Source organism: Saprospiraceae bacterium, assembly GCA_016713025.1.
In the GTDB taxonomy this organism is placed as follows: Bacteria; Bacteroidota; Bacteroidia; order Chitinophagales; family Saprospiraceae; genus OLB9.
In genome coordinates, this window is record JADJPZ010000004.1 from 288,358 (window position 1) to 346,028 (window position 57,671).

Here is a 57,671-nt window from a genome sequence, read left to right on the forward strand (position 1 = left end):
TCATGTAAAATTCCACATAGCCGGGCGCAACACACCTGACACCCTGCAAGCCATAAATCTCTCAAATGTAGTGGTGCATGGTGAGGTTTCCAATGCGATTTCTTTTATGGATGATTATCACATGATGGTAGTTCCTTTGTTTTCAGGCAGTGGTATGAGAGTTAAAATACTGGAAGGTATGGCATTAGGCAAAACAATCATCACTACCGGTATGGGCAAGGAAGGCATCCATGCAGAAGATGGTATTCATTTATTTGAAGCAATGGATGAAAAGGACTTTATTCAGAAAATTTCTGACATACTCGATGGCAAAATAGATACTAATAAAATAAGTCAGGCAGCACGCCAGTTTGTTGTAGATCATTATGATCACGGTGTGAATGCTTCAAAACTGCTCGAAAAATATAACAATCTCTTATCCAATCCTTATTATCAAAAAGAATCAACTAATCCAATACATTGATTTTTAATACTATTTTTGAAAATATGAAGAGAGTTTTAGTGGTTTCGTCTTTGGGATGTCTGTTCTTTTTGATATCATGTAAAAACGAAATCGGCAGATTGCCTTCCAAAGACAATATCACCTTTATTCCCGAAACCGAATCATTCAGATCAGGTAAAGATTGTGATTTACAGGATTCACTGATGAATGAGTGTGCGATCCTTAATGTAAAACGACTTCTACCCAAAAACATCAATAATGACTTGGGAAAGGCGGTAACAGATACCATAGAAAGCTATATTAAAGGCATGATAGGAGATTGTATTTTTCCCGAAAATACATCTGTTATTGATAGAGACATATCCGTGGACTCATTGTCAAAGTTATATTTTCTGCAGCATAGGGATTTTGTAAAGGAATTTCCTGAAGCAGGAGGTAAGGTTTGGAATATAGATATCAGTGTGGATTCTGTATTTCAAAATCCTAAAGTATTATGTCTCTCTGTTAATGGTTTTACGTTTTTGGGAGGTGCACATCCCAATACATTTATCACTTATCACAATTTTGATAAAGCTACCGGTAAAACATTGGCGTTGGAAAGTATCATTACTGACCTCGAAGCCTTCAGGAAAATTGCCGAATCAGAATTTCGTAAGAATCAGGAACTCACAGAAAATCAGGATCTTGAAGAAGCGGGTTACTTTTTTGACAATGGTGTGTATAGCCTTCCTTCTCAGTATGCGGTGACAGATGAGGGCCTTATGATGTTTTACAATGCCTATGAAGCAGCAGCGTATGTAGTCGGTCAAATCACCTTCACCATACCTTATGCATCATTGGAAGGAATAGTCATGATGGAAAAGCTGAAGTAAGAAGAACTGCCAATATTTATTATTGCAAAGATGAATGGCATTTTAAAAAGAATGGCTTGGCTACCTACTTAACAAAGCTATATTCCTTCAGATAATCCGCAAATAATCTTATTTTATTTTGATCTACAGGCTTAAATAGAAATGGAGCTACATCTTTTGCCATTTCATCCATATTTAAAGTTTGAAATTTGTCCAGCAATCTTGCTTTTAGTTCATCCGGCGTGTTAATTCCATATTTTTGATTTAGATATTCCATGTTTGGATATATACCTCTACCCATAAGAAAAATAAGGTCGAAAAAATCCCGGCCTTTATTGCGGCTTCTGTTCAATATAGCAAAACATTTTTGGGACATCAATAAATCCGGAGGTGTCGCAAATATTCTTGTAAACACATCAAATTTATTCAATATCGGTTGGTCGGGTTTAAAATTAAAATGCTGAGGTTCTGTGTCAAGTTGAATTAATATTTTTTCTTCAGTATATCCGGACAACCCTTGTTCAAAAAGTAGCATTGGAAATCGGATGTAGCAATGATATGCTCCTTTTGCTACTTGATTTGTTTCTATTTTATACCCGGCAAACTCCAGTTCGGTCCTGATATTCTTTGATATTTCATCAAATTCATTAAAATGTAAATCGAAATTGTCAAAGTCTAAATCTTCCGAAAACCGTTGGTTTTGGTGTATTAATCGGAGGCAGGTACCACATAAAAAAACTAATTTTTCGGCATATGGCCCATTGAAAATTATTTCCAGAATTTTGTATTGCAAATACTCCCTTAAAATAAATCTCTTGAATACCCTGAGGTGTTCAGGATAATATTGTGATATTTCATTGACACTAAGCATCGAGATATTTTTTAAGTAAGTTTATTCTATGATTCAAGACGGGAGAGCAAAATAGATTCAGATATTCTTGTAATAATATTTTGTCCATTCCTTTTAGCACATCTTTGTTCCAACGCAGGGCTTTGATACTATAGTAATCACGAATATCGGTGCGTAAATATAAAAAATCTAAGACAGCTTTTTCAATAGATGCTATCTTGAATGTGGTGGTTTCATGATCTACCAGGCAGTATCCGAAAAATAGTTCCTTTTTTATCGTTTGATAATTAAATATTCCCACTTTTGTATCAAATAGATTTGTTTTACGCGTTGACACAGACTGTATCCGGTATACTCCTTCAGGTATAATACCGTGATAATTTAGAGCTGACTCCATAGAAACATAAGACGGCGAGTACATCTTATTAGCAATGAAATATAATTTATACTCATCAATCATTGTTTCGGACAAAAGATAATAATTATTTCTGAGCTTTATCAGGTATCCTTTTTTTTGCCAGTTGACCAAATTTTTAGCATTAAAAAACGGATAGACTTTGCTTATTTCTTGTGGGGTAATCACAACAAATTGCTTGAAATTATTTCTAAAATTTTCATACATTCATTTCCAATTATGGACAAAAATAGTAATTTATGGAAATATAATCAACAAATACTGAAAAATGTGTGTATAACATATTGCACTTCTTTTAGGGTAAGAATGAAAACGAGCAAACGGCACTTTTGAGAATGTGTCTATAAGGAATATTTCATCAATTTACCCCCGACCCCTGAAGGCCCCTGAAGGGGAGAGCAGATGTCTGAAGAGTGGTAAAGGGTGGGGCGTCTCAAGCATAGCTTGACAGGCTCTTTAGGGAATGAGGGTAGCGGGGAGGAAAATATGAATTTGTGCAATTCCATCTAACTCACCATAACACCTTGATTATCAATTATGGAAAACCCCGCTATTGGGGTGTATCCCAAAATTGCACTATATTATATAATTTTTAAGTTTCTAATTTAGTGTATTATCTTAGTAGTTAAGAGTTAAAGGGTGGGTCGTCTCAAGCATAGCTTGACAGGCTCTTTAGGGAATGGGGGTAGCGGGCAGTATAAACAATTTTAGTGCAAAAATGGGGAACACCAGCTATTGTAATATATTTTTGATATATAGGCTTCTTTCTTACGAAGGACAAGTTAGCAAGGAATTTCTTTATTAGAGAAAATAACTTCTATTTTGTTATACACACCTGTAAAAAAGGTAATTTGAACTGATTTAATTGGCTTTATTCTTGTTAAAATATGAATATTGAATATTGAATAAAACTTTGCTATCTTGTTCAAATAAAGAAAGTCAGGACTTGAATTTGAATACTAATTTTACCCCAAGCATATATTTACTGACATTCTACTTATCATGTATAGACTTTAGCAAAGCCTAAATAATCAATAAATAAATAATTTTATCTGATTGAATTTAGAAAACTCTAATCAATATATATTGAATTGGAATGAATGGTGATGCTTGAAATATGGTAAGAGGCTGTGAATAACGGGTGTATTTCATTTTTTCGCTTCACATTAAAAATCACCATTTTATTATTTCGCGATTCAGGCAAGATGCCTGTCTATATTGCATCGTAGCCGGAAGCTACGACGAACAAACGAAACTCGATAAGAAATCGAGCAAAGGGCGAAAAAATGAAATGCACCCTGAATAACTTTTAGAAAATTTTGATATATTAATATAGCTTCGACTTCACTAAGCCAATTTTGCTGAGTAAATGTACAACTGAAACCCTCAGTACACCCAAACCATATTTACTGCTTCTGGTGAAATTGATAGATGATGCCTCTTCGAAATATTTAGTGGGGCAAGTCACTTCTGCGATTTCGTAGCCTTTGTATATGATCTGTGATAACATCTCATTGTCATAGATGAAGTCATCTGAATTGACGTTGTATTTGATGTTTTGAAGTACATCGCGGCTGAATGCCCTGTAACCGGTATGATACTCGGACAATTTATATCCGACGAGAAAGTTTTGTGTAAGGGTAAGAAATCTGTTAGCAATATATTTATACAATGGCATGCCACCTTTGAGTGCACCCTTGCCCAGAATTCTTGAGCCGAGGACTACAGGATAAAGGTCTTCACCTATTATATTGACCATAGATGGAATCAGCAGTGGAGTGTACTGGTAATCAGGATGAAGCATGATGACTATATCCCCACCGAGTTCGAGTGCTTTATTGTAAAGGGATTTTTGATTGCCGCCATAACCTTTGTTTTTTTCATGCACTATGACATGTTGTATCCCGATATGGTGAGCGAGTTCTGCGGTATTGTCTTTCGATGCATCATCACATAGTATGACTTCATCTACCAGATCAAAAGGTATCTCATCATATGTTTTTTTGAGTGTTTTGGCAGCATTGTAAGCAGGTAGTACCACCACCACTTTTTTGTTTTTGTACATGCTGAAAGATGACCTTTAGGTGAAGAATCTTAAATAACGATTTTTTCGCAGACTAAATGAAGTATCAAGAGAGAGTGGACTTTTTTTCAAAACTCAATAATTCAATCCTGAAACCTTTAACCTGAATTATTGTACAGGTACGAAATGACCGTTTTTATTATATATCCATATCAACATAATGATGAATAATATAATGGTTAAAACTATTTTGCCAAAGATGGCCCCTTTTCTTCCGTAATCGCTATTTGTTGACATGTATATTGGGTTATTTATATGTTTGCTGATGCAAAGGTAATAACAAAATGAAAATATTTCACAATAAAAAAAAATATTGATTCTTTTTGTAAACTTCAATCCAGTTTTACATCATTTTATAACTTCTGTAAAGGATGAAAAGATTTTCTTTTTCTGAGTGCAGTAAGACCCAAATTAGAGTATGTTTAAATTTAATTTAGTTGCAAATCAATAGATTATGATTCTGGTGATTAAATAATCAACGCATTTAGCTTGTCTAACAACTATGTTAATAGCCGGGCAGGTGAACTAAATAGGGCGATTATTTTGGAGTCAGGTTCATAATATATTGATTTTAAAGCAATAAAAAATTATACATCTTTGAGTATGTTTAAACTTTTATCATTTGGCTCCAAGTGGCAAATTATATTATGTCCAGCGTTATATTTTTCGCCGTACCGTTTCAAGCTATGCTTGAGCTTTCGGGACGCTTCTGTCCCGATCAAGACATTTTTCTAAAAATCGTCTTGACCGGCTACGACTGTAAAATATACCTTGTCCATAATTAAATTTTCTCACTTTCGCTCAAACATAAAAATTTAAACTCTTACTTATATTATTGTGGACAAAAAATATTCCGAAAAAAATTTAGATTATAATGTACTGTAAATTAAATAATTATGATTATTAATTTTGCATTCAATTTTCTGTTTGATACAAAGTCTTTTTAAGGCAATTGATCAAAGTCAAGCAAAATGGTTAATGCTAATTCGTGATTTTTTGGGTGAGATATATTCAAATTCTTATTACCTTAGAACAATTTTAAGATAATACCTTATTTTTCTTCTTGAGTTTACACACTATTTTTTACACTCTCTCGGTTTAAGAGGTATGTTTAAACTTTTATCATACGGCTCCATGCGGCAAATTTAATTATAGCTGGCGTTATATTTTTCGCCATAACTTCCGGCTATATTCACTTACGCTCAAACATAAAAATTTAAACATACTCTATGTAAAATTGTAAGTTCTATTTGTTTTTATATTCCTCGACTCTAATTATTTATGCGAATATTTGCCTTAATCCTGGTTTTTGTCTTAAACACCATTCCTTCTTTCACCCAATATCAGCTGGGAATGAGGCTTGAAAAAAATGCCGGAATGTATGGAGTTACTATTAATCCAAGTCAAAACATCTTTAATTCTAATAAATGGGATATCCATCTTGGTAGTGCTGGTTTGTTTGTACAAAATAACTATCTGTATTTTAAAGAAACACATCTGTGGAAGTTATTCAGGAATCGCAGAAATTTAATTGTTGTAGATGATAAGGTATCTGTGAAAGACAATGTAGTTGAGGTTGGTTATGTGGATAATGAGGCTTCGCGTTTTTTACAGGCCAGAGCCTTTGTGACCGGACCTGCAATAGGATTTCAATTTAAAAAAAATCAGACCATTGGATGTTTTGTTCAGCTTAGGTCAGGACTATCTGCCACTAAAATCCCGAATGAATTTACTTATAATAAAATTACAAAAAGAAAACATTTCGACCCGTTCAGAGCTTCGGAATTCGGAGGTGCAGTCATGAACTGGCTCGAATTAGGTGCTAATTATGCCTACTTAAAGATGGATAATAATAAAAACGCAATTGGTATCGGGGCAAACATAAAATATATCATCGGTTATGATATGGCTTATGGTAATAGTCGCAGAAGTTATCAGCATGTTGTGACAGGAGAAAATGACTTTCAAATGGAAAGGCCACACATCGCTTTCGGATTTTCAAGCATGAATGACATAGGCACAAGTGTTCACGGTAAAGGTGCAGGTATTGATTTTGGGGTTTCATACACAAAAAATATGAAAAATGACGATTTTGATTATAAAGCAGGTGTCTCACTTATTGATTTGGGATTTGTGCGATTCTCCCGTGATATCAGGACGTATGATTTTATCAGTGATTCTACTATTAGTATCTTAGGAAGAGATTATCAAAATCTATCATTTGAAGATGGTTTGCAAGGCCTGTCAGATGTTTTTATTCAAAATTCAATTGGCCAGAAACAAGTATTGACCACAGGTGATAAAAAGACTATTTTATTGCCATTTTCCATAAGTGCACAATTTGACTATAAACTAAAAAAATCAGTTTATATTCATGCTTTAATGATTCAGCCGGTATCTTTGTCTGACTTCAGGATTCGCGGAGTCCATCTGATATCTTTGACTCCCAGATACGAAACCAAATGGTATTCTGTTTCTCTTCCTGTCTCATTGATAGAAAAAAGAATATTCAATATAGGTCTGGCTGCTCGACTTGGCATTTTGACCTTAGGAAGCGATAATATCGTGAGTATCCTCAGAAAGAGTAATTTTTATGGATCTGATATTTTTGCAGGAATAAAATTTGGTTTAGGCAATAAAGCTGCAAAGAAAACCTTTAAGTCTAACATTGACGATTGTTTTCGATTTTAGTAAATCTATTAAATCTATCTATTTTTAGGTAGGATGCTAAGGAGACATAATAGTTTATCAATCATATCATGTGAAAGCTAATCGAAATTTAGGCATAATTTTTGACATTAGATATAAATACAATGTATAAAATATTGATTTGTATATGATAACGAATAAAATATCGCTCTTTTTTGTTGTGGGAATTTGCATTGCCTTAATGATGGCTTCTTGTTCAACTTCAAACACATATAGATCAGGAAAGTACTCATCTGCAGGAAAAAGGGAAAAATCCGACAGTAAAAAATCTTCAGAAAAAGCATATACTTACGAGAAGAAACCTGGTGAAAACAAAAAGGAAGATAAAAGCCAGGATGTGTCCGGAATCCGGTTAGACATCATCAACACGGCCTTGTCATATATTGGGACTACATACAGGTCAGGGGGCAAATCACCTGAGTCGGGATTTGATTGCAGTGGATTTACAGGATATGTATTTTCTCAGAATGGCATTCCATTAGCAGGTTCATCAGACAACCTCGCTAGATTAGGAAAGGAAAAAAACAGAGATGATCTGGCACCCGGAGATCTGGTTTTTTTTGGTAATGAACAAAGGATTTCACATGTTGCAATAGTTTCTGAAAATCTGGATAAAAAATTGAAGGTGGTACATGCTACGACTTCAGCGGGTGTCAAAACGGATGTCATTACAGATTATGCTTATTGGGAGTCACGGTTTTTATTTGGTAAAGACATTCTGTCAAAGTAAAACTTATCACTCTTCATGATGTCTCCTGATAAGCTTGGGACCATACCACAACCAAAAACCGGAAACTGTAAAAACGATCAATCCTATACCACAAAGCGAGGTATAAATGAGCTTAAAGACGCCTGAACTAAGTCCAAAAGTTTTGTCAAACCAGGAACCGTCATGGATATGCTCTATAAAATCTGAATTTCTACTTTCTACTTGCAATAGTTTCCCGTTAGTAGCATCGATCTGCAAACCCTTGTAGTTTTTTTTGAAATTTACTTTTACTATTCCTTTATCTGGTCTGACTTCTATTCTGTCAATTTCGTGTTCATCATTGTGAAAATGAAGCCTTGCGTAATTTTCTGAAATAGTTAAAAGGGTATCAAAAGGCAAAAATCCCTGAACATCTCTACTCACTCCTGATGATGTTTCTGCCAGAATCAGCCCAAAGCTATTTTTTTTCCAACCAAGGAGCAACCCTGTCACTCCTGTAATAAACAAAAATAAAAATAACCAGATTCCAAATATCCTATGAATCCTTCTGACAATACGAAGGATTCTCGCTTGCTTTTGTCTAAATTTATTCAATATCTTCTCATTTCAATAAAAGTGTAAATATATCGACAATTCAATCAGAAATAAATGAAAATAAAAGAATCTTAAAGCGAAATGTGTTTATCACTGAATAAATCTCGCAATACTATTTCTTTTATTAAAATTTCATCTCCCCGTTTCAATTTCAACTTGATCTTACGACCATTACGGGATGAAAACACTCCATTGATTTGGCGTAAACTATACCACTTGTATGAAAATAATCCAATCTTCAGAATGATATCTCCAGGTCTTATATCAGCATCTGATGCCGGCGAGTTTTCAATGACATACCTTATATAATACTTGTTGAGCGTATTTCCATAAGAAAATACTGTCATCCCGCTTTTATCATATTCAAAATCCTTGTTATAACCTTTTTTAGCTTTCATATAGAGTTTTGATGCAGAAAAATCCAAAAACACATCAAATCTTTCCAACAGCAAATTGCCCAATATTCCGTTTCTTACTACTTTTTGCGGCCCTAACATAGAAGAATCTATTTCCTGAAAACTACTTAGTAAATTATTAAAACTAAAGTCACCTATTTGTAATTTATGAATTCTTCCTGAAAATCCCTCTATATCACCGCCCAACCCTTTGCCCAAGCTGCCTTTTAAAATCAATCCTGATGTACTTAGCAGAGAATCCGTATTGTGATGAAATAAAGCCGTCAATGCCGCTCCTGAGTCGATCAGCAGTCTTGTCTTAACTTTTAAACCAGGTTTTACCTCAGTAATACACTGGAGATAAGGCTTGCTGCTAATGATTTCTATATCAAATACCTGATGATTTTTAACCCTGCTTTTATTAAACTTTGAGGGATCTATCAATACCAATTCCAATTTTTTATAGTCAATTTTCATTATTAAACCTTTGAAAAACTCAGCACCAAGGATTCCATCAACCCTCGAACCAATATATTCGTCCAAGTGCACAAAATCAGTTTCAAGTACCAGAATATTATGCCTGACACTTCTTGTATTTAAGAACTGTAAATAAATTCCATTACAAACATAGGCAGTAACCTCATCACTCAGGTCCGATCCATATAACTTAATTTTTTTATGATATGGAGTACGCAGTAATTCCGTATATTCTTTTTTTAGTAGTATGGAGTTTTCAGCGCCTGTATCTATAATAAACTTCATCGGCAATATCCTTTGAAAAATGACATCCACCAATATGAAACCATTGACATAAGTAAATGGAACTATAATTTCTTCATACTCACCTAAAAGTTGTGACCTGTTAAATTGTCCGTGGACAAAAACTGATAAGCATAAAAATAACATGACTAAAACTCTTCTCAAAACGTGTATTTTGTCAGATTTTCAACAAATTATAAATCCCATCTCAAACTTTAAAACAAAAATACTTGTTTGCCAATAACGGACTGTCTCTCAAAAATGGACTCTATATAGCTAATGGAAAAAAATAAAATCCATAAGAATTCAAACCATCGCAATAATAATAAGATAAAATTACAACTATAATTTGGATTTTCTATAACAACATGTATTTTTAACACTTGGTGTATGTATTCACTTTCATATTTGCTGCTGAATTAGCGTTGTGAAAGGAGATATTTTGCCAAATAAACATAAATTAAAATCCATGGAATGCTCAGCTTGACAACAGTATAAGTTGTATTAAGATAAATTAGTATTTTTCTCCAACCAATTTACATTAAGTAAATAGATACAGATGAAAAAATAAGAATTCAACCACACAAAACATAAATTTTTAAAAAACTAAACCATAATGCATGACTGAATTAAAGAAGACAATCAATGTAAGAGGTCTGACAATGATAGCCATAGGCGCATGTATAGGGTCAGGAATTTTTGTCACTCCAGCCAATACAATAGATCTGCTCCCTCATCATGGTTATGTTTTACTGACATGGGCCATTGGTGGGTTCATAGCGTTGTTAGGTGCACTTACTTTTTCAGAATTAGGGGCAAGATATCCTTACAATGGTGGAGTATATGTTTACTTAAAAAATGCTTTTGGTCCATTGTACGGATTCCTTTATGGATGGATCACACTTTTTATAGTCAATACAGGAGCCCTGGCAGCCCTTGGTATGGCCCTGGCAGAATATCTTACATATTTCATACAACTTTCAGATAGTTGGAAATCAATTCTTGCCATCATGGTGATATGGGGACTTACCATTTTGAATATTTTTGGGGTGAATATTTCTCAGGCATTTGCTTCGTTGTTTACGGGACTAAAGTTATTTGCTATGTTTTTGATTATCCTGGTGGGTATGTATTTTCTACCATCATCTTATGATAACCTCACATTGGATATAACTACAGGTGTACCAGAAAATCTGATTCAACATATTTTGCTCGCTTTCGTTGGAGTTTTTTGGTCCATTGGCGGATGGCACCATGCTACTTTTGTATCAGGCGAAACAATTGACCTCAAAAAACCGTTCCCAAGGCTATGCTTTACGGAACTGTGATCGTTACTGTTTTCTATTTGTTGATTATTAGTGCTTACATGGTGCTTTTGCCCATAGATGTAATGAGCACAAGTAATAAAGTTGCAGGAGATGCTATCTCTACCGTATTGAACCATGGCGGAAAAATGGTTTCAATAGCCATTGCTATTTCCATATTTGGAACAATAGGGATTTATACCATGAGTGCTCCCAGAATTTATTTTGCAATGGCAAAAGATGGCATATTTTTTAAGTCTCTCGCTGAAGTATCTGAAAAATACAAAACACCTTATAATGCTATGATTTTTCAGGCTGCATGGGCTACATTATTGATTTTTTTATGGGGTTCATTCATGAAAATCATCACATTTGTGACATTTATGGATGTCACATTTATGGCATTGGCTTCGGCTACTATCTTTGTTTTCAGGCATAAAAATCAACCAAATCATGGATTTAAGCTAAGATTATACCCATGGATTCCTTTATTATACTTTATTGTAATCCTTGCATTTGTTTTCAATACTTTGAGTGGAATGAATGCAGAATCCTGGCTGGGTTTATTGATTTTAATCCTGGGCGTTCCTGCATATTACTACTTCAGAAAACAGAGTGTTATACCAAATTGAGCATCATAGCTGAACCAGGAAACTTTTGCCGCCTGATAGTCAAACGTAAAAATATAACCAATCTATCGATACCTAAAACTCATTAATGATTACAGAACTTATTTTAGATATTTAGGTACTAGTTAAACAGGTTCCGCCATAAGTACTTCTTTATTGAACATGGCAGTATAATATTCGGCTGCCATGCGATCTGAATCAAACTCAGGACTTACATCCTGCATGCCATTCATCATGATTTGAGCCCACTTCTTAGGTTTGTCATAATAGGTAGGTAGGATGATGTTTTCCAGAATATTTAATAATGATTGACACTCTATCTCATCTTGTTCCTGTACCCTGAGTGATCTGTCTGCGGGTGGTATGATAAAACTGTTTTCTCCATCTTTTGCAAACTCCGGAATCCACCCATCCGGAATTGAAAAATTTATTGAACCATTCATGGCAGCAGTCATACCACTTGTCCCGGATGCTTCGCGATACAATCTTGGGTTATTGAGCCAAACATCTGAACCTTTTTTTAATGTGGCAGACAGTCCCAATTCATATCCAGTCAGTATTGCACAGTTGGCCAATGGCAGAGTCTTCCAATATAAGTTATTGAATGTATCAATAGCACTGTAATCTTCAGGGTATGGTTTACCTGCCCAGATGATCTGGATGGGATAATTTGTGTCTTTTACTATTTTTAAAAACCTTTCAGCGTCTGCAGCAATCAAATCCGCTCTTTTGTATCCGGCATATCTCCGTGCCCAAACTAATGTAAGTACGTTTTCGTCAAATATTTTTCCAGCCTGGTCTGCGACAACTTTGAAAAGTTGTCTCTTCAGTTCCTTTTTACGCGCTATCAGACCTTGGATGTCATTATTTTCAAAAGCGGACTCAAGAATTTCGTCCTTCCAGTACTTTTTGTTTTGTGAGTTCGTGATGGACCTGATTTCACAGATTTCATCATATCCAGACCACATTTCATTGGAAACTTCACCATGCATTTTAGATACTCCATTAGCTATTTTGGCAAATCTGAGTGCAGATAATGTGTAATTCAGGGTATTGTTTTCGATATTCAAAATATCCCTGACTTCATTATCATCAAGACCGTTAAAAAATGACATTCTACTCAGAAGGTTAAAGTCTCTTTGTTCATTGCCTGCTTCTTCGGGTGTATGGGTAGTAAACACCACTCTTTTTTTAACTTCTTGCAAATCTCTGTATTTAGAATACAAATAAAAACAAAGGGGCAATGCATGACCTTCATTCATATGGTAGATTTCTGTTTCGAGATGCAGTATATCAAGCAGTTTTGCACCGCCTATACCTAATACGATAGATTGTGCCACCCTTGTAGCTTCATTGGCATCATACAGTCTGTTGGTGATTGTCCTGGACACAGCATCATTTTGCTCTATATCAGTGGTAAGCAAAAACATAGGAGCTGTTCCAAATACTTCAGGCTTAAGGAGATATGCTTTTACATATACTATAGCACTATGAACTTCTACAGGAAAAATAATCCCGGTATCTGTAAGAAATGAATAAAACTTTTGAACATAGTCTGGCTTCATAGTACCATTGATAGTACGTACCTGATCATAATACCCATATTTCCAAAGCATCCCTATGCCGACCAGATTTTGTTTTAGATCAAAGGCACTTCTCATGTGAGAACCAGCCAGAAAGCCCAATCCTCCGCTATATATTTTCAGCGCCTGATCGACAGCAAACTCCATAGAAAAGTAGGCTACTGGTTTTGAATATTCTTTTTTTGGTTTGTATCCAAAGATTTCAGATCTTGATAACATGTTTGATATTTTGTAATAATAGTTATAATAAATGAGTTTTCAAAAAATTTTAAAACCGCAAATGTAACACAATATTGTTAATATGACACTAATATTTTGGCATTGAAAATTGATGATTTCTGGCAACTATTGATGTATATGCTTTCAAATCAGAAAAATCAGTTAATTTTTCGTCAGATGAAATTACTTTTTGAGTATAAATCCTAAGTTTTCAGCTGGTCTAGCACTAGTGTTATGTTAAGGTTAAACTGACTGTTGACTTATTGTATCTTTTCAATTTGCTCTTCGTTGAATAATCCCTTACTTAGCTACGGCTAAGGTCGGGAACCATCGCCTCGATCAAAAGAAAAATCTACTTATAATTAATCCGTCATTCAACACTTACCATACCACTAGTGCTACAGGAATGAAGTAAGTACATAATAAAACGAAGTAGATTATTTTCAAGATCAAGGCGAAAAACACAGACATAGCAATAGCTATGGCGAGGCTTTTCAACGCTGATATTGGGAATAAGATCAAGTTTTATAGGTATTTATTTTGTTCCTGTAGCACTAGTTGGTTTAGAAATATTTAAAATCCATTTTGAATTCATTCATTCACATTTGTTCCATTCCTTAATCCACCATCTCGATATCCCATGAAATTATGTAACTTACGTCACCCAACATTTAGTTTAACTACCATACTTTTGTGCCATAAAACATTTATTTCTCAAACAGATAAACTCATAAAATATGAAAGTAGAACAAATTTATACTGGATGCCTTGCTCAGGGAGCATATTATATCGAAAGTAATGGAGAAGCAGTAGTGATCGATCCACTTAGAGAAGTCCAGCCGTACATAGAAAAGGCTGAAAACAACGGTGCAAAGATCAAATATGTATTTGAAACCCACTTTCATGCTGATTTTGTTTCGGGTCATATTGATCTGGCAAAAAAAACCGGTGCTAAAATTGTCTATGGTCCAACTACAGCCAAAACCGGATTTGAAATTTATGTGGCTCAGGATGGAGAAATATTTAGCATAGGGGATATCAAACTAAAGGTAATTCATACTCCGGGTCATACCATGGAGAGCAGTTGTTTCTTACTGATAGATAAAAATGGTAAAGAAACCGCATTATTTACTGGAGACACATTATTTATAGGAGATGTAGGTCGTCCTGATTTAGCACAACATGTGATTTCTGAATTGACAGAAGAAAAACTTGCCGGTCATCTTTTTGATTCCCTCAGGTACAAAATCATGCCATTGGCTGATGATATCATCGTGTATCCTGCTCATGGTGCCGGAAGTGCCTGCGGTAAAAACATGTCAAAGGAAACATCAGATACACTTGGCAACCAGAAAAAGACCAACTATGCATTGAGACCGGAACTGACCAAAGAAAAATTTATTGGTGAAGTACTACATGGATTGATGCCTCCTCCGGGATACTTCCCTAAAAATGTGTTGATGAATATACAAGGATACGACAGTATTGATGCCGTGCTTGAAAGAGGTCAGAAAGCACTCAGTCCCAAAGAATTTGAATTGGTAGCCAATGAAACTCATGCCTTGATTCTGGATACCAGGAGTTCAAAGGATTTTGCTAAAGCATTCATTCCCAATGCTATCAATATAGGTATAGACGGTAGTTTTGCAGTTTGGGTGGGCACACTTATACCGGATATTAAACAAGAAATCCTGGTAGTGGCCGAAAAAGGCAGAGAAGAAGAAATCATCACAAGACTTGCTAGGGTCGGATATGACTTTACCATAGGATATCTTGATGGCGGTATAGATGCATGGATTGACGCGGGGAAAGAAGTGGACACCGTCATCAATATATCAGCGCTGGAATTTGCAGATGCAGAGGCTAAAGACCCAAATATAGCGATACTTGACGTCAGAAAAAAGAGCGAATATGATTCAGAGCATATCATTAATGCGGAAAATGCACCACTCGATTATGTCAATGACTCTATGAAAATGGTGAATCCTGAGAAAACTTATTATGTACACTGTGCCGGAGGTTACAGATCTATGAGTTTTATATCAATACTAAAATCCCGTGGTTACGAAAACTTTATCAATGTAGATGGTGGGTTCAAAGATATCAAAGAGAGCGGTAAGTTTAAACTTACCGACTATGTATGCCCAAGTACTATGTTATAACCAAAATTTAAATCCTACCATATGGAAACAATATATGATAATCAGATAGTTGCTATGCCTCGTATAGGTGACAAGGCACCCGAATTCAAAGCGGTAACAACACAAGGAAATATCGATTTTCCTAAAGACTATAACGGAAAATGGATCATCTTATTCAGCCATCCCGCAGATTTTACACCAGTGTGTACAACGGAATTTATGACTTTTGCAAAAATGGAACATGAATTTGCCGATCTCAACTGCGCACTTGTCGGATTGTCGGTAGATGGGTTGTATAGTCATATAGCCTGGCTCAGAACCATCAAAGAGAAAATTGAATTTCGTGATATGAAAAACATAGAAGTGAAGTTTCCTCTTATAGAAGACATTACTATGGAAGTAGCCAGAAAATATGGTATGATTCAACCTGGAGAAAGTAGCACCAAAGCAGTAAGAGCAGTATTTTTCATTGATCCCAAAGGTGTCATAAGAGCCATCATTTATTACCCCCTTTCACTTGGCAGAAATTTTGACGAACTCAAGCGCGCCCTTATAGCTATGCAAACAGCAGATAAATATGCCATCGCAACACCTGCAGACTGGAGACCTGGCGAAGATGTAATTGTTCCACCAGCAGGATCCTGTGGGGTAGCCAAAGAAAGAATGGAAGCTGACGATGTTAAGTGCAAAGATTGGTTCTTCTGTACCAAGTCTCTTCCGCTCAATTAGATTTTTAGGTTAAAGGTTAAGAATTGTTGTTTTGATTTTACCCGAAGTTATTTTGACTTCGGGTTTTTTAATGATTACAGATCTTAAATGTTTGACTAAAAATGACGGAAAAGTAAAATAATTTATCAAATTAAAGTTAAATTTTTCTTATTTGGAATGTAATTTGAAATTATCATTATATCTTTGTTGTTTAAATATTAAAATTTTATTGCATGAGTATTAAATTGTCTTCAAAAGTATTAGCATCAGTTCTGATTTCAGGATTTTTAATGATGAGCTTAAATATGTCTGCACAAACTACTGCTTCTACAGCAACTAACCCAACATCAGTACCGGAAGTATATACTGCGGAGAATCCCGGATGGCTTGTCAATGTAGATGAAGCATATGCTATATCTAAAAAAACCGGAAAACCCATCATGGCAAATTTTACAGGAAGTGACTGGTGCGGATGGTGCAAAAGGCTTACTGCCAGTGTGTTCAGCCAGGATGCTTTCAAGCAATGGGCAGAAAAAAATGTGGTGCTTTTAGAATTGGATTTCCCCAGACGTAAAACCCTTCCACAAAATATTCAGATGCAAAATCAAAATTTGGCGCAGGCTTTTCAAGTAGGAGGCTATCCGACTGTTTGGGTTTTTAATCTATCAAAAGATGAAAAAGTAAATCAATACAGCATCGAAGCTTTAGGTAAAACAGGATATACAGCTACTGTAGAAGAGTTTACCGCAGGAGTAGATCAAATGATGAAAAAGAAATAAAAGTTACTATATGTGTAAAAAGGTCAGTAGGTACAAAATTTACTGACCTTTTTTATTTTGAAGTATTTTGTAACTTTTAGCAGTTATTTCGAAAGTTTTAGCGACCGGCAATTTCGATTTCCAAATATTGATTTATTTCATGCAAATATAGGTATTAACGCTGTTTTCGACTTGGGTAATTTATTAATTTTTAGTGCTTCAGCTTATATATTGTTTAATTTTATGGGATATAGTGTATTTATTCATTTAGTTTTTTATCAATGGCACTTATTACTTTCAATTTGTCAATAACTAGCAGTAAAATGAAGATAGTCATCGAGAGTACAAGAGTAGTGAAAGAAATTATTGCAAAATATTTTATTGTCCATTCCAATGCTACTTTTACTCTGTGAATCAATACTCCGATAACTTTTAAAATACATTAGGATAAAAAATATATATAAAAAGTAAATGCGTAAATTGGCCCTTGAGCCAACCTGTAATCACAATCTCTCACAAAAATGATTACACAAGACGCATTTACTTCCGGCAAAAAGCCTTATAGGTACAATATTAGATAAAATGGTTGGCATCAACAAATGGCAGAAAGTATTTTTTATGGAAGTAACCATGTTATTTCTTACCATCAAAGGAAAAATCAATTTTACTCAGATGGGAAGATATAGTTCGTCGCCTGAAGTGAGGTTTCGCAACATGTTCAAGAAGGCATTTGATTTTGTATCAATCAATTCTTTATTTATCACCCAACAATGTGGCGATGAATTGATAGTGGGGTTTGATCCTTCATATCTTTCAAAGAGTGGGAAACATACACCTAATGTAGGCTATTTTTACTCTGGTGTAGCAGGCATGATCAAGCGAGGTATGGAATTTGGATGCTTGGCCATCATAGATGTCAAGCAAAATACAGCCTATCATCTTGATGCCGTACAGACACCACCGGTGAAGAAAGAAGATGCAGAAACTGGTCTGATCAAACACTATTGTAAGATATTTGTCGAAAGGATTAATACAATAAAGAAACATAGTGAAATCCTAGTAGTAGATGGTTGGTTTAACAAACAAAAATTTGTAGGATCAATGACCAAATTGGGGTTAGAAGTGATCTGTAGATTACGCCCCGATGCAAACTTAAAGTATCTTTACAATGGTCCGAAGATGGAAGGAAGAGGTCGCCCTAAGAAATACTCATGCAAAGTAGATCTCAAAAATATAGATAAGAGTGTATTCAAAAAGACAGTTGATGATGGGAGCAAGGTTATATACGAAGCAGTGGTGTATTCCATAAGTCTAAAGATAAATATCAAAGTGGCCTATACAGAATATTTAAATGAGAAAGGTGAAGTTACAAACACCATTCTTTATTTTAGCACCAACACGTCTAGGGATTCCATCGACATAGTCAGATATTACAAAGCCAGATTTCAAATGGAATTTATATTCAGAGACGGCAAACAGTTTACCGGATTGGACAACTGTCAGGCAAGGTCAGTGGAGAAAATCCATAATCATGTAAATTATGCCATGACGGCAGTCAATGTAGCTAAAGCAATCATACGGCAAGGCATAGAAAAAGATCAGCCCTGCAGTTGCTCCATTCAAGATATCAAAACAGAGTTATTTAATCAATTTCTGCTGGAAAGAATATTTATCAACTATGGTATTGAACCAGAGTTGCAAAAAAATAATGAATTAAAACGCAAAATATTAGATTTTGGGAAAGTCGCAGCTTAAATTTGTTATCGGAGTATTGTGAATAAAACTTATGTTTTTTTCTGTTGCACCCTCATACATTGAAAGTTTTATCGTACAAAATTCATTTTCTGTATCAAAATTTCCAAGTTCGACTCCCAATTCCTGTGCTTTCTCTTCTATTTCTAAAATCTTGTCATTGAGTGAGACAAAATCCGTTATTTGCCCACCTTTTGATTTTAGGTCGTTTAGAGACTGTAAAGTTTTCTCAATAGATGATTTCTTTGCGTTAAGCTGACGGTACTCATTGGTCTTATCAACTTTGGTAATTTCTGTTGCTTTAATAACACCTATATTCTTTAGTTCATTATACAGACTGTCAAACAAGCCGGGATTAACTCCTATTAACAAGTGTATCTGTCTGTTACTTTTTTGCCCAAGACTTTGTTCATATTGAATTACTGCATCAAATGATTTTGATTTAGCCTTTAATATTTTTTCATCCTTCTCAAATTCAGATGTCTTTGTTTTGATAGAAGCCGTCTTCTCATATTTCTGATTTGAAGCAATATGTGATGCTACTTGTACATCACCACCTTTCATTACTACTTTTTCGGAAGCATAATTTTTTCTTAGATTGTCAATGCTACTAAAAAAATTTTCGCTATAATCACTTCCTATATTAGCATCAGTGGCTATGTAACCGTAGATGAGCCTAAACATAAAAAGTAATACAAAAAGTCCTGTAAACCATCGACCGATTTTCCAAAATCTTGCCTTGAAAGTTGTTGTCATTTCTCTAATATTAAATGTTTTGTGTCTTTCAATTATATCATAAAATTACAATCAACAAAATAATACAGCAAACACCCTAACAAATAACGAAAAAAGGCTCTTCCGAATACAGAAGAGCCTAACGTAAAAGATTGAGTTTTGAGTTTTATTATTGTACCGGCTGAATCAGGTCTCCTCCACCGCTACCTGATACAAGTATCGCAGTGATGATACATAATACAAATAAGCTGGCAGCAAGTCCCCAGGTTACTTTTTCGACAAAGTCTGTAGATTTGGCAGCACCAAACATTTGATTAGCAGCTGAACCACCTAAAGTTGAGTCAATTCCACCACCTTTTGGATTCTGTATAAGGACGATGGCCATCAGTAAAACACAATTGATTGCAATAAGTATTGTTAATATTGTGGTCATGTTTATTTAATATTTTATATTCTGATTTATTTTCGCCGCAAAGTAACTACTTTTTTCCGGATATTTCATCATCAATTGCTCATACATTTTTTTTGCCTCGTCAAAATGTCCCTGAGATGCCAGCAGATCTGCAAGCGGTTCTGATATAATTTGAGATGATTTTTTGATTGATTTATTTGCAGAAGCTTCTATGGCTTTTCTCTTTGCGACTTTTTCTTCCTTTTCTATTTTTTATCTATATCTGCTTTTTTGAAAGTCAACAACCATTTGGAAAAAGGTGATATACCACTGAATTCCCTTAATGTATATTTATTCTTTTTGCTTTTTTTTACTTTCTTTTTAGCTGATTTTTTTCCTTTTGGTGTCCCTAAATGACCACTCTCGATTTCAAAATCTTCTGAATCATCAACTTCTGACAACTCCGATACTGTATTGTCTGTGACTTCATTGGCAGGTTCCATTATAAAAGTACTGACATCTTGGTCATCTCCCGTCATAAGAGTTCCGATTAAATTGGTCTCGGATTTTTCTGATGGTGTTGAAAATTCTTCATTTTGAAGGTCTGACTCAATCAAATGTTCATATTCATTTAAAACTTCAGCTTCTATTACCATTTTTTCCTGTTGTTCGGCCTCAGTCGTCCCACTCCTTACATCCAAATCATTAGAAATCGTGCTACTTTGATAAAAATCACTCTTACTGCCTTTATCCAAAAAAGTCCTCAAATCCCTGATAGAAGGTATGGCACTTCCTGAACTCATATAATGTACTGCAGTGCGGTCATTAAATTGCAGCATCAATTCGTGGGCATTGTTTTGCTTCATTTTTTTGGAAAGAAGTAGTTTGGGAATGATATCAGCCGGATGCAAACTACTGTAGTTTTCCAGCTCAGTTATACTGATGGAATCCGATTCGTCGGCAACAAAGTATTTAATGAGACTGTTTTCCATGAAATCGCAAAGGTAAACAATCCTGCAAATTAGAAAAGTGTAGATAGTTAAAAGTTGTAAAGAAAAAAAATTCTCTTTTAACCAATGGCTTACAGATAGCAATTCATTTTCTATGTTTCTAATACTCTTCATTAAAAACTTATGGGAGTGAACTCACTATTTGTAATTCAAAATTCAGTATTCAAAAGATTTATTAACTTTGACACTTTTATAAATTGTTCCAATACCTATATAATCTATTAGATCGTCCTAGTGATTATTATTGTAGATTATAAAGAATTGTTTTTTTTATTTCAAACGTAACCGGAGACAATGATTTTTTCAAACGCTAACAAATCAATATCCTTAATTGACAGATTTCTCAATCTTGTGGATGAGAGTGTACTTACATTTAAAGAAGGAGTAAAAAACTACCTGTACAATAGTACTGAAAGTTTCAAAAACAATTTACAACACCTTGCCAAACTCGAATTGGAATCTGACAGTATCAGGAAGGAAATCGAACATACCTTGTACACACAGTCATTGATGCCCCAATTAAGGGGAGATATCATGAAACTGCTTGAAGAAATGGATAATATTATTGATTTATCAAAAAAAAATCTGTTCCAGTTTGATGTTGAAATGCCATTGATACCTTCATCTCTCATCAATGATTTTTTAAAACTTACTCAAATCTCTGCTTCAGCAGCAGAATCGGTCATCCCTGCTGCAAAATCTTATTTTAACGATCCTTCTTCAGTCAATGATAAGATACATAGGGTATATTTTTATGAAAAAGAGACCGACGTACTTGCAGATATGATCAGACGGAAAGTTTTCAGAGAAATGCCTGAACTCAAGTTGGCGGAAAAATTTCACCTTAGATATTTTACATTACATATAGAAAACATCTCTGATAATGCCGAAAAAGTGGCAGATCTGCTGACAATCATGGCAATAAAAAGAATGGTTTAAGATGACAATACTATTTTTTTTATCAGGTGGTTTATTTTTGGGATGGTCGTTGGGAGCCAACGATGCAGCAAATATTTTTGGTACCGCCGTAGGTACCCGAATGATCAAATTCACCAAAGCAGCCATAATAGCCAGTATTTTTGTAATGCTGGGTGCAATGATACAGGGAACAGGGACGACCAATACACTTTCACAACTTGGAAGAGTGGATACGTTGGGAGGTGCATTTTCTGTTGCATTATGTTCAGCGCTTATAGTAGCTTTGATGACAAAACTAAAACTTCCTGTTTCTACAGGGCAGGCCATAGTGGGGTCTATCGTAGCGTGGTGTTACTTTACTTCCAATCCTGTTGATTATTCTATTCTATCTGTTTTGATAAGTTCCTGGGTATATGGGCCGGTGTTAGGGGCCATATTTTCTGCTTTATTATACCTGTTGATCAGGAGATTTATCAAAACTACCACCGTACATGTGATAAAAATAGACATGTTGGTCAGGTATGGCCTCATTGCTGCCGGAGCATTTGGAGCATATAGTCTTGGAGCAAATAATATAGCCAACGTGATGGGCGTTTTTGTAAATTCTGCTGACATCACTTTTCAAATCGGTACATTGAATTTTAATTCAGTGCAGGTGCTTTTTTTTCTTGGCGGATTATCCATAGCATTGGGTATCTTGACGTACAGTAAAAAAGTAATGGAAACTGTTGGAGGCGATATTGTGACTTTGACACCTGAAAATGCATTGGTTGTAGTAGTTTCACAATCTTTGGTACTATTCATTTTTTCTTCGACGACCCTGTCCAATGTATTTACTTCAGTTGGCCTTCCGGCAATTCCGCTTGTGCCTGTGTCCAGCACGCAGGTCGTGGTTGGTGCTGTGATCGGTATCGGATTAGTCAAGGGCATACAGGAAGTACGTTTTGGTGTTTTGGGTAACATTGCAATGGGATGGGTTATGACTCCTGTGTTATCCGGTTTATTGACATTTATTAGTTTATTTTTTATTCAAAATGTATTCGACATTGGTATTACAAAGCAGAGACCGATCAATGGTTTTTTCAATGATGGACAAAATGTACCCATTTCATTGATTATTCATCCTGATCAATATAAATATCTATATTACGCCATTATATTTATTGTTTTGGCCTTAGCAGTGAGATTGTATTTTATATTTTTAAAAAGGCGAAAAGAAAACCAATTGCAGCAAGAATTCCTTAGAAAAGAAAATGAATATATACAGTTCCACAAAGAAATAATTGATCTTGAAATCAAAAATGTTTTGGAAGAAAATTATCAGATAGCAGTTCAGGCATCTACCGGTGCTTCCTCTCCCGATTTTTTAGAAGCACACAAGCAGGAATTCAGAGACTATCTCACGTCTATAAGGGATGGATTGGATAATATGTCTTTCGCCGAAAGTCAGGATGACTCAAAAACTAAATTGGTCAACATCATAGATAAGATAGTACACTATAATATAGATGATGATAGTCAAACCAATCCAGGTACTGCAGAAAATATTCGAAGTGACCATTATTTTACCCGACTGATAAACATGTACCCCAATTTGACACAACAGGAAATCAAAGCAGCACTCTTGATTGTAAATGACTTCTCTGAAAATGAAATACCTGCATTTATGAACGTGTCTAAGGAAGAATTTAAGGCGACCAGATACAGACTGCGCAAAAAACTGGGCCTGACAAAAGATGTTGACCTTAAGCTTTTTCTGGAGTCCATTGGGTAAAAATCTACAATGAATTAATTACCCAGAGATCATCAACCAACACAAAAACTTTTTTCTGAAAAGAAACAAAGCCTACGTGATAATCAGTAGCAAACATCCGTAAAGCATAAAAATACTGTCAAAATGTATTGTGTTACTAAAATTCATAGTATTATTATGGCAAAAATCAAGCTAAATCATTATGACCCAAAAAATATTTTATTTTTCATCATTTATCTTCACTGTCATTCTGGTATTGTTCCTCAATGGGAATATCCAATTATTGCAAAATCCAATACCTCCATTTGGAAAATTTTTAAACCCGTTCGGTGGAATATGGTCTTCCAACACTAAAAATGAAAAAGTCGATCTCACGTTAGACATGTACGGTCTTAAGGACAAGGTGGAGATAGTGTATGACGACAGACGAGTGGCACACATTTTTGCATCCAATATGGAGGATGCCCTCTTTGCCCAAGGATATGTAGAAGCGCAAAACAGGCTTTTTCAGATGGAATTCCTTGCTCTTGCCGCATCAGGTGAGTTGTCTTCTGTAATGGGAGCCAGAACCTTAGAGATAGACAAAGAAAAACGTCGGCGAGGTATGAAGTTTGCCGCTGAAAATGCCACCAAGGGTTGGGAAAAGTTTAAAGATTTTAATTCCGCATACAGATATGTGGATGGAGTCAATGCATATATAAAAAGTCTCAAACCAGCAGATTATCCGGTAGAGTTTAAACTATTTGATATCAAACCACAGGAATGGTCTGCACTAAAGTGTGCTTTGGTATTTAAACAAATGTCACTTACGCTGGCAGGACGCAACAGCGATATTAATAAAACAAATCTGCTTCAGGCATTGGGCACAGATGATTTTAATATGTTGTATCCTGAAAAACAAAGTGTAGAAAACCCCATTATCCCTCTTGAAAAACCATATTCTTTTGATACACTATATGGCCAAAAACAAGATCCTGGCGCCTTCTACAATCAGAAAATACTCAATGCATATTATGAAAAAAAGGAAAAAGGTATAGGAAGCAATTCCTGGGCAGTTGGTGGTAGTAAAACCGCTTCAGGAAGACCGATTTTTTGTAATGACCCGCACTTGAGTCTGGGCTTACCATCGATTTGGTTTGAGCTTCATATCCACACACCGGAATTCAATGCTTATGGTGTTTCCTTCCCCGGGATGCCGGGTATTATGATTGGCTTCAATGATTACATAGCATGGGGCGAAACCAATGTGGGACATGATGTCGAAGATCTTTTCATATCCAATGGACAAATAAAGAACGGACAAAATACATGCTTGACGGCAAAGAAACTGAAGTAGATTTCAGGCTTGAAGAGATCAAGGTCAAAGGAGGTAAAACAACGATTGACACTGTCAAATATACTTACTGGGGACCAGTGTACCACACTTCGGAAGACGGCAAACACGATTTGGCTATGCGATGGCTGTGTCATGATGTCCCGGATGCAGACGAGTACAACGTATTTATCAATGCTATGAAGTGCAAAAACTATAATGATTACCTTCAGGCCACAGAAGGATATATAGCACCTGCACAAAATTTTGGATTTGCTTCAGTACAAGGAGACATTGCTCTGAGAGTCAATGGGAGACTACCTGCTAAATATGATCAGGATGGCCGTTTTGTCGAAAATGGCAACAATACCAAAAACAACTGGCAGGGATGGATTCCCAGAAAACAAAATCCTCAAATCATCAACCCAAAAAGAGGATTTATTTCATCGGCCAATCAGGTGAGTGCGGACAAATCATACCCTTATTATTATACCGGCAGATTTGAAAGGTACAGAAACAGAAGTGTAAATGACAAACTTACTGCTATGTCAAGTGTCAGTGTTGATGATATGAAAAAAATGCAGCAAGATGCCTTTTCGCACAAAGCGGCTGACTATTTGAACCATATTAAAACATTGAATCTGGGTGATGAATTCAATGGAGATGAAAAGAAATGGTTTGACATCATTACAAATTGGGATAATCATTACTCTGTTGCTCAGGAAGGCCCAGTGATTTTTGACCTATTTTATAAAAAACTAGCTGATAATACCTGGGATGAAATAGAAGCCCTGCGAAAAGAAATGAACGTGGAGTATCCTGATGACTGGAGATTACTTGAACTTATCATCAACGATCCGAAAAATAAGTATTTCGATTATACTGGAACAAAAAATATCGAAAATGCCAGAGATATCATTATCAAATCACTTAAAGAAAGCTTTGCTGATATGGAAAAAAGGAAAAAAGAATCAAAGGGCACCAATTGGGGAACGTACAAACCCCTCAATATCTACCATTTGACCAGAGTCCCGGCCCTCTCTTCGACAGATATTTCTGCACCGGGATGCCCCGATGCCATCAATGCTACCGGAAACTCCTTTGGTCCTAGTTGGCGTATGGTGGTAAGTATGGAAGATGAGGTAAAGGCGTATGGTGTATATCCGGGTGGCCAGTCAGGAAACCCCACTAGCAAATATTATAAAAATATGATAGAATCGTGGGTCAAAGGTGAATATTATGTATTGAACAAATCAACAGATAAAGAAGCAATACGAGCAAAATCGACTCAATCTATCACTTTAAATCCAAAGAAATGAAATCTCTGATCTTTATACCTGTAGTCATAGTTGTGACATTTTTAGCCCAAATGGTTTTACCATGGTGGATAATTGCCCCAATTGCCTTTACGATATGTTATGTGTTCAATCCTGGAAAATTTTCATCATTTGCCGGCTGTCGGTTAGGAATCTTTGTTTTATGGACATTGAAAGCATATTTTGCTGATAAAAATTTTGATGTGCCTGCTTCCGGTATTTTGGGAGGGCTGATCGGAAATGTTTCACAGGGAGCTGTATTTTTTCTGACCGGAATTATAGGTGGGTTAGTAGCAGGCTTAAGTGGTTTGATGGGAGATTGGACCAGAACCCTTTCAAAAAAATCTGAGAAATGACATTATGAAAATCGTAGGCATCACAGGCGGTATAGGATCAGGCAAAACCACGGTTTGTCAGATTTTTGAAAATCTGGAAGTGCCCGTTTATAATGCTGACATCCAGGCTAAAAAAATAATGAACAGTAATCAATCGTTAAAAAAGAAAATTAAATCCCTACTTGGCGAAGATGCTTATTTTCAAAATGGAAAACTCAATCGTAACCATGTAGCCTCACTGATATTTGCAGATAAAGACCTTTTGTCCAAAATCAATTCTTTGGTGCATCCCATCGTACATGAAGATGCTAAGAGGTGGTCTGAACAATTTCAAAAACAAGGGATTCAATATGTACTCAAAGAAGCTGCCCTATTGGTTGAAAATGGCAGTTACAGGTCGCTGGATAGTTTGATAGTGGTAACTTGTCCTGAAGAAATAAGGATACAAAGGGTGATCAAAAGAGAAAAAGCCACGCGGGAAGAAGTACTTAAAAAGATAAAGAATCAGCTTCCTGAGCAAGAAAAAATAAAAGTAGCAGATTTTATTATTAGAAATGACGGACAGCTTCCTATCATTCCTCAGGTTTGGAACATTCATCAGGTATTGACAAAAAACAAATAAAAAAAAAGAAAACCATGCAGATATTTAAACTAAACAGAAAGTACTATACGAAAAAAATTAATCACAAGCTATTAATAATCAAATAATTGTGAATCTAAATTTTTTCAAATCATTTTCTACTCGATATAAGGTAACCGGATTTATTGTACTCCTTTTGATAGGTGGAATCATCCTTGGACCTGTTGAAAAATTTGATTCTCCTGTTTTACTTGAAACTGACATTGACATGCCTTTGACTCAACTTGATCAATTCATTGCTGATAAAGAGTCAAAAATCATCGATCTGAAACCTGACAATCAGGCACGTGTCATTTGGGCAAATCCTGAGAAAAAACACAAAACTGAATATGCCGTAGTCTATCTTCATGGTTTTTCGGCAAGCCAGAAAGAAGGAGACCCTATCCATCACGAGTTTGCATCAAGGTATGGATTTAACCTTTATCTTCCCAGGTTGGAAGACCATGGCAGGCTTGACAGCAATTCATTCTCCAGACTCACTCCCGACAATTTTATCCAATCAGCAGAAGATGCAGTCGATATAGGTAAGCTTCTGGGCGAAAAAGTGATCTTGATCTCATGCTCCACAGGAGGTACACTATCAGCAATTCTTGCATCCGCAGGCGAACATATCCATAGTATGATCATGTACTCTCCCAATATTGACATTTATGACCCTTTGTCTGATCTCCTTTTGTATCCCTGGGGCAAAAGATTATCGGCCCTTGTCATGAAAGGTCACCACAACAGAGTCACCTATGATTCGCTTGGCCAGGCATACTGGAACAGTGTATATCATACCAATGCATTATTCGCGCTCAAAACCATGATACAGGATTTTATGACAGAAGATCAATTTAAAAAAATTAAAGTCCCGGTATTCATGGGGTATTACTACAAAGACGAAGAAAATCAGGATAAAGTAGTATCTGTAAAAAGAATGCTGGAATTCTACGATCAGATAGGTACACCAGACCATTTGAAGCAAAAAACAGCTTTTCCTCAAGCAGGAGGACACGTCATTTCATCAGAAGTATTTTCAAAAGATATCGAAAGTGTTAAGAAGGCTACCTTTAGTTGGGCAGAAAAAGTCTTAAAAATAAAGCCAGTTCTTCAAGATTAAGATGTTTAAAAAAACAATTAGTTGTAAATCAAGAGATTATTTTGAAGCCACGTTCTTAATGTATTGATTATAAGGCAATAAAAATTTAAACATACTCTAATTAGGTAATTACTTGACGCGACTTTATCTTTGCATCCAAAAGCTTTAATTTTGAAAATCCACATTCTCTACTTCACTCTGTTATTGTTGTACTCCGGTTTTACATTGCGATCACAAAATGGCACTTTACGGGGTCATGTATATGATGCACAGACAGGAAGTCCGCTGATAAGCGCAAATTTACAGTTGAAGGGTACTAATACGGGTACTATCACAGATGTCAACGGTTTCTATTTCTTCACAAATGTTCCGTCCGGAGATTACAATTTAATAGCTACATATGTAGGTTATGACAGTATTTCTGTTCCTGTAAAAATCAGTCCCAATACTATCGTATACAAGTCAGTGACGATGACCGAAAGTAGCGTCCAGCTTAGCGAGGTATCCATCTCATCATCCCGTGAAAAATCCAGATCTACAGTCAATATTTCTCAAATATCTGTTACTGGAAGACAAATAAAAACGCTGCCTGCTGTTGGTGGAGAGTCAGATATAGCCCAGTATCTGCAGGTGTTACCAGGGGTAATCTCCACAGGAGACCAGGGAGGCCAAATATATATCAGAGGTGGATCGCCCATACAAAACAAAATCCTCATGGATGGACTCAACATATTTAATCCATTTCATTCGGTTGGATTTTACTCAGTTTTTGAAACAGAGTTGATCAAAAACACTGAAGTGTACACCGGTGGGTTTGGTGCAGAATATGGAGGCAGGATTTCAGCTATAATCGATATTACTACGAGAGAAGGCAACAAAAAACGTATGAGTGGTTTTTTAAGTGGCGGGCCATTTATGGTGAAAGGATTAATTGAAGGGCCATTAAAAAAATTTAAAGAAGGAGGTTCATCTATTTCATATGTGATGACAGCAAAAAAATCACTGATAGAAAACAGTTCCAAATCATTGTATAAATATGCTGCTACAAATGATTCGGTAGGATTACCTTTTTCATTTTCAGATTATTATGGCAAAATATCATTTAATGGGGCCAATGGCAGCAAAGTCAATATCTTTGGCTTCAACTATCAGGATAAATATGCCAATCCTGCACTTGCAAACATAGACTGGACAAATACCGGAGGCGGAGCAAATTTTGTACTGATACCTTCAGGAAGTGATATCATCATAGATGGATTGGTAGGTTTTACAAAATATCATTCTTCACTTCAGGAAAAGAATGATCAACCAAGAACGTCAGCAATTGATGAAATCTCTGCACAGTTAAATTTCTCCATTTTTGGCAATAAAAGTGAATTAAAATATGGTTTGGACCTCAGAAGTCTGCGTACCGACTTTGAGTTTGTCAATCCTTTTGGTATTAGAATCATTCAGGAGCAAAATACAACTGAATTGGGCTTGTTTGGAAAATACAAAAGAATCTTTGGCAATCTAATAGCAGAACCCTCCGTGAGAATACAATACTATTCTTCATTGGGGACGATTACCTTTGAGCCACGACTCGGTTTAAAATACAATATTTCTGACGATCTCAGATTGAAAGTTTCAGGAGGCCGGTATACACAAAATCTCCTGAGCACTTCCAATGAGAGAGATGTTGTCAACCTATTTAATGGCTTTCTTACAGGTCCTGAAAGTCAGGTATTGGGCCTTGATAATAATGTTGTTAAAAATAAACTTCAAATCTCCCATCACGCTATTGCAGGAGTAGAGTATGATCTTTCCAATAATATTAAACTCAATGCAGAAGCTTACTATAAAGATTTTCCACAGTTGATCGTGGTCAATAGAAATAAAACTCAAAGAACCCAGTCAGACTATTCGGTAGAGACAGGATCTGCATATGGGGCGGAACTATCCATCAAATACGAAATCCCAAAAGTGTACATCTGGACAACATATTCATATGGTTTTGTCAACAGATATGATGGTCAGCAGACATACCCTACTATATTTGACAGAAGACATAATGCCAATATGCTCCTCACCTACACACCTGACAGAGCTGCTACTTGGCAGATAAGCGGAAGATGGAATCTTGGATCAGGATTTCCATTTACAAAAACCAAAGCTTTCTACAATCATATTGATTTTTTATCAGGACCTGATACTGACTACGAAACCACCAATCCCAATAACGTAGGAATAGTATACTCTGATATCAGAAATGGTGGCAGACTACCTTACTACCACCGCCTGGACATTTCAGTGCAGAAAAAAATCATATTTTCAAAATATACGTCACTTGAGCTCAATTTTAGCATCACCAATGCCTACAACAGAGAAAACATCTTTTACTTTGACAGAATCCGGTACGAAAGAGTCAACCAACTACCTTTCTTACCTTCCATCGGGGCAAAAATTAATTTCTAAAGTGTTGGAAAATTAAAAATTATCATTACCTTTGCGCCCGTTAAAAACCTGATGGTTGACTTTTCGACTTATTCGGGTTTGATTTTCAAATAATTATAAAATTTTAACACATGGCAGTAAAAATGCGTTTGTCCAGAAAAGGACGTAAAAAGGCTCCCTTTTATCACATCGTCGTTGCGGATGCAAGGTCACCAAGAGACGGAAAATTCATCGAAAAATTAGGTACTTACAATCCAATGACCAAGCCGGCCACTATTGAAATAGATCGAAATGCCGCTTACGATTGGTTAGTAAAAGGAGCTCAACCTACAGACACAGTCAAAGCAATCCTTAGATTTAAGGGTGTGTATTACAAAAAACACCTGATGAGAGGAGTCAACAAAGGAGCTATGACTACAGAACAGGCAGATATACTATGGCAACAGTGGATCGATGCAAAAGAAAATAAAATCGAATCGAGAAGACAACAGACTAAAGCTGAAGAAGAAGCATTCAGAGTAATGGTGTCCGGCACAGCCAAACAAAAAGTTATTGTTGCAGATGAAGAAACAAAAGACGCAGCACATGCTTTCAGGGCAGATTCAGAAGCAGTTGCTGAAGCCGCTGAAGATATTGTTTCAGAAACACCGGTAGCAGTAGAAGAAACAGCAACTGAAGTTCAGTCATCGGTTGCAGAAGTTGTTGAAACACCTGCAGAAATAGTAGAAGAAGTGGTTGCAGATGTTGTTGAAAAACAGGCAGAAATAGTAGAAGAAGTTGTAACAGAAGTTGTTGAAACCCCAGCAGAAGAAGTCGTTGCAGAAGTGACTGAAGCTGTAGCTGAAGTAGAAACGCCTGAGGCAAACGAAACTACTGATGAAACATCAGAAGACAGCACAGACAAAGCAGAATAAGATACAATAAAATAATATTATGCACATAAAACGTGCATATCGGTAATAACCGAAACAAAAACCTGATAAAATGAGTTATTTTATCAGGTTTTGTTTTATAAAAATTAAGTTTGACATCATTCATTTTTTTAAAAATAATCAATCATGGAAGCATTATCACAAGAATATAAATCACATCTTGATCAACTGAAAGACGCTCTTCAAAATTCTGAATTGCTGGAAGCTTATCTTGAAAATGAGTCAGAAGAGTTATACAAACAAATGATTGAGGCTTTTGAACCTCATATCATGGAAGTATATAGCCACGTTGCTGATAACAGCCCATTGCAGCTTATAGCTATCGAAAATGAGTTGCTGGACCTGGGTTTTGAAGGTTTATTTTTACCAAGAATTCTCGGCTATTCGGTATTAAGAGGTGAAAAAGATACTAACTACAAATACAAAAGACCACAAGATCACTTTAAAAAGATCCTGAACGCCATTTGTGAGTCGGCCAATTTTGATTTTATAAAAAACAGAATAGGTCAGACTGTGCAGATTGGCTTTGCATTGAGCAGTGATATTTGGCTTACCAATCTGATGGAAAACCTTAACAATAAAAAGGTAAAATCATTTCTGAATATCCAAAAACTGGATAAATACCGAGAAGTGACCGGAAGACAATCCGGATATGCTAATTACAGCAAACAATTTGTGAACCAAAATTACCTGACGGCTGACTTCCCTACCAATCCTACTGAGCTGAAAATCATGGGTTCATCTCTCATTCACTTTTTGAAATACAGAGCAAACCGCAGATTCAACAATGAAAGCGTCATACCACATTTAGATAAACTGATCTCCAATGAAAGTCTGCAGAACGATCCGGACTTTTTGGAAATCACGATGCTGACAGGTATGTTTTATCAGATAAGTGACTCATCAGCAAAAATAGTATCAGGAATCTTTGACCAACTGAGGAAAAAAGATCCTGAGTTTGTAACAAAGTATTTCCAACACCTACACAGTCTATACAAAGCAGAAGTGGAAATCACTCCTGATGCTGATAAAAGAATGTCTAAAATTATCAATAAAAGCATCAAGGATGGAATTTCTGAGTATTATACCCTTATGGATGTAGTGCACACAAAAGGATATGTTCATGAAGATACCATCTCTGCAGTGAAGGAATACTACGATCGGCACAAGGGTCTGAGTATCGAAAATGAATGTTTGAGAGAAGGTATTTTCGGATATTGTGAAAGCTTCCTCAACAATCTGGATATCGAGAGCTATCATGAGTATTTTGAGATCAATAAAGTATTTGTATCTTATATCAATACATTTTTCAATCAAAAATTTAACCAGAATATCAAAGAACTCAGCCTGAGATACATCTATCGCGCCATGGATGTCTATACTGACAAAAGAGGTAGAGACTATCAGGATATCAAAAAATTTGTGTCTTCAACCTTTGTGGATTTGGGCTTCAAGACAGAAAAAGAAATAGCTGAAATGTTCAAGACCAAAAGAAGTTAACTTTACACTATATAGCTATCATCTATAACTTCCTTTGGAGGTTTGAGCGATAACTTAGCATGGGCTTACCCCCAAGAATAAACGTAAGATCGATAAGTATGTAAGAATTTGTGTAAGCTATTAAGCCATCACAATCTTAAACAAAGATGATTCCATTTATCAATGTTTAATCCAGAGCCGATGATTTTTGGAAGCTGGCTGATAAACGGAATTGTGTCTAAGTAACCTATTTTCCAGATAATTGGTTTGAACAATATATGATCTGCATGAAGACTGGTTAAAATGTACATACATAAAAAACATAATGAAAAAAGCCGCATTTATGCGGCTTTTGTGACCTCAGGAGGATTCGAACCCCCAACCCTCAGAGCCGAAATCTGATATTCTATCCAGTTGAACTATGAGGCCAATTTATTTTCGAAGTACAAAAGTAAGATAACTTAAGTGTTAGGCAAATATTTTTTGCGAATAAATCTCCTGCCACTACTTGTTTTAAGTTTAACTTCTTTCTCCTTAGCTTCATTTCTTGTTTCAAATTGCTCTTGATGTATCATTTACCATGGAACAAAGGCTTTGGTGGAGGTGTTATATCCTGAATTGTGCTGCATTATTCTTTCTGTAATATTTTCTGTCATACCTATGTAAATATGACCATGTAGTTTTGAAATTAAGTAAGTACCATAAAAAGTAGCGATTGAATAAACAGACTGATAAAATTAGCATAAGCAGAAATAGCTGATTTTTGATAACTTAATACCTATAGTATTCAAAGAACGAACTTGTCCCCTCCATTTTAAGGGTGACTGAATGGTTGCAAAGCAAATTGAGTGAACGATTTCACTCAATAATGAAAGAACCACAAACATCGGCTTGTGGACACATTTAGGGGGGTAAATTTAGAGGAATACATAAACAGAAAACACGGGTAAATTTATTTATTGTTTGTTTTGTGAGAAGTTGTTGAGCCGAAACCTGCTCGCCTACTACGTAGTGGTCAGGCGGGTCTGATATTCTATCCAGTTGAACTATGAGGCCGTTGTTATTTAACAGTACAAAGGTAAAGTTCTTTATCCATTTTTTGTAATGGATTAGTTCTTTTATTCATTTTGATATGATGATGTGATTTTATCTGACATTATCTCACTACCAACCAAATATATCCATCAGCGGGTATGGTCACTTCCACTTCTGTATGATAATCTCTGGATAAAGTATATGCTTTAGGAGAGGAGTCGTGCAGACTTATTTTGGCATCTTTTGTCAATCCGGTATAATATAGGGGTAACTTGATTTTTCGGGTGATATTTGTTTTTAGCGGATTGTACAATAGAACAAATGCTTTTTCTTTTAATAGCGGATCCACATGCATGATGCCATCCCAGTCCCTGCCGTCAGCTCTACGCAAATGAATGATGTCTGCATTCAGGATGTTTCGGTACTTTTTATACCAATCTATGGTCTCTTTGACCACTTTTTTGGTATCTTCAGTATCATATAGTCTGGGTCCGCGGTAACAAGCCTGAACACCGGCACCATAATATTGGATCATCAGTTGTTTGTAGTCATCCAGATGCTCACTCAGTGGCTCCAAAATGGCGTCTTCATTTCCTCCCTGATATCTTGTCAACGGTACAAATCCCCACCCCATAGAAGGTATTTTGTCCCATGTACCATCGTAAATATTTTGGCGATTGAGTATTTTTTGTTGTGCACGTGATAGAGAAAAATTGACTTCTCTGTATCCAAGGGCGATCTTATGCGAACCGTCTAAAAAGTACCAGTCCGGTGCATTGATGTATACTCCCTGAGCATTGAGATCACGATATAGTTGTTTTTGCATTTCCATTTGTACCCATTGAGAATCGTCCAGTCCTTTATGACCCGGATGTGATGTTGAAGCACACACATCACCAGGGTAGGGGCCATCATGTTCCAACAGGTCAAATCCTGTTTCAGTGATGAATTTTCTGATTTTTCTGACATAGTTGATACCCCATTTACTGGCCATACAAGGTGCGTGTCCAAAAAATGCCCCTTTGTTGGGAAGTCCCGTTATCGGATCTATGACGTCTGTTTCATCATCTATCCTGCGGCTGCTGAATAGTGAGTAACCACCCAGTTTTATTCCCTTGCTATGAGCATAATCGGTCAGAACTTTAAACTTTCTGATGTTTTCCGGCGAGTCATCCTCCATGTTCAGGCCACTCCCAAAACTAAGAATGACCATCTCATATCCGGTCTCTGCACATTGGTCGATGATGTTTTTTACCTGCACAGAGTCTGTGCTCACTAAATGCATAAATATGGGATTTTGTGTTGTCCACGGAAATAGTGTTCTATACATCTTTCTGCGTGCAAGACCATTGCGTTCGCGATCATAGGAGTCCAATAACAATTCGTATGTGCGTATCGATTTGAATTTAGCTCCGGGAGCCAATTCTATACCTACACCCTGATGTGGATACACCTCCGCGACACAGGGTGTCTCATAATTGTAATTGACCTGTGATGTGTACGTACTGTCAGTATGCCAGTGTGTGCCCTGATCAGAAAGTTCGTATCGCATGGCATTGTTATATGCAAAGTTGTTTTCAATGTAGATTTTTTGGGGCTTTTTCATTTTTTCAGGTTTTCCAATTACAGCAGATTCTTCTTCCACAAGTGCCAGGATTTCGTTGACGACCTGATTGATTTTTATCGGTTGAGCTGAAAGATTTGTTAAGGTGACCCATTTGCTGATGACCGGAATTCCATCAAATATTTCATAATGCACCACAACTTCGATATTTTTAAGTGCTGGATTTTTTGATGCAAAAAATAACTGAAGATGCTTACCTGTAGGCCATTTTTTATTGGATGCCCAGGTCTGACAATTCCATTGGAAATGTGGCTGTACTTCCCCGGATTCATATCTCGTAAACTGAAAATCAGCTTCCTTTTTCACAAAGTCTTTGATCCATGTTTCAAGAAGATAAGCATGTTCTTTTTGTCCATATAGTCCACCAATATTATAGGTCTCGCCATTTAAAGTTATTCTGGCTTCCGGTCTGACTGAACGAATGAATTCTTCTCCTGTGCTTAGGTTTTTGAAGCTTGTGGTAGTTGCATTAGGTGTTATGTGTATGCGCCTGGAAATCAAACCATTGTTTAGCTCAAGAAATTGGTCGCCTTGGATGATTTGGCTTTTTTGTTTTACCGGAGTTATTAGCCAATCGGTTGATGTTTTCTGTCCATATACACCAGATGTCAATATCAGCAATAAAGCCACTGAAAATGGTATTTTGGATCTGAGTGAGAAATAGTAAAAAGATGATTTCAAGAGAGTCATGTTATTTTCTAAATTTATTTGATTGAAAACGGTACCTTCCAGTCGGAAATTTGAGCAGTAATACGAGCAGCATCTGGATGTTTTTTTTCTGTAGGTGTAGGCGATACTAGGTGACTTTGGCGTCCTTTTATTTCTATTTTGCCTGAAGGATCTATTTTGATAAATGCGTACAGAGGATCTTTGTACATCGATTTTCCACCTTCCGAACCATAGCCTTCACCAGCATAGTAATAAGAAGCACTATTCATCTGGAAATAATGAACTTTATTAATGATGCTATGGTCATCTACATGATGGTGTCCGCTGAAGCATGCTATCACTTTTTGAAAATCAGGACGATTATTGGCATCATCTATGATTTTCCTGACATCATGACGGTTAGGTACACAATATCCACCCCAAATCTCTCCGATAGACTGATGTGAAAAAATAATACATTGTTTATCTGTGGCAGCTAGGTCACTCTTCAACCATTCTATTTGCTCAGGATTGATATAATCCCGACTTTTTATAAATTTAAAATAATTGCCTTTTTCATACTCCACATACTGCCCATCCTTCAATATATAATTACCATCCAATACAATGAAATGAAAATCACCCTGATCAAATGAATAGTATCTGTTTTTTAAACCCCAAAAATCCATAATGTCTCTTTTATCACCATGATCCATGTCATGATTTCCCAGAACATGAAACTTTGCACCTTTATATGAATTATATAGATCTAAAAATGATTTGGCTTCGGCATTCGGATGGCAAAAATCTCCACATTGGATGATAAAATCAGGTTTTTGTTTTGATGCTTCAAATATGAATGACTCCAATCTCGCTTGTGCATCAGTGGCATATCCATGGTGCACATCAGTGATCAAACCAAATGTCACGGATTTTCCTTTTGTTGTAATCGAAGATGAAAATGACATTTCAGGCATACAAAGAAGCGATGCCGCTAAACTTGTATTTTTAAGAAACTGCCTTCTGTTTTGGGTAAGGGATTTTACATTTATGTTATGTTGCATGCCAGATATATAATTTTAAATTTTGTCCAAATGTACATAATTGGGCTCAGTAAGTGGATAATTTAGTTATGTTTAATGCCTGAAATAGAAGGGCGAGAGTAGAAATAATCAAAATCTACTTTAGTCACCTCAATATCTTGTCCATACTTCTGCCTTTTGCCAGTTCATCTACCAACTTGTCGAGAAACCGAACTTTTTTTGTCAATGGATTTTCTATTTCTTCAATACGGTATCCACAGATGAGTCCGGTGATAAGACGCGCATTAGGGTTTAAATAGGCACTTTCAAAAAAAGATTGGAAAGTTGCTTTATCGTCTATTTGTTGTTGAATTTGTGTATCATCAAACCCCGTAAGCCAGGTTATGACCTGATGCAATTCTTCTTTGGATCTGCCTTTCTTTTCTACTTTTGTGACATAGTGTGGGTATACAGAAGCAAATGTCATTTTGGCTATTCTGTCATCGTGAGAGTTGGAATTCATCTTGTTATTTTTACTTTTGGTTATTATGGTAATTCCGTATAGGTAAGCTTAATTTTTTAATTATCTATTTATGGCTTTATCTTAACCGCCTTACCTTTTTTGGATGATATTTTTGCTGCTTCAAGGATTTCCATGACAATCATATTATTCTCCAATGACGAAAGATCATAAGGTTTTAAAGAGATCTTCTTGCGTATCAGGGCCGAAAAAAGTAAAAAAGGATCATTGTAAGGTTCAGGCAATAGCGATGGTTTCTTGAGAGTTTCTTTGTACACATCATAACCTTCGGCGATACGCATTCGCAGGTCGGTTCTGTTATCAGCAAAAATAGCTCCCGTCGTTCCATACACTTCCATATCTTTTCGTCCGATTGGCCAGTTCCAAGATGCCTGAATTGTGGTTTTTGACTTGTCGTACTCCAGGATGATTGTACACTCATCATCTACTTTTGGGTTATTTTCTTTCTGAAATTGTTGTGTGATAGCAAAGACACTCCGCGGTTTTTTTCCTTCCATCATCCAGGTCGAAAGATTGGCACCATAGCAGCCAAAATCAGTGATAGCTCCGCCTCCATTTTGTATCGGGTCTGTAAGCCAAACGAGAAATTCTTTGTCAACACCTATTTTCAGTGGTCCCCGATGCCCATCTCTGATGACAAGTTGAGTTAGATTTCCTATACTGTCAGCAATGAGCAATTCATTGGCTTTATGTACAGTGGGATACCATGTTGTTTCATAATTTGTGATCAGGTGGATATGGTGTTTTTTGGCCAGGTTTTGCATTTTTCTGGCGTGGTCGAGACTTACAGCCAGTGGTTTTTCTACCATAACATGTATTCCAGACGGTGCACATGCCTCTACCACCGCAAGATGTTCAATGATCGGACCAAACGCCATTACCGCATCAGGCTTTGTTTTTTGGATCATTTCCTGGATAGTAGGAAAAACTATTTCCATTGAAAAATTATACATTTTTGAGTAGCGAAGGGCAAGCTCTTGATTTTTTTCTACGATACCCACCACTATCATTTTATCATCATCAGGCCTACCTAAAATCCAGTGAACATGACTATGTGATAATCCGGCAATGCCCGCACGTACTACTTCTGATTGACCGGTAGACTCCGATATCATTGAAGTTGTTAAGAATAGAGTGACATACAAATACAACTTAAAGGTCATGAGCAGCAAATGTCTTTATTTTGAAAATCAAATGTAAACAGATATTTTTTATTCAGTGCGAATAGTTTTTCTTTTTTAAGATATTCAACACAATGTCGTTTAGTTAAGGCATCTTTATGAAGTCTTTCCCTTGTAAGGAAAGATTTAGATGGGGTAAAACAAAGAAAAACTTCTTAACTAAACGACATTGATTTTAAACAAGTCTCAGATGCCAATTGGTAAAGCAATTCATGACAATAAATCTATCTTTTCAAAATTAGTAATAATTTGAAGCCTGAAATAAATTTATCATCCAATCAATCTTGAAAAAGCATACTAAAGTCTTACCTTTGCGAAAAATTTTGAAGATATGAACTTTGACTTGATTGTATTAGGAAGCGGTCCCGGTGGTTATGTGGCTGCTATCAGAGCATCTCAGCTTGGAATGAATGTTGCCGTAGTTGAAAAAGAAAGTTTAGGAGGCGTTTGCCTCAATTGGGGATGTATCCCTACTAAAGCCCTTCTCAAAAGTGCGCAAGTATTCAATTACATCCATCATGCTTCCGAATACGGCATCAATGTGGCAGAACCTACAGCGGATTTTAAGCAGATGATCTCCCGAAGTCGCGGTGTAGCTGATGGCATGTCCAAAGGGGTCAATTTCCTGATGAAAAAAAATAAAATCACAGTCATAGAAGGCTACGGAAGGCTAGCAAGAGGAAAAAAAATAGTAGTAACTGATAAAGAAGGCAAAAAGGCAGAGTACAGCGCAGAACACATCATTATCGCTACAGGGGGAAGAGCAAAAGAATTGCCCAATCTCAAGATCGATGGTAAAAAATCATCGGTTACCGCGAAGCCATGACACTGCCTGACCAGCCCAAAAGTATGGTAGTTGTAGGTGCCGGTGCCATAGGAGTGGAGTTTGCTTATTTTTACAATTCCATAGGAACTAAAGTGACCGTTGTGGAATTTTTGGAGCAAGGATTGTTACCTCGTGAAGATACTGATATATCCAAAGAACTGGCTAAAATATATAAAAAAGCAGGAATGAATATCCTGGCAAACAGTGCTGTAGAACATGTAGACATCACTGGGTCCACTTGCAAAGTTACGGTCAAAAGCAGAAAGGACGAGAGTGTACAAGTGATAGAATGTGATGTGGTACTTTCCGCAGCAGGTGTCACTCCCAATACTGAAGATATAGGACTGGAAGCATTAGGCATCGACTTGGATCGTGGTATGATCAAAACGGATGCATATTATCGCACCAATGTACCTGGTATCTACGCTATTGGAGATGTGATTCCTACCCAGGCCCTGGCGCACGTAGCAAGCGCAGAAGGTATCACTTGCGTGGAAAAAATAGCCGGCCATCATCCTGAGCCTATTGACTACAATAATATCCCATCATGTACATACTGCTGGCCGGAAGTATCGAGTGTCGGTATGACGGAAGCACAAGCAAAAGAAGCCGGATATAACATCAAAGTGGGCAAGTTTCCATTTTCTGCATCGGGAAAAGCCAGTGCTTCAGGAGCAAAGGAAGGTTTTGTCAAGGTAATATTTGATGCCAAATACGGTGAACTCCTCGGAGGGCATATGATAGGTGCCAATGTCACTGAAATGATAGCTGAACTGGTGCTGGCAAAAAAACTTGAAAGCACAGGCCATGAAATTTTGAAAGCAGTTCACCCCCATCCGACCATGAGTGAAGCAGTGATGGAAGCTACTGCTGCAGCTTATGATGAGGTGATACATTTGTAGGAATTGGCTGTATTAGAATTTGGTAATTGAAGTTTAGCTTGATCAAACATATAGGAAAAATTATTATCTTTGCGGTGGTTGAAACTTAATAATTAAAGATAAATGATTATAGAAACTGATATTAGACTAGGAGATTGTAAAAAAAATTTAAAAGAATTTCCAACCAACTCAGTTGATTTAATTTTTACATCTCCTCCTTATGCAGATCAGCGTAAAAGCTCTTATGGTGGTATCCATCCTGACAAATATGTTGAATGGTTTTCACCAATTTCAGAACAGCTTTTAAGAGTATTAAAGCCAACAGGAACCTTTGTTTTAAACATTAAAGAGAAAGTTGTCGATGGAGAGAGAAGTACGTATGTGATGGAACTTATTCTTGAAATGCGAAAACAAGGGTGGTTTTGGACTGAAGAATTCATTTGGCACAAAAAAAATTCCTACCCTGGGAAATGGCCCAATCGATTTAGAGACTCATGGGAAAGATTGCTTCAATTTAATAAGGATAAAAAATTTAATATGTATCAGGAAGAAGTGATGGTGCCAACTGGTGATTGGGCTAAAACACGTCTAAAAAACCTTTCAGAGACAGATAAAATTAGAGATAATTCTAAAGTTGGTAGCGGATTTTCATATTTGTTTACTAAAGCTGCTTAGGTTGTATGAGTTACGAAGGAGATATGTTTAAAAAATTGGGTATGCCTTCGAAAATGGATGTTGAACTAGCTATTTTGAAAACTTTGTTTAAAAACAATGGAACAATAAAAGAATTTGCGTCAGGAGAAGAAATTGTAACTGAAATTGCTAATTTATTTTCTTTAAATGAAGAGCAAAGACATTCCGTTTTGGAAAGAATCTATTATAAAGAGAACAGAATAGCTAAAACGCCTGTTTGGCATAGACTTTTGTATCGGGCAGCAGATTCCTTAGCTAATGAAAATCTGATTACAAGACCTTCAACTACTTATAAGTTAACCAATAAAAAGGAATGGATGTTAACTGAAGCAGGTATAGATAAATCATTAAATATATTAAATATACCATCTGCAACAAAAGAAAATCTATCTGTCAAATCATTTGAAGTTCAGAAGCTGGTTAATAAGATGAAATTATCAAAATACCCAAATATATACGACCCTTTTAAAAAAGAGAAACAGACTAAGTTCATATTAAAAGAACATAGTCTAAGGGAAAGAGGATTTAGGCAAATAGTTATCGAATCTTATGATTGTAAATGCAGTTTATGTGGGTTGAAGTTACCTTCTCCAAATAATTTATTGTGGGAAGTTGAGGCAGCCCATATTGTTCCTCATAGATTGAATGGAAAGGATGAAATATGGAATGGAATAGCATTTTGTAAGCTCCATCATTGGGCATTTGATGTCGGCTGGTTTTCCCTTACTAACGATTATAAAATAATTGTTTCAAAAAACTACAATGACCTTCCTGAAAATTTTGGAAAAATGTTGGAAATTGATTTTTTGCTAAATAAACTAAGAGCCGATAACCCAATTTCTTTACCTACTTTAAAAGATTTAAATCCACATATTGCTGCTTTAGAGTGGCATAGAAAAAATGTATTGTTTAAGTAATCAAAAATTTTATAAATGAAAAATAAGGTAGTATATGAATTAATAGAAGATGATGTTCAATTAGTAGCCGAAGAAATTTTAGACAGAAGATTGAAGAAAGATGAAATGGAAATAGTAAAATTGAAAATTGGAGATTATATTGATTGGTTTGACGCAATAGAAATGGTAATTATTGATAACAATATTGATGACATTAATGATGAGGCTTAATATCGATTTTTTAGTCAAATTAAAAAATTGAAAACTGATTTCAATACTGCTAAAAAAACTCTAAGAACAAGTAATTCTGGAATGGAAGTAATTGCAGTCAATGGTTGTTGCTATGGCATTCAGAATAAACCTGATAGGGGAGATTATTTTAAATTCTGTGGGCAAGAGTTTTGGAAGTTTATTTCAGGTAATGTCAATCTTTTTATTGAAATCATTGAACCATTAGGTCATAAATCAAAAGAAAGAAACGATGAGTTTATAAAATCTTATTCAAGAATGTTAAATAAATTTACACAAGAGTTTATTAAAGATTATTGCTTGGAAAATGGGGATATTGACTGGAGTAAAATAGTCCAATTAAATTCCAAAATGAGAAAATGATTACTGATAAGATATGGTAATGAAACTTTTTATCTTTAGAAATACCGCAGACATTTATGAGAATTGCATTTTAGTCAATATCAATAAGGCAAACATTTAGACAGAAATAATATTAAAATTTATTTTGATTGGTAAAAACCAACCTCACATACAGACCAAAATTCTGTGGTGAAGCAGCTTCGTAATACCTTCCCAGTGTGGCATTAGCTCGGAAATTGGAATAATCCATCAGATTAAATAGATTATTGGCAGTCAGTCCGGCAGTAAATCTGGAGGAAACTTTGAGTCCTGTTTGTACAGCTCCATTGATTTCATAAAATCCGTTTACTTTTGTTTTGTTGGCATCATCTACATACATGGCACTATTGTAAGATATATTGATTTGTGCAGTTGCCCATTGACCTGCATTGATGATGGACGTAAAATTCCATTTATGATTTGGTATCAGAGGTTGGGTATTGCCTGAAAAATCAGTGATGCCTGTGATGAAATCTTTGTATTTAAAATCCGAGTATGTATAATTAAGAACGGATTTAAAAAAGCTGCTCAACTCTATTTCTGTGGTACATTCAATTCCTTTTCTACTGGAAGATGCGGCATTCCTGTAAAATATTCTGCCAGGGGCATCTTTTATTTCGTATCCGGTGATTTGATCTCGTATATTTATATGGAATGCCGATATATTTAATGAAAAATGAGTATTCGGCACCCATTTAAGTCCGGCTTCTGTTTGTAATGAGGTCTCCGGATTCAGTCTAATATTAAACCCACCTGTCAGTTCCGGATTATTTGACAGCTCATTGAGCGTAGGCATTTCAAAGGTGGTATTGATATTAGAAAATACTGTTAATTTTTTATTGACAAGATAACCTAGACCGACTGAACCATTGAGATTGCTGTATCTTTTTTCTCCGTTATTTTTATCTGAGTTGATGAACCGGTCTTTGAGCTGATATTGATTGATATCCCATCTGACCATTTGATGGAGAGACCATTTTTTGATATTGTATTGCAACTGCTGAAAAATAGCTGCATTGAATACCTGTTCGAATTGATCCGCCGATAATGCTGATTTTGCGCCATTATTATTGCCTGATAAGATTCTTCTGTCTGACTGAAATTCCAGGGTTTGACCTATGGTTAAAATGAGATGATGTTTGGGCCGATATTCGTAAGTGTTGCCGATACCTCCGAAATGACGATTCAGATCTACCCAACCTCCGTTTACAAAAGGCAACCGTCCTGTAAAATCTCTGTATCGATAGAAGTATCCGGATATGAAAGTCGATTGATCACTTTTGGAGTACACTGATCTCCCGGACATGAGCAGCCCTGAAACTGATTCACCTGCATCAAATGTTACATTTCTTGGGTTGGCCTGATATCTGTCCTTAGTAAATTCATCCGCAGAAAGTGCACCGGGATCTTTACCTATCGGCGAGTAGTAAGCGCCATGAGTGAAATTAATTTGCCATTTATCATTGATATCAACTGAAGTCTTATTTAGCAGTGTGGTATTTTGAGCTTCACTAAATGATCTTTTGCCTTTGAAGTAATGGTGATTGGCAGACAGCACATTTTTGACTTTTTTACCCGTGACACCATATTTTATGCCTGCATCATAAGCTCCAAGGCTATTGACTCTCGTTAATACTTGTATGCCATCAAAAAATGTATTCAACCTGAAAGACAATGCGCCGCCACCTGCATTGCCGAGTCTTGCAGCAAGGCCGGATCTGACGATATCTACCGACTCGATATCAAATATGGATATTTCATCCAGCTGACTTGTGCCGTCAGGTGAAGTCAGGGGCAGGCCATCCTGATATATTCTGATACCTCTGATACCAAATGCCGACCTGCTGCCATAGCCACGGATAGCTATGCGCACGTCCTGAGCAAAATTTTCCCCGTTGAAAGACTGTATTCCGGCTTGTCTGTCCATCAGATTCCTGACATTATTCTGAAATTTATCAATTTCTGTGGCCTTTTGTTTGGTGTATGACCACGGCAATTGTCCATCAGATCTGATGTCTGAAAGCAAAATCTCTTCCATTTGAACTTTGATGGTACTGTCAGGACTTTCCTGAGCACGCACATCATGTAAGATCGTCATCATGAATATTGTATATATCCAACCGTGAACTTTCATTGTTTCAGTGATTTTTTTACTGCGGATACCATACGGTCTTTGCCTTGCATATCTTTGATGATGGCGACATGCTGCAAACCGTGATTTGTAAATGTTTCTACCACATTCTGACTATATTTTTCATTGATTTCAACTAAGACAAAACATCCATCATCCTGATATTCTGCGACGAAAGTGGCAATGGCTTCATAAAATTCCATCTCATCATCCTTAACAAAAAGAGCTATATGTGGCTCATAATCAAGCACATTGGCAGACATTTCTGATTTTTCAATTTTGCCTATATATGGTGGGTTGGAAATAATGACATCCACTTTTGGTAAGTCAGCCCATTGTGATCTGTCCAAAAAGTCAAACACACCAAATTCTACAAATACATCATGCGTTTCTGCATTTTCATGAGCAACACTGAGTGCGTCAACACTGATATCAATGGCAAGAAGTGTAAGTGGCTGCTGAGCCTTAATACCGATAGTAATCGGAATGATCCCTGATCCTGTGCCGATATCCATAATAGATTTGACGTTATTGTTCTTTAAAAAGTCAAGCGCCACAAACACAAGTTCTTCCGTTTCAGGTCTTGGGATGAGTACAGACGGATTTACCTTAAATTTTAGTCCGTAAAAATCGGCGTATCCTCCGATGTATTGCCATGGTTCATGTTTCAGTAATCTTTGAGTTACTTCATCAAATCTGACAATTTGGTCTGGATTCAACTCTTCCTCAGACCAAAAAGAAGCATTAAAAACATCTTCCAGTATATACCTCGCGATGATGGATGCCTCCCGGCTGTCATAAACAGTCATCAGTTTTTCGGATAGTGTACTATAAGCTGAAGTAAATGTCATGAAAAAGCTTTGAAAGATAAAAATAATGCCAATACTGAAGCAACACAATAAATGGAGTAATATTTTACATCAATGTACGCCGAAAGTGGAATACCATTTTTAATTTTATTATATAACATTAATATTAATTTCTGAATGAAATAGGCGACAACTGTGGCCAACGCAAGGCCATACATACCCCAAATGTGCATCCACCAGTAACTCAAAACGATATTACATGTCAGCTCCAAAATCCCTGACCAAATGATGACTTTGTGTTGATGCTTAGCAAAATTGTACGCTTGTGGCAACAAAACTCTGCTTGTAAGTATCAATAAATATATGTTGAAAATAAAAGCCGAAGTCTTGTATGACGGATTGTAGATGCCGGAAAAAAGAGAAGGAGATATAAACATCAGCACTATGGAAACCGGAAATAATATATGCATCCATTTTGTGGCTTTTGACTTTAACGCAGTAAGAGCAGATGTTCCCGAACCAAGAAGGGGAATCATCGCCACGGACAGACTACTATACAGCACGCTTGAAAAAGGCAGTTCTCTGGCTCCATACCTGAATACCGCAAAATCAGCAGCACTAAAGTATCTTGATACAAACCATCCATCCACTACATCCATAAGACTGGAAATCAAGGTATTTAAAATCAATGGTGCTGCAAAAATCAAAAATGTTATGAACACCTTTTTTTCAATCATTACTCCTTTAACAATATCCAGTAAGTAAATCAGGTAAACCAATCTTAAAGCAGCCAAAGCAATAAGGCATAATAGAAAATTTTTGACATCGGGTGCCATTATACCTATTAAGCCGGTCAGCAGTATTGTTGCTGATAAACTGATGATAGTATATCTGATAAGTAAAGCCGCTTGTTTTCTGAGTAGAAGTACGTTTTCCACCATAAGTAAAGGGGCAGAAACCATCACAAAAAGCGCCAGCAATGGTAAGAAATCAATACTACCTTCCGGCTTGAACGCTCCTGTCACCCATTGTGGAAATAAAAGTACCAACGATCCTATGAGGATACCAGTCAATACTAAAAGTAAAAAGACTGTTTGCAACGACTTTAGCTTGTCTCTTTCATGGATTCCGGGATAGTAGGATACCAAGGCATTTTGCATGCCCACCGTCCAGAAGAAGGATAATGTCACAGCGATAAATAACAATAATTCAAATTGACCGACTGCATCACTCGTCAAACCACTTTTGACCAAAAAGATAGAAACAAGGATACTTGTAAGATATCTACTTGCCTGATACAGCTGATAAGCATTGACCGGATCATGCGGCAGATTTTTAATCGCTTTTTTAAATGAGTGGATTGAAAACAAACTCACTGTTTGATTTTATAAAAAAACCGAAAGGTAAGGAAGTCTTATGTATTTCTGAGGGTTTAGGATCTGACTTTTGATTTCAAATATTTTACATGGGGTATATCTTCAGAGTATCTTTAAACTCAAATAGTTATGATTTTGAAATTTTACATTTAATTTTCTATTTGTATAAGATTTCCCATTAAACAAATTAGCAAAAAATGACAAATCATTTCCCCCTTACTTTTGTTCTATAAGTTGAAAATTTAAGATAGAAATGTTAGCATACTTAAAATCATTTGTAATATTTATTGGTTTACTTTTATCTTCCAGTATCATTGGACAAAAGAGCAATTTGATCATAACCAGTGATGGCGTCATCCACTACAAAATCTTTGGAAAAGGCAAGTCGGTAGTTATTATCAATGGCGGACCAGGTATGAACTCAGAAGGATTTGGAAACTTTGCAGCACAACTATCAAAGGTTGGTTTTCTCTGTATCATTTATGACCAACGAGGTACCGGAAAGTCTGAAATGAAGAAAATGGATCAAACCACCATCACCATGAAAAATATGGTTGAAGATCTTGAAGTGCTGAGAAGGCATCTAAAGATAAATAAGTGGACTGTTTTTGGTCAGTCGTTTGGAGGTTTACTGGCTGCACAATACGCAAATACTTATCCCAAATCTATTGATAAACTCGTATTTTCTAATTCCGGTGGTTTAAATCTTGACTTCTTAAATTATGTCGTGCAGCGGATCGAGAATAACTTAAGTCAATCAGAACGAGATAGTTTGCAATATTACAATGAATTACTTTCAAAAGAACCTGAGAATAAATTTTATCTGCAAAGACGGGCAATGCAACTCGCTAGTGCCTATGTATATCAAAAAAAACATGTTCCGACCATTGCCGAAAGGCTTTTGCAAGTCAACATCACTATCAACCAATTGGTATATTCAGACCTCCAAAAAAATAAATTTGATTTCATCGGTAAATTCAACAATTTTAAAAGACCTGTTTTGATATTTCAGGGATTGAATGATATTATCTCTTTAGAAACTGCTCAAGCCATTGAGACAACTTTTTCTGATAGTAAATTGGTGAAGTTGGATAAATGTGGTCATTATCCGTGGTTGGACAGGCCCGAAGTTTTTTGGTCAGAAATTATGAAATTCTTAAAAGGTAAATAAAGATGATAGCAAATAATATGTAAATAAATTATATATCATAAAGTTTAGTATATCAAATGATTGTACAAAATTTATTTAATTGAGTTTTGTCCACAACTCATTTTTTATGATATTTGTGGACAAAACAGCATATCAATAGATTTGTCCACAACTCATAAAATCTGGCACATATGGACAAAACGGTTAGCATATAGTTTTGTCCACAACTCATTTATTTACACACTTATGGACAAAACTAATTGCTATTAATTTTGTCCATAACTCATTTTAAATGATAATCCCAGATTATGCATTATGAGAATAAATAGAGCAAAATAGATGCGATGAACGGTCTCGTCTGAAAATTTCCACCAATCAATTCTTCATTACCGTCGTCTTCAATATAACAATCTGATATAGGACTTCGTACACACACGTCCAGATTCGGACATAATTTCAATTAGCATCAATTGCAAAAGCAAGATAATCAGCGAATTATAGATTTGGCACAAAGGTGGCAATACTATTTATTATTAATATATTAAGATTAACTTTTTTCTGAACACTTAAATTTAATCCAAATGAAATTGTCCTTATTATTTATTGCAATGGCACTGGCTGCAAGTCTTTTTGGTCAGGATTACATCATTGAATCCGATGGCGTAAAACATGAAGGTCAAATCATCTCCATGTCGAAAAACACTTTGATGTTTAAGAATAGTGACGGTGATCTTGACCAATATAAAATAGACAGGTTATCTGTAGTTCATATTGCTGATCCGAAATTTAAAATGAAAGGTGTAAATCTCAACAATAGTAGTTTTGAGAAAACTGAAGACGGGATTCACATCGTTATGTTGGACAATCCCATATCAAAATCAAAAGTATCATGCCAGCCGGCATCAAAATCCCGATCTACAAATCTAAATACCAAATCTGAAAAAAGCAGTTCACTAAGTATCTCATCTGAAGACGATGGACCTAAGGCAAAAGTGCTTTTGGATTGTGATGACTGCTCCACATCTGGTTCTTTGGTGATGGTGAGTGAGGACAAATTGACCAATGTATTGTGGAATTTTGAATGTAAAGATGGTAGTGCTTTTCCGATGGAGTTAGAAATAGATTGCAACAAGACCTATAATTTTAAATACAAAGACGGAAATAAACAAAGCATAGAGAAGAAAGTCAGAATAAAATCCGGTGTCAATAATATCAATGTATTTCAGTGAATGTAAATGGACAATGGAGGAAGGAGAATGAAGGAAGGAGGTCGAAAGAACAAACGACCTAAAATCTACCAATCAAATGTATGATGAGCAACCGAATGATCCAAATATCAATTATCTTTTCCATAACACTTAATACTTACCAAAATGTTAGCAAATTACTTAAAACTTGCAATACGCAATCTTAACAAACATAAGATTTTTAGTCTAATCAATATAGTAGGATTGGCTATAAGTATTTCGGTGTGTCTCTTGATTATTTCGATCATTGCGGATCAAAAAAGTTATGATCAGTTTCATACCAAAAAGGATAGGATCTTTAGAGTGCTTACGAACACAGGAGGAGATAGTGAGACGGCAACATCTTCTTTTCATCTCGGAAAGGAAATGGTAAATAAACATACTGGTGTAGAAAAGGCTACTACCTTAGTAAGAACGTTTGGAGGAGACATCTTCTATAATGAAAAAATGGCTTCTGGTGGAGGGTATTTTGCTGATGAAAACTTGTTTAAGATATTTGATTATAAATTGATAGCAGGTGATCCAAATACCGCTTTAAATACTCCACGCTCTTTGGTGATTTCTGAAAAATTATCCAAACAACTTTTTTACAATGAAAACCCGATCGGTAAATCTGTACAATTTAAAAATACAGGCGTAAATCCTATGGGAGTCGATCATGGTAATCAGGAAACCGATTATGGATTATTTACCATTACTGGAATTCTTGAAGAAAATCAAGGAAAAACGCATTTGCCTTTTCAAATATTGACTTCACTGGAAACCATCAAAGCACTGGCGAGTGATTCCCTATTGAATACCGATTTTAATGATTGGCAATTTGTTTGGGAATGTTATACTTATGCTTTGGTATCAGAAAATAATTCACAAGATGGATTACAATCAACTTTGGACAAAATATCAAAAGAAAAATTTACAGATCAACCATATTTTTTCAAAGCTCAACCACTTGGAGACATCACTCCAGGGCCAATGTTCAACAATAATTCTCATGTATTTATTCCACAAACGTTTTTGATCTTTCTGGCCGGACTTTGTTTGATCATCATTTTGACTGCTGGATTTAATTATACCAATCTTACATTGGCAAGATCATTTACAAGAGCAAAAGAAGTAGGAATACGTAAAGTCTCAGGAGCCAAACGGGGCCAAGTTTTTTATCAATTTATATGTGAGTCTGTAGTAATATCTTTGGCAGCCTTTATCCTTGCAATACCGATATTGTATATCCTCCAAAACGTATTTTCAAAATTTGTGATCAATCAATACATCAATATTACTTTCGATCACAGCCCGAAGCTATATTTAATTTTTATAGGCTTTAGTATTGGAGTTGGCGCATTAGCTGGATTTTTTCCATCGTTGTATATTTCGGCATTTAGTCCTATTCAGATTTTAAAAAATGTAACAAATATAAAGATATTCAAAAAATTGTCTCTCCAACGTGGCTTACTTTTGGTACAGTTCTGTTTTTCACTTATTTTTATTATTTCAGCATTATTAATTTTTAAGCAAACCAATCACATTTTTAATTATGAATATGGATTTAACAAAGACAATGTGGTGAATGTGACTTTGTATAATCCCGATAATTATGCGAGATTTGCACAATCGATTAGTGACCATAAAGATGTCACTGCGGTAGGTGCTGCCAGCTTGTTGCCAAGTGCCGGATCTGGTAGAGGCACATCAATATGGAAAAGTGAAGGGGGAAAGGATACGTTATATACACAGTACATAGATATTGACGCCAAAAGCCTGAAAGTATGGGATATTGATCTTGTGGCTGGCAAAAATCTCCCTGAAATACCTGAAGTCAGCAATGAAAAGTATATTCTAATCAATGAGATGCTTTCAAAAGACCTGAAATATGATACTCCTAATCAGGCCATTGGTCAGAGAATAGTATCAGGCCCCAGTAATTTTGAGATCGTCGGCGTAGTTAAGGACTTCCAAAGCCAAAGTGTGACCAGCGAAATCAAGCCTTTGATGCTTCGCAACAGACAATCTGAATTTAGGTATGCCACCATAAGAGTAAGTGGTCAAAATAATAAGGAAGCGATTTCCTTCCTGGAGACCAAATGGAAAGAAGTCAATCCAACAACAAAATTTGAGTACCAATATTTTGATCAGGAACTTCAAAGTATACATACAATTTTTACAAACATAGCAGCAATTCTCGGTTTTATAGCCTTTCTGACAGTCTTGATTTCTTGTTTGGGTTTATTGGGAATAGCCATTTACACATCAGAGATAAGACGCAAGGAAATAGGCTTACGTAAGATTTTGGGCTCAAGTATATTTGAAATTATTGTTCTGCTTTCCAAAAGTTATATTTTTTTGATAGCAGCTGCCATAATCGTAGCCGTACCGATTGCCTACTTTATAAATAATGCCTGGCTCAATTTTTTCCCATCGAGGATAAGTATCAGCCTATTATCTATATTAATTAGTATTTTGTTTTTGGTGGGAATAAGTTTTCTCATCGTTTTTTCTCAATCTTGGCGAGTGGCCAAAAGCAATCCAATAGATGCTTTAAAAGTGGAATGATAAGAACGGAAATCGAAAACCGGAATTCGGAATTCGGAACCTAATCCCTACCACCAATTACCTAACATCTAAACCCTATCAAAATGCTCATCAACAATCTAAAAACAGGAATCCGAAACCTTTGGGCAAACAAAACTATCTCTGCTATTAATATTATAGGCTTGAGCTTGGGATTGAGTGCATTCTTACTGATCCTATTGTGGGTAGAAAACGAATATAGTGTCAATAAAAATGTAAAAGACAGGGATCATATCGCCGCCATCATGGTCAATCAAACATTTGAAAGTGGCGAGATCCAGACGTATGCTGCGACACCACCACCATTGGCTAAAAAATTAATGGAGTCAAAAGATAATGTGTCATCAGCAGCTACGGCATCCTGGGGAGATCAAATCCAGTTTACAGTAGGAGACAACAAATTTACGGAATATGGTCTGTATGCCAGCCCGGAGTTTTTGGAAGTATTTAGTGTAGAATTATTGCTTGGTTCAAGAGCGTCAGCGTTAAAATCCCCAAATACAGTTCTTATTTCAGAATCCCTGTCATCAAAGTACTTTAGCAACACAGACCCTGTGGGAAAATCCATAAAAACCGGCACGGGCCAAAGTTATGAAGTTGCAGGAGTATTCAAAAGTCAAGATCAAAAAACAACGATGTATTATAGCTTTTTGATGCCTATTCAGGATTACTTTAGTTTTAATCCGTTTATGGCCAATGATTGGTCAGTAAACAATGTAAGAACTTATGTCAAATTTGACCCGAATGCTGACTTTCAAAGTTTTAATAACAAAATAAAAGCATTGCTATCACAGCAAAACGATCGCCAAAAAAGTTGTGAATTGTTCCTGTTTTCTATGAAAGACTGGTATCTGAAGGGTGAATTTAAAGATGGAAAACAGGTAGGTGGACGCATTAAATATGTCAATCTTTTTTCCATTGTGGCATTGATTATTTTACTCTTGTCATGTATCAATTTTGTAAACCTGACGACTGCCAGTGCTACTCAAAGACTCAAAGAAATCGGAGTCAGAAAGAGCCTTGGAGCAAATCGATTTGCGTTAATAAAAAGATTTTTGCTTGAGTCAGTCTCATTATCCCTCATATCCGGGGGTATATCTATTGGTTTGGTTTATTTATTGCTGCCGCAGTTCAATCAACATTTTAACATCCAATTGTCTACAGGATTTGAAGATCCATTCCGTTTATTGGTATTTACCTTTATTGTACTGACAGTGGGATTGATAGCCGGAATTTATCCTGCATTTGTGTTGTCAGGTATGGACGCTGTGGCCGCTCTTAAGAAAAATATGATAGCTGGATTGACTAATACTACTTATATCCGCAAGGTTTTGGTAACCGGTCAATTTGCAGTTACGATATTATTGATTACTGGCGGTGTGATTATCTCAAAACAGTTGGATTATTTTAAAGACAAAGATTTAGGCGTCGATGGACAACATTTAGTATGGTTTCCCAATCAGATTCCTCAGGATAAAATAGAGACAGCCATGAGAGAAATTTCCCAAATCAAAGGTGTGAAGCAATCGGCATTGGCTTCTATGACTTTTCAGGGGAGCAACAACAGGGGACATGAAGTGAAGTGGGAAGGAAAAAATCCAGGAGAAGATATATTTTTCAATTTTATAGCCGGCAGTCATGATTTACCTGCTACATTGGGCTTGGAAGTAGTCGATGGACGCAATTTTTCAAAGGCTATTTCAACAGACACAAGTGCTATATTACTAAATGAAACTGCTGTCAGACAAATGAATCTCAAAAATCCCGTAGGCCAATACATCGAAACAAGAAACTTGAAAGGCACTGTAATAGGTGTTTTAAAGGATTTTCACTTTGAATCATTACACAACACGATCGGACCGGTCATCTTCAATTGCAGGCCTGATTGGACATGGAATATGTATGTCAAAATGGATGGTAGCAACGATGCACTCGCTTTAAAGTCGATAGAGGAAGTGTATAAAAAATTTGCACCTGGTCAAATTTTTGAATACAATCACCAAAACGATCAACCACAATGGTTTTATAGGTCCGAAGGGCAGTCCGCAGTGCTGATTAAGTGGTTTTCGGTTTTTGCGGTATTCTTATCTTGCCTTGGCCTTCTGGGATTGACTATTTTCACCATTGAGAGAAAGAAAAAAGAAATTAGCATCAGGAAAATTCTTGGTGCCAACATTTCAAATTTGATGGTATTGGTATCAAAACAGTTTATCATTCTTATTGCCATCTCTATACTATTATCTTTTGTCCCATCATATTATTTCACTACTCAATGGCTTGATAATTTCCCTTATAGCATTCGGGTTGAGTGGTATTACTTCATTTTTGGGCCATTCATAGTATTTTTTGTTGCGATCATGACCATGAGTATTTTGATAGTGAAAGCATCATTACTGAATCCTGTGAAATCTTTGAGGTCGGAATAAAAAGTTTGTAGCATTTAGCAAGTAAAGGAAACCTAACCCTAACCCTAACATCCAATATCTAACCACCTTAACCCTAATACCTAAAACCTAACACTTAAATTAAAACACCTAAAACAATGCTCCGTAATTACTTTAAAATAGCCATTAGGAATCTTTGGAACAATAAACTTTTTTCATTCATCAATATAGTGGGTCTGGCCTTGGCTATTCCCTTTGCTCTACTCTCATTTTTAAGCTTACAAAGCAGCTTTGAGTTTGATAATTTCCATCCTGATGAAGATAGAATTTTTAGAGTTATCACCGATGAAAAATCTAATGAAGGAATAGAGAATCATTACGCCACTTCACCTTTTTTACTGGCTGAAACATTAAAAAAGGATTACCCGGTTGTTGAGAGAGCTACAAAAACGGTGAGGACATTTGGCTGGGAACTAAGCAACAGACTCAAATCTCTAAAGGTAAATACTATATTTGTTGAGCCTGAATTTTTTAATATTTTTGGATTCGGTTTAGAGAAAGGATCGTTGCCGACCGAAGTAAATAGTCTTGTCTTGAGCCACGAGATGGCCGAATTGTTCTTTAATGAAACTGATCCTGTTGGAAAGACATTAACACACCCAACGTTTGGCGTTTTTAAGATTACAGGAGTATTAAAGCCTTTCAAAAAGCAAACTATGTTCAGAAGTGATGCAATGATATCAATGGCTTCTTATGTTAATTTTAACAAAAACGAACCAAATATTACCTCATGGGGAAATTATGATGCTCACACATTTGTAAAAACTATACTGAAGTCAGATATTGCTACCCTGAGTTCTGTTCTGAATGATATCGCAAAAAAAACAAATCATCTTTTAGTACGTGAAAAAAAATCCCATCAATTTCGCATACAGTCAATTTCTGATATTTCGCCAAGTGCTGAAAAACTTCGCAACAATCCATATGTAGAAGATATTACAGATATTGCTTTTAATTTTTCCATTCCATTATTACTACTGCTCTTGGCAGGCTTTAACTATACAAATCTAACGTTGGCGCGGTCTCTCAGCCGAGCCCGCGAAGTAGGTGTGCGAAAGGTTATGGGTGCATTGAGGTCACAGCTGATTTTGCAGTTTGTTTGCGAAGCCATAGTTATTGCTGTATTATCTTTAATCTTGGGTTTTGTCTTTTTACAAATCATGAAGGAAACGATTCATGTAAATTGGGTCACCTGGGAAGTTGAAAACCAAATTTTAGTCTGGACAGTTTTTCTTGTATTTGCAATCTTATTAGGATTTCTTGCAGGTATGCTTCCCGCATGGATTTTATCCGGGTTTCAATCTGTAGATGTGCTCAAGGGCAACCTTACACCCGCAAGTTTTGGTAAAGTAAGTTTTCGTAAAAGCTTGATGGTTATTCAATTTGTAGTATCAATGGTATTCATTTTCTGGATGGGTCATATGTACAATCAGTTTCAATATATGGCTACTGAAAATGAAAATTATAATCGTAAGGGAATTTTTAATATAAACATGGTGGACAATAATTACAGTTTATTAAAAGATGAGTTGTATAAAAATAAGAGCATCAAAAAGATTGGCTTGACGTCCACTGTGTTTGGAGGAATTACTGCAGAAACTTATATCAAAGCACGAAAACAGGATGAAAATAAGGTGTCATATTACTACTCAGCTGATCACAATTATATAGAAAACATGAATCTAGAATTTGTAGCCGGGCAAAATTTACCTGAATCATTGTCTGATTCAGTCGGAAATTTTATTTTGGTCAATGAAAAAGCAGTAGAGAAGCTTCATTTAGGGACTTCACAAGAAGCTATCGGAAAATCTGTTTTTATTAATAATGAGTCGGAAGTGATCATTTCGGGTGTTCTTAAAGATTTTTGCCATTACAATTATCAATTTCAAATCGAACCGGTAATAATTCAATACAATCCTTCTCAATTTATGATTTTGTCCATCTTAGCAGCAGATAATATAAATGAAGCTACATTTTTGTCTGAGATGCAAGCTGCATGGAAAAAAATTTATCCTACAGATTTTTTGGTAAGTTCCTGGTTTGCCAAGGATATGTATGAGCGGTATTACCCTGCAGAAGATATGAAAATAATGGGCCTCGCTGCCCTAATAATTCTGACTATTGCAGTGATGGGCTTGCTTGGTATTGTTATTTACAGTACTGAAAAACGCACAAAAGAAGTTGGTGTCAGAAAAGTGATGGGTGCCTCTCTGACAGAAATAGTACGAGTCTTATCCTGGAGTTTTATGAAACTTTTATTGATCGCTGGTACAATATCCTTACCCATAGGCTTTGCTTTAGGTCTTGTTACACAAAAAATATTCACTTTTCACAGTAATATAAATATTAATTTAATGCTTGGCTTTTTTGTTTCTATTTTAGTTATTGCCGTGTGCACCATTGGCTTTTTTTCCATCAAAGCTGCACTGATGAACCCTGCGAAAAGTTTGAGGTCGGAATGATTTGAACAATCCGAACAATCCGAACAAAATGAACAATCCGAATAATATGAATGAATAGTAGCTGAATGGCGAAACGAAAATAGAACAAAAATTAATACGCTAATAGCTTGCAATTAATGGCTAATATTTAACACCTAACAACAAAATATATGTTTATTAATAATGTAAAATTTGCTTTTCGAAATCTAAAGAAAAATAAGTCCTTTAGTTTATTAAATATTCTTGGTTTAGCCATTGGGATAGTAAGTTCGGCACTTATTTTTTTATGGAT

Annotated in this window: 46 protein-coding genes, 1 tRNA gene and 2 pseudogenes (2 of these 49 only partly in view); 31 read left to right on the plus strand and 18 right to left on the minus strand. The window is 36.0% G+C overall.

The features are described 5' to 3' along the window. Both IPK35_07675 and IPK35_07680 read left to right on the plus strand, forming a co-directional pair. Positions 1 to 463 carry the 3' portion of a glycosyltransferase gene (locus IPK35_07675; GenBank protein MBK8053136.1) on the plus strand. 776 nt of this gene lie to the left of the window's left edge, so the window shows 463 of its 1,239 coding nt (coding positions 777-1,239); its start codon lies off the left edge, out of view; the stop codon is at positions 461 to 463. 23 nt (positions 464 to 486) lie between these two features. After that, a complete protein-coding gene (locus IPK35_07680; protein ID MBK8053137.1) occupies positions 487 to 1,314 on the plus strand; it encodes a DUF3298 domain-containing protein in 828 nt (275 codons plus the stop codon). A gap of 64 nt (positions 1,315 to 1,378) precedes the next feature. On the opposite strand, the gene IPK35_07685 is transcribed toward IPK35_07680, so the two are convergent. From IPK35_07685 to IPK35_07695, 3 genes are all read right to left on the minus strand, one after another. Beyond that, entirely contained in the window at positions 1,379 to 2,164 is a 786-nt protein-coding gene (locus IPK35_07685; GenBank protein ID MBK8053138.1) for a nucleotidyl transferase AbiEii/AbiGii toxin family protein, read from the minus strand. Next, positions 2,157 to 2,765 (minus strand): hypothetical protein, encoded by a 609-nt coding sequence (locus IPK35_07690; GenBank protein ID MBK8053139.1) that lies wholly within the window; start codon positions 2,763 to 2,765, stop codon positions 2,157 to 2,159. The genes IPK35_07685 and IPK35_07690 overlap by 8 nt, the downstream gene beginning before the upstream one ends. A 1,120-nt stretch (positions 2,766 to 3,885) precedes the next feature. After that, a complete protein-coding gene (locus tag IPK35_07695; protein MBK8053140.1) occupies positions 3,886 to 4,623 on the minus strand; it encodes a glycosyltransferase family 2 protein in 738 nt (245 codons plus the stop codon). A 1,371-nt stretch (positions 4,624 to 5,994) separates the two neighbouring features. On the opposite strand from IPK35_07695, the gene IPK35_07700 reads away from it, so the two are divergent. Together IPK35_07700 and IPK35_07705 are read left to right on the plus strand one after the other, a co-directional pair. Further along, positions 5,995 to 7,332, plus strand: coding sequence for a hypothetical protein (locus tag IPK35_07700; GenBank protein MBK8053141.1), 1,338 nt, complete (start codon positions 5,995 to 5,997; stop codon positions 7,330 to 7,332). A gap of 145 nt (positions 7,333 to 7,477) precedes the next feature. Further along, positions 7,478 to 8,080 (plus strand): C40 family peptidase, encoded by a 603-nt coding sequence (locus IPK35_07705; protein MBK8053142.1) that lies wholly within the window; start codon positions 7,478 to 7,480, stop codon positions 8,078 to 8,080. 6 nt (positions 8,081 to 8,086) lie between these two features. Here the strand turns inward: IPK35_07705 and IPK35_07710 are convergent, their stop codons facing one another. After that, the gene (locus IPK35_07710) at positions 8,087 to 8,656 is read right to left on the minus strand and encodes a PepSY domain-containing protein (protein ID MBK8053143.1); all 570 of its coding nucleotides are present in this window, start codon (positions 8,654 to 8,656) and stop codon (positions 8,087 to 8,089) included. A 68-nt stretch (positions 8,657 to 8,724) separates the two neighbouring features. Next, on the minus strand, positions 8,725 to 9,972 hold the full coding sequence (locus IPK35_07715; protein ID MBK8053144.1) for an aspartyl protease family protein: 1,248 nt from the start codon (positions 9,970 to 9,972) through the stop codon (positions 8,725 to 8,727). A gap of 455 nt (positions 9,973 to 10,427) precedes the next feature. Between IPK35_07715 and IPK35_07720 the strand changes: the two genes are divergently transcribed. Beyond that, positions 10,428 to 11,135 (plus strand): amino acid permease, encoded by a 708-nt coding sequence (locus tag IPK35_07720; GenBank protein MBK8053145.1) that lies wholly within the window; start codon positions 10,428 to 10,430, stop codon positions 11,133 to 11,135. Beyond that, positions 11,117 to 11,743 carry an amino acid permease gene (locus tag IPK35_07725; GenBank protein ID MBK8053146.1) on the plus strand — a complete coding sequence of 209 codons (627 nt, stop codon included), beginning with the start codon at positions 11,117 to 11,119 and terminating at the stop codon, positions 11,741 to 11,743. The genes IPK35_07720 and IPK35_07725 overlap by 19 nt, the downstream gene beginning before the upstream one ends. Before the next feature lie 122 nt (positions 11,744 to 11,865). On the opposite strand, the gene glgP is transcribed toward IPK35_07725, so the two are convergent. Next, positions 11,866 to 13,542, minus strand: a complete 1,677-nt coding sequence (glgP, locus tag IPK35_07730; GenBank protein MBK8053147.1) for an alpha-glucan family phosphorylase — start codon at positions 13,540 to 13,542, stop codon at positions 11,866 to 11,868. Between the two features lie 737 nt (positions 13,543 to 14,279). Here glgP and IPK35_07735 point away from each other — a divergent pair. The 4 genes from IPK35_07735 (at position 14,280) to IPK35_07750 (ending at position 18,904) form a co-directional block, all read left to right on the plus strand. After that, entirely contained in the window at positions 14,280 to 15,704 is a 1,425-nt protein-coding gene (locus tag IPK35_07735) for an MBL fold metallo-hydrolase (GenBank protein MBK8053148.1), read from the plus strand. Positions 15,705 to 15,758: 54 nt separating this feature from the next. Next, complete coding sequence (locus IPK35_07740) at positions 15,759 to 16,412, plus strand: peroxiredoxin (GenBank protein ID MBK8053149.1); 654 nt, start codon at positions 15,759 to 15,761, stop codon at positions 16,410 to 16,412. 212 nt (positions 16,413 to 16,624) lie between these two features. After that, positions 16,625 to 17,170 carry a thioredoxin family protein gene (locus IPK35_07745; GenBank protein MBK8053150.1) on the plus strand — a complete coding sequence of 182 codons (546 nt, stop codon included), beginning with the start codon at positions 16,625 to 16,627 and terminating at the stop codon, positions 17,168 to 17,170. Positions 17,171 to 17,731: 561 nt separating this feature from the next. Continuing rightward, positions 17,732 to 18,904 carry a transposase gene (locus IPK35_07750; GenBank protein MBK8053151.1) on the plus strand — a complete coding sequence of 391 codons (1,173 nt, stop codon included), beginning with the start codon at positions 17,732 to 17,734 and terminating at the stop codon, positions 18,902 to 18,904. Here the strand turns inward: IPK35_07750 and IPK35_07755 are convergent. The 3 genes from IPK35_07755 to IPK35_07765 all read right to left on the minus strand — a co-directional run bounded on the left by IPK35_07755 (position 18,878) and on the right by IPK35_07765 (position 21,019). Then, positions 18,878 to 19,657 carry a DUF4349 domain-containing protein gene (locus tag IPK35_07755; protein ID MBK8053152.1) on the minus strand — a complete coding sequence of 260 codons (780 nt, stop codon included), beginning with the start codon at positions 19,655 to 19,657 and terminating at the stop codon, positions 18,878 to 18,880. The two genes, IPK35_07750 and IPK35_07755, sit on opposite strands and share 27 nt — an antisense overlap. A 148-nt stretch (positions 19,658 to 19,805) precedes the next feature. Beyond that, positions 19,806 to 20,069: a preprotein translocase subunit SecG gene (gene secG / locus IPK35_07760; protein ID MBK8053153.1), complete on the minus strand. Its 264-nt coding sequence runs from the start codon at positions 20,067 to 20,069 to the stop codon at positions 19,806 to 19,808. A gap of 224 nt (positions 20,070 to 20,293) precedes the next feature. Then, positions 20,294 to 21,019 carry a hypothetical protein gene (locus tag IPK35_07765; GenBank protein MBK8053154.1) on the minus strand — a complete coding sequence of 242 codons (726 nt, stop codon included), beginning with the start codon at positions 21,017 to 21,019 and terminating at the stop codon, positions 20,294 to 20,296. 312 nt (positions 21,020 to 21,331) lie between these two features. Here IPK35_07765 and IPK35_07770 point away from each other — a divergent pair, with 312 nt between their 5' ends. The 10 genes from IPK35_07770 (at position 21,332) to IPK35_07815 (ending at position 33,257) form a co-directional block, all read left to right on the plus strand. Next, positions 21,332 to 21,976 (plus strand): DUF47 family protein, encoded by a 645-nt coding sequence (locus IPK35_07770; GenBank protein MBK8053155.1) that lies wholly within the window; start codon positions 21,332 to 21,334, stop codon positions 21,974 to 21,976. Position 21,977: 1 nt separating this feature from the next. Continuing rightward, positions 21,978 to 23,729, plus strand: a complete 1,752-nt coding sequence (locus IPK35_07775) for an inorganic phosphate transporter (GenBank protein MBK8053156.1) — start codon at positions 21,978 to 21,980, stop codon at positions 23,727 to 23,729. Between the two features lie 181 nt (positions 23,730 to 23,910). After that, the gene (locus IPK35_07780) at positions 23,911 to 25,044 is read left to right on the plus strand and encodes a penicillin acylase family protein (GenBank protein ID MBK8053157.1); all 1,134 of its coding nucleotides are present in this window, start codon (positions 23,911 to 23,913) and stop codon (positions 25,042 to 25,044) included. Continuing rightward, positions 25,017 to 26,339: a penicillin acylase family protein gene (locus IPK35_07785; GenBank protein MBK8053158.1), complete on the plus strand. Its 1,323-nt coding sequence runs from the start codon at positions 25,017 to 25,019 to the stop codon at positions 26,337 to 26,339. The genes IPK35_07780 and IPK35_07785 overlap by 28 nt, the downstream gene beginning before the upstream one ends. Beyond that, on the plus strand, positions 26,336 to 26,692 hold the full coding sequence (locus IPK35_07790; protein MBK8053159.1) for a hypothetical protein: 357 nt from the start codon (positions 26,336 to 26,338) through the stop codon (positions 26,690 to 26,692). Before IPK35_07785 ends, IPK35_07790 begins: the two co-directional genes overlap by 4 nt. Positions 26,693 to 26,696: 4 nt before the next feature. Then, the gene (locus IPK35_07795) at positions 26,697 to 27,293 is read left to right on the plus strand and encodes a dephospho-CoA kinase (protein MBK8053160.1); all 597 of its coding nucleotides are present in this window, start codon (positions 26,697 to 26,699) and stop codon (positions 27,291 to 27,293) included. Positions 27,294 to 27,381: 88 nt separating this feature from the next. Next, entirely contained in the window at positions 27,382 to 28,413 is a 1,032-nt protein-coding gene (locus IPK35_07800) for an alpha/beta hydrolase (protein ID MBK8053161.1), read from the plus strand. Between the two features lie 156 nt (positions 28,414 to 28,569). Beyond that, positions 28,570 to 30,846 (plus strand): TonB-dependent receptor, encoded by a 2,277-nt coding sequence (locus tag IPK35_07805; protein MBK8053162.1) that lies wholly within the window; start codon positions 28,570 to 28,572, stop codon positions 30,844 to 30,846. A gap of 110 nt (positions 30,847 to 30,956) precedes the next feature. Beyond that, the gene (gene rpsP / locus IPK35_07810) at positions 30,957 to 31,739 is read left to right on the plus strand and encodes a 30S ribosomal protein S16 (GenBank protein ID MBK8053163.1); all 783 of its coding nucleotides are present in this window, start codon (positions 30,957 to 30,959) and stop codon (positions 31,737 to 31,739) included. Positions 31,740 to 31,883: 144 nt separating this feature from the next. Then, positions 31,884 to 33,257, plus strand: coding sequence for a hypothetical protein (locus IPK35_07815; GenBank protein MBK8053164.1), 1,374 nt, complete (start codon positions 31,884 to 31,886; stop codon positions 33,255 to 33,257). 334 nt (positions 33,258 to 33,591) lie between these two features. Here IPK35_07815 and IPK35_07820 read toward each other — a convergent pair. The 6 genes from IPK35_07820 to IPK35_07845 all read right to left on the minus strand — a co-directional run bounded on the left by IPK35_07820 (position 33,592) and on the right by IPK35_07845 (position 39,269). Next, a tRNA-Arg gene (locus IPK35_07820) sits at positions 33,592 to 33,665 on the minus strand. Positions 33,666 to 33,811: 146 nt separating this feature from the next. After that, positions 33,812 to 33,952 (minus strand): GIY-YIG nuclease family protein, encoded by a 141-nt coding sequence (locus IPK35_07825; protein ID MBK8053165.1) that lies wholly within the window; start codon positions 33,950 to 33,952, stop codon positions 33,812 to 33,814. A 440-nt stretch (positions 33,953 to 34,392) separates the two neighbouring features. Next, positions 34,393 to 36,525, minus strand: coding sequence for an alpha-galactosidase (locus IPK35_07830; protein ID MBK8053166.1), 2,133 nt, complete (start codon positions 36,523 to 36,525; stop codon positions 34,393 to 34,395). 74 nt (positions 36,526 to 36,599) lie between these two features. Further along, entirely contained in the window at positions 36,600 to 37,607 is a 1,008-nt protein-coding gene (locus IPK35_07835; protein MBK8053167.1) for a metallophosphoesterase, read from the minus strand. Between the two features lie 124 nt (positions 37,608 to 37,731). Beyond that, positions 37,732 to 38,088 (minus strand): DUF2200 domain-containing protein, encoded by a 357-nt coding sequence (locus IPK35_07840; protein MBK8053168.1) that lies wholly within the window; start codon positions 38,086 to 38,088, stop codon positions 37,732 to 37,734. Between the two features lie 68 nt (positions 38,089 to 38,156). Continuing rightward, a complete protein-coding gene (locus tag IPK35_07845; GenBank protein ID MBK8053169.1) occupies positions 38,157 to 39,269 on the minus strand; it encodes a Gfo/Idh/MocA family oxidoreductase in 1,113 nt (370 codons plus the stop codon). 349 nt (positions 39,270 to 39,618) lie between these two features. On the opposite strand from IPK35_07845, the pseudogene lpdA reads away from it, so the two are divergent. From lpdA to IPK35_07870, 5 genes and pseudogenes are all read left to right on the plus strand, one after another. Then, positions 39,619 to 41,015 (plus strand): annotated as a pseudogene (lpdA, locus tag IPK35_07850) (dihydrolipoyl dehydrogenase). 102 nt (positions 41,016 to 41,117) lie between these two features. Next, positions 41,118 to 41,642: pseudogene (locus IPK35_07855) on the plus strand (site-specific DNA-methyltransferase). 32 nt (positions 41,643 to 41,674) lie between these two features. Continuing rightward, positions 41,675 to 42,604: an HNH endonuclease gene (locus IPK35_07860; GenBank protein ID MBK8053170.1), complete on the plus strand. Its 930-nt coding sequence runs from the start codon at positions 41,675 to 41,677 to the stop codon at positions 42,602 to 42,604. 15 nt (positions 42,605 to 42,619) lie between these two features. After that, a complete protein-coding gene (locus tag IPK35_07865; GenBank protein MBK8053171.1) occupies positions 42,620 to 42,814 on the plus strand; it encodes a hypothetical protein in 195 nt (64 codons plus the stop codon). Positions 42,815 to 42,832: 18 nt separating this feature from the next. After that, positions 42,833 to 43,195, plus strand: coding sequence for a hypothetical protein (locus tag IPK35_07870; GenBank protein ID MBK8053172.1), 363 nt, complete (start codon positions 42,833 to 42,835; stop codon positions 43,193 to 43,195). Between the two features lie 112 nt (positions 43,196 to 43,307). Here IPK35_07870 and IPK35_07875 read toward each other — a convergent pair whose 3' ends face one another. The 3 genes from IPK35_07875 to IPK35_07885 are packed head-to-tail and all read right to left on the minus strand — an operon-like array spanning position 43,308 to position 47,523. After that, positions 43,308 to 45,347, minus strand: a complete 2,040-nt coding sequence (locus IPK35_07875; GenBank protein ID MBK8053173.1) for a TonB-dependent receptor — start codon at positions 45,345 to 45,347, stop codon at positions 43,308 to 43,310. Then, the gene (gene prmC / locus IPK35_07880; GenBank protein ID MBK8053174.1) at positions 45,344 to 46,195 is read right to left on the minus strand and encodes a peptide chain release factor N(5)-glutamine methyltransferase; all 852 of its coding nucleotides are present in this window, start codon (positions 46,193 to 46,195) and stop codon (positions 45,344 to 45,346) included. Before prmC ends, IPK35_07875 begins: the two co-directional genes overlap by 4 nt. After that, on the minus strand, positions 46,192 to 47,523 hold the full coding sequence (locus tag IPK35_07885; protein MBK8053175.1) for an oligosaccharide flippase family protein: 1,332 nt from the start codon (positions 47,521 to 47,523) through the stop codon (positions 46,192 to 46,194). The genes prmC and IPK35_07885 overlap by 4 nt, the downstream gene beginning before the upstream one ends. 259 nt (positions 47,524 to 47,782) lie before the next feature. Between IPK35_07885 and IPK35_07890 the strand changes: the two genes are divergently transcribed. From IPK35_07890 to IPK35_07915, 6 genes are all read left to right on the plus strand, one after another. Next, on the plus strand, positions 47,783 to 48,700 hold the full coding sequence (locus tag IPK35_07890; protein ID MBK8053176.1) for an alpha/beta fold hydrolase: 918 nt from the start codon (positions 47,783 to 47,785) through the stop codon (positions 48,698 to 48,700). Between the two features lie 560 nt (positions 48,701 to 49,260). Next, positions 49,261 to 49,908, plus strand: coding sequence for a hypothetical protein (locus IPK35_07895; protein ID MBK8053177.1), 648 nt, complete (start codon positions 49,261 to 49,263; stop codon positions 49,906 to 49,908). A gap of 144 nt (positions 49,909 to 50,052) precedes the next feature. Beyond that, positions 50,053 to 52,476 carry an ABC transporter permease gene (locus IPK35_07900; GenBank protein MBK8053178.1) on the plus strand — a complete coding sequence of 808 codons (2,424 nt, stop codon included), beginning with the start codon at positions 50,053 to 50,055 and terminating at the stop codon, positions 52,474 to 52,476. Between the two features lie 83 nt (positions 52,477 to 52,559). Next, positions 52,560 to 54,920, plus strand: coding sequence for an ABC transporter permease (locus IPK35_07905; protein MBK8053179.1), 2,361 nt, complete (start codon positions 52,560 to 52,562; stop codon positions 54,918 to 54,920). Between the two features lie 116 nt (positions 54,921 to 55,036). Continuing rightward, complete coding sequence (locus IPK35_07910; GenBank protein ID MBK8053180.1) at positions 55,037 to 57,400, plus strand: ABC transporter permease; 2,364 nt, start codon at positions 55,037 to 55,039, stop codon at positions 57,398 to 57,400. A gap of 149 nt (positions 57,401 to 57,549) precedes the next feature. Next, positions 57,550 to 57,671 carry the 5' portion of an ABC transporter permease gene (locus tag IPK35_07915; protein MBK8053181.1) on the plus strand. Its footprint extends 2,263 nt past the window's final position, so only the first 122 of its 2,385 coding nucleotides appear in the window; it begins with the start codon at positions 57,550 to 57,552; its stop codon lies beyond the right edge, outside the window.

Excerpts from the sequence above, each read along its gene's own strand:
- IPK35_07910 (MBK8053180.1), top strand. The coding sequence starts at position 55,037 with ATGCTCCGTAATTACTTTAAAATAGCCATTAGGAATCTTTGGAACAAT.
- IPK35_07740 (MBK8053149.1), top strand. The coding sequence starts at position 15,759 with ATGCCTCGTATAGGTGACAAGGCACCCGAATTCAAAGCGGTAACAACA.
- IPK35_07705 (MBK8053142.1), top strand. The coding sequence starts at position 7,478 with ATGATAACGAATAAAATATCGCTCTTTTTTGTTGTGGGAATTTGCATT.
- IPK35_07725 (MBK8053146.1), top strand. The coding sequence starts at position 11,117 with ATGCTTTACGGAACTGTGATCGTTACTGTTTTCTATTTGTTGATTATT.
- IPK35_07785 (MBK8053158.1), top strand. The coding sequence starts at position 25,017 with ATGCTTGACGGCAAAGAAACTGAAGTAGATTTCAGGCTTGAAGAGATC.
- IPK35_07895 (MBK8053177.1), top strand. The coding sequence starts at position 49,261 with ATGAAATTGTCCTTATTATTTATTGCAATGGCACTGGCTGCAAGTCTT.
- IPK35_07835 (MBK8053167.1), bottom strand. The coding sequence starts at position 37,607 with ATGCAACATAACATAAATGTAAAATCCCTTACCCAAAACAGAAGGCAG.
- IPK35_07795 (MBK8053160.1), top strand. The coding sequence starts at position 26,697 with ATGAAAATCGTAGGCATCACAGGCGGTATAGGATCAGGCAAAACCACG.
- IPK35_07750 (MBK8053151.1), top strand. The coding sequence starts at position 17,732 with ATGGTTGGCATCAACAAATGGCAGAAAGTATTTTTTATGGAAGTAACC.
- IPK35_07905 (MBK8053179.1), top strand. The coding sequence starts at position 52,560 with ATGCTCATCAACAATCTAAAAACAGGAATCCGAAACCTTTGGGCAAAC.
- IPK35_07865 (MBK8053171.1), top strand. The coding sequence starts at position 42,620 with ATGAAAAATAAGGTAGTATATGAATTAATAGAAGATGATGTTCAATTA.
- prmC (MBK8053174.1), bottom strand. The coding sequence starts at position 46,195 with ATGACATTTACTTCAGCTTATAGTACACTATCCGAAAAACTGATGACT.
- IPK35_07790 (MBK8053159.1), top strand. The coding sequence starts at position 26,336 with ATGAAATCTCTGATCTTTATACCTGTAGTCATAGTTGTGACATTTTTA.
- rpsP (MBK8053163.1), top strand. The coding sequence starts at position 30,957 with ATGGCAGTAAAAATGCGTTTGTCCAGAAAAGGACGTAAAAAGGCTCCC.
- IPK35_07680 (MBK8053137.1), top strand. The coding sequence starts at position 487 with ATGAAGAGAGTTTTAGTGGTTTCGTCTTTGGGATGTCTGTTCTTTTTG.
- IPK35_07720 (MBK8053145.1), top strand. The coding sequence starts at position 10,428 with ATGACTGAATTAAAGAAGACAATCAATGTAAGAGGTCTGACAATGATA.
- IPK35_07900 (MBK8053178.1), top strand. The coding sequence starts at position 50,053 with ATGTTAGCAAATTACTTAAAACTTGCAATACGCAATCTTAACAAACAT.
- IPK35_07845 (MBK8053169.1), bottom strand. The coding sequence starts at position 39,269 with ATGACCTTTAAGTTGTATTTGTATGTCACTCTATTCTTAACAACTTCA.
- IPK35_07700 (MBK8053141.1), top strand. The coding sequence starts at position 5,995 with ATGAGGCTTGAAAAAAATGCCGGAATGTATGGAGTTACTATTAATCCA.
- IPK35_07770 (MBK8053155.1), top strand. The coding sequence starts at position 21,332 with ATGATTTTTTCAAACGCTAACAAATCAATATCCTTAATTGACAGATTT.
- IPK35_07860 (MBK8053170.1), top strand. The coding sequence starts at position 41,675 with ATGAGTTACGAAGGAGATATGTTTAAAAAATTGGGTATGCCTTCGAAA.
- secG (MBK8053153.1), bottom strand. The coding sequence starts at position 20,069 with ATGACCACAATATTAACAATACTTATTGCAATCAATTGTGTTTTACTG.
- IPK35_07695 (MBK8053140.1), bottom strand. The coding sequence starts at position 4,623 with ATGTACAAAAACAAAAAAGTGGTGGTGGTACTACCTGCTTACAATGCT.
- IPK35_07875 (MBK8053173.1), bottom strand. The coding sequence starts at position 45,347 with ATGAAAGTTCACGGTTGGATATATACAATATTCATGATGACGATCTTA.
- IPK35_07780 (MBK8053157.1), top strand. The coding sequence starts at position 23,911 with ATGACCCAAAAAATATTTTATTTTTCATCATTTATCTTCACTGTCATT.
- IPK35_07735 (MBK8053148.1), top strand. The coding sequence starts at position 14,280 with ATGAAAGTAGAACAAATTTATACTGGATGCCTTGCTCAGGGAGCATAT.
- IPK35_07890 (MBK8053176.1), top strand. The coding sequence starts at position 47,783 with ATGTTAGCATACTTAAAATCATTTGTAATATTTATTGGTTTACTTTTA.
- IPK35_07745 (MBK8053150.1), top strand. The coding sequence starts at position 16,625 with ATGAGTATTAAATTGTCTTCAAAAGTATTAGCATCAGTTCTGATTTCA.
- IPK35_07765 (MBK8053154.1), bottom strand. The coding sequence starts at position 21,019 with ATGGAAAACAGTCTCATTAAATACTTTGTTGCCGACGAATCGGATTCC.
- glgP (MBK8053147.1), bottom strand. The coding sequence starts at position 13,542 with ATGTTATCAAGATCTGAAATCTTTGGATACAAACCAAAAAAAGAATAT.
- IPK35_07690 (MBK8053139.1), bottom strand. The coding sequence starts at position 2,765 with ATGTATGAAAATTTTAGAAATAATTTCAAGCAATTTGTTGTGATTACC.
- IPK35_07685 (MBK8053138.1), bottom strand. The coding sequence starts at position 2,164 with ATGCTTAGTGTCAATGAAATATCACAATATTATCCTGAACACCTCAGG.
- IPK35_07755 (MBK8053152.1), bottom strand. The coding sequence starts at position 19,657 with ATGACAACAACTTTCAAGGCAAGATTTTGGAAAATCGGTCGATGGTTT.
- IPK35_07815 (MBK8053164.1), top strand. The coding sequence starts at position 31,884 with ATGGAAGCATTATCACAAGAATATAAATCACATCTTGATCAACTGAAA.
- IPK35_07775 (MBK8053156.1), top strand. The coding sequence starts at position 21,978 with ATGACAATACTATTTTTTTTATCAGGTGGTTTATTTTTGGGATGGTCG.
- IPK35_07840 (MBK8053168.1), bottom strand. The coding sequence starts at position 38,088 with ATGAATTCCAACTCTCACGATGACAGAATAGCCAAAATGACATTTGCT.